Annotated in this window: 55 protein-coding genes, 1 tRNA gene and 2 pseudogenes (2 of these 58 running past the window's edge); 29 read left to right on the plus strand and 29 right to left on the minus strand. The window is 59.9% G+C overall.

What is annotated here, in order from left to right; genetic code table 11:
* On the plus strand, positions 1 to 236 hold the 3' portion of the coding sequence (locus KB890_RS14495; RefSeq protein WP_004181583.1) for a DUF1198 domain-containing protein. The gene continues 217 nt to the left of window position 1, outside the view; the window shows 236 of its 453 coding nt (coding positions 218-453); its start codon lies beyond the left edge, outside the window; the stop codon is at positions 234 to 236.
* Between the two features lie 128 nt (positions 237 to 364).
* Here KB890_RS14495 and KB890_RS14500 read toward each other — a convergent pair whose 3' ends face one another.
* Together KB890_RS14500 and KB890_RS14505 are read right to left on the minus strand one after the other, a co-directional pair.
* Positions 365 to 688, minus strand: a complete 324-nt coding sequence (locus KB890_RS14500) for a helix-turn-helix domain-containing protein (protein WP_004173862.1) — start codon at positions 686 to 688, stop codon at positions 365 to 367.
* On the minus strand, positions 672 to 1031 hold the full coding sequence (locus tag KB890_RS14505) for a type II toxin-antitoxin system RelE/ParE family toxin (RefSeq protein ID WP_004181582.1): 360 nt from the start codon (positions 1029 to 1031) through the stop codon (positions 672 to 674). Before KB890_RS14505 ends, KB890_RS14500 begins: the two co-directional genes overlap by 17 nt.
* A gap of 211 nt (positions 1032 to 1242) precedes the next feature.
* Here KB890_RS14505 and nepI point away from each other — a divergent pair, with 211 nt between their 5' ends.
* Complete coding sequence (nepI, locus tag KB890_RS14510) at positions 1243 to 2436, plus strand: purine ribonucleoside efflux pump NepI (RefSeq protein WP_004181581.1); 1194 nt, start codon at positions 1243 to 1245, stop codon at positions 2434 to 2436.
* On the opposite strand, the gene phnX is transcribed toward nepI, so the two are convergent.
* Positions 2433 to 3242: a phosphonoacetaldehyde hydrolase gene (phnX, locus tag KB890_RS14515; RefSeq protein WP_004181580.1), complete on the minus strand. Its 810-nt coding sequence runs from the start codon at positions 3240 to 3242 to the stop codon at positions 2433 to 2435. The two genes, nepI and phnX, sit on opposite strands and share 4 nt — an antisense overlap.
* A 9-nt stretch (positions 3243 to 3251) precedes the next feature.
* Positions 3252 to 4355: a 2-aminoethylphosphonate--pyruvate transaminase gene (gene phnW / locus KB890_RS14520; RefSeq protein WP_004181579.1), complete on the minus strand. Its 1104-nt coding sequence runs from the start codon at positions 4353 to 4355 to the stop codon at positions 3252 to 3254.
* A 141-nt stretch (positions 4356 to 4496) separates the two neighbouring features.
* On the opposite strand from phnW, the gene phnR reads away from it, so the two are divergent.
* From phnR to phnV, 6 genes and pseudogenes are all read left to right on the plus strand, one after another.
* On the plus strand, positions 4497 to 5216 hold the full coding sequence (gene phnR, locus KB890_RS14525) for a phosphonate utilization transcriptional regulator PhnR (protein ID WP_004145049.1): 720 nt from the start codon (positions 4497 to 4499) through the stop codon (positions 5214 to 5216).
* A 176-nt stretch (positions 5217 to 5392) separates the two neighbouring features.
* Positions 5393 to 6406: a 2-aminoethylphosphonate ABC transporter substrate-binding protein gene (gene phnS / locus KB890_RS14530; RefSeq protein WP_004181578.1), complete on the plus strand. Its 1014-nt coding sequence runs from the start codon at positions 5393 to 5395 to the stop codon at positions 6404 to 6406.
* An 11-nt stretch (positions 6407 to 6417) separates the two neighbouring features.
* Positions 6418 to 6878 (plus strand): annotated as a pseudogene (locus KB890_RS27690) (ATP-binding cassette domain-containing protein); the annotation flags it as partial.
* 432 nt (positions 6879 to 7310) lie between these two features.
* Positions 7311 to 7436, plus strand: coding sequence for a hypothetical protein (locus KB890_RS27695; RefSeq protein WP_237083726.1), 126 nt, complete (start codon positions 7311 to 7313; stop codon positions 7434 to 7436).
* A gap of 85 nt (positions 7437 to 7521) precedes the next feature.
* Entirely contained in the window at positions 7522 to 8382 is an 861-nt protein-coding gene (gene phnU / locus KB890_RS14540) for a 2-aminoethylphosphonate ABC transporter permease subunit (protein ID WP_002923191.1), read from the plus strand.
* A 2-nt stretch (positions 8383 to 8384) separates the two neighbouring features.
* Complete coding sequence (gene phnV, locus KB890_RS14545; protein ID WP_004145044.1) at positions 8385 to 9182, plus strand: 2-aminoethylphosphonate ABC transport system, membrane component PhnV; 798 nt, start codon at positions 8385 to 8387, stop codon at positions 9180 to 9182.
* A 199-nt stretch (positions 9183 to 9381) separates the two neighbouring features.
* Here the strand turns inward: phnV and KB890_RS14550 are convergent, their stop codons facing one another.
* The 4 genes from KB890_RS14550 to KB890_RS14565 form a co-directional block, all read right to left on the minus strand.
* Positions 9382 to 10761 (minus strand): carbohydrate porin, encoded by a 1380-nt coding sequence (locus KB890_RS14550; protein ID WP_004181575.1) that lies wholly within the window; start codon positions 10759 to 10761, stop codon positions 9382 to 9384.
* A 144-nt stretch (positions 10762 to 10905) separates the two neighbouring features.
* Entirely contained in the window at positions 10906 to 11208 is a 303-nt protein-coding gene (locus tag KB890_RS14555) for a PTS lactose/cellobiose transporter subunit IIA (RefSeq protein ID WP_002923158.1), read from the minus strand.
* A gap of 97 nt (positions 11209 to 11305) precedes the next feature.
* Positions 11306 to 12628: a PTS cellobiose transporter subunit IIC gene (locus KB890_RS14560; RefSeq protein WP_002923156.1), complete on the minus strand. Its 1323-nt coding sequence runs from the start codon at positions 12626 to 12628 to the stop codon at positions 11306 to 11308.
* Between the two features lie 11 nt (positions 12629 to 12639).
* A complete protein-coding gene (locus KB890_RS14565; protein ID WP_004145041.1) occupies positions 12640 to 12954 on the minus strand; it encodes a PTS sugar transporter subunit IIB in 315 nt (104 codons plus the stop codon).
* A gap of 293 nt (positions 12955 to 13247) precedes the next feature.
* Here KB890_RS14565 and KB890_RS14570 point away from each other — a divergent pair, with 293 nt between their 5' ends.
* From KB890_RS14570 to KB890_RS14580, 3 genes are all read left to right on the plus strand, one after another.
* On the plus strand, positions 13248 to 14189 hold the full coding sequence (locus tag KB890_RS14570; protein ID WP_020324162.1) for a LacI family DNA-binding transcriptional regulator: 942 nt from the start codon (positions 13248 to 13250) through the stop codon (positions 14187 to 14189).
* A 211-nt stretch (positions 14190 to 14400) separates the two neighbouring features.
* A complete protein-coding gene (locus KB890_RS14575; RefSeq protein WP_002923153.1) occupies positions 14401 to 15771 on the plus strand; it encodes an MFS transporter in 1371 nt (456 codons plus the stop codon).
* 13 nt (positions 15772 to 15784) lie between these two features.
* Positions 15785 to 17047, plus strand: coding sequence for a gallate dioxygenase (locus tag KB890_RS14580; RefSeq protein ID WP_002923152.1), 1263 nt, complete (start codon positions 15785 to 15787; stop codon positions 17045 to 17047).
* Here the strand turns inward: KB890_RS14580 and KB890_RS14585 are convergent.
* A complete protein-coding gene (locus KB890_RS14585; protein ID WP_002923147.1) occupies positions 17044 to 18270 on the minus strand; it encodes a LysR family transcriptional regulator in 1227 nt (408 codons plus the stop codon). The genes KB890_RS14580 and KB890_RS14585 overlap by 4 nt on opposite strands.
* A 127-nt stretch (positions 18271 to 18397) precedes the next feature.
* On the opposite strand from KB890_RS14585, the gene galB reads away from it, so the two are divergent.
* From galB to KB890_RS14605, 4 genes are read left to right on the plus strand one after another with little or no spacing between them, the layout of a single operon-like run.
* Complete coding sequence (galB, locus tag KB890_RS14590; RefSeq protein ID WP_004181571.1) at positions 18398 to 19138, plus strand: 4-oxalmesaconate hydratase; 741 nt, start codon at positions 18398 to 18400, stop codon at positions 19136 to 19138.
* Entirely contained in the window at positions 19135 to 19848 is a 714-nt protein-coding gene (locus KB890_RS14595; protein ID WP_004145036.1) for a 4-carboxy-4-hydroxy-2-oxoadipate aldolase/oxaloacetate decarboxylase, read from the plus strand. The genes galB and KB890_RS14595 overlap by 4 nt, the downstream gene beginning before the upstream one ends.
* Positions 19849 to 20934 (plus strand): 4-oxalomesaconate tautomerase, encoded by a 1086-nt coding sequence (locus KB890_RS14600; protein WP_004145035.1) that lies wholly within the window; start codon positions 19849 to 19851, stop codon positions 20932 to 20934.
* A 2-nt stretch (positions 20935 to 20936) separates the two neighbouring features.
* On the plus strand, positions 20937 to 21800 hold the full coding sequence (locus KB890_RS14605) for an NAD(P)-dependent oxidoreductase (protein WP_004181570.1): 864 nt from the start codon (positions 20937 to 20939) through the stop codon (positions 21798 to 21800).
* 3 nt (positions 21801 to 21803) lie between these two features.
* Here KB890_RS14605 and KB890_RS14610 read toward each other — a convergent pair whose 3' ends face one another.
* The 8 genes from KB890_RS14610 to eefA all read right to left on the minus strand — a co-directional run bounded on the left by KB890_RS14610 (position 21804) and on the right by eefA (position 32585).
* Positions 21804 to 22094 (minus strand): YicS family protein, encoded by a 291-nt coding sequence (locus KB890_RS14610; RefSeq protein ID WP_002923120.1) that lies wholly within the window; start codon positions 22092 to 22094, stop codon positions 21804 to 21806.
* 106 nt (positions 22095 to 22200) lie between these two features.
* The gene (locus KB890_RS14615) at positions 22201 to 23103 is read right to left on the minus strand and encodes a DMT family transporter (RefSeq protein ID WP_002923118.1); all 903 of its coding nucleotides are present in this window, start codon (positions 23101 to 23103) and stop codon (positions 22201 to 22203) included.
* Between the two features lie 151 nt (positions 23104 to 23254).
* Positions 23255 to 24688: a PTS N-acetylmuramic acid transporter subunit IIBC gene (murP, locus tag KB890_RS14620; RefSeq protein ID WP_002923111.1), complete on the minus strand. Its 1434-nt coding sequence runs from the start codon at positions 24686 to 24688 to the stop codon at positions 23255 to 23257.
* A 24-nt stretch (positions 24689 to 24712) separates the two neighbouring features.
* Positions 24713 to 25615: an N-acetylmuramic acid 6-phosphate etherase gene (gene murQ / locus KB890_RS14625; protein ID WP_002923109.1), complete on the minus strand. Its 903-nt coding sequence runs from the start codon at positions 25613 to 25615 to the stop codon at positions 24713 to 24715.
* A 161-nt stretch (positions 25616 to 25776) separates the two neighbouring features.
* A complete protein-coding gene (locus KB890_RS14630; protein ID WP_004197144.1) occupies positions 25777 to 26940 on the minus strand; it encodes a multidrug effflux MFS transporter in 1164 nt (387 codons plus the stop codon).
* Positions 26941 to 26985: 45 nt separating this feature from the next.
* On the minus strand, positions 26986 to 28350 hold the full coding sequence (gene eefC, locus KB890_RS14635; protein ID WP_020324158.1) for a multidrug efflux RND transporter outer membrane subunit EefC: 1365 nt from the start codon (positions 28348 to 28350) through the stop codon (positions 26986 to 26988).
* A gap of 3 nt (positions 28351 to 28353) precedes the next feature.
* A complete protein-coding gene (gene eefB, locus KB890_RS14640; protein ID WP_004181567.1) occupies positions 28354 to 31461 on the minus strand; it encodes a multidrug efflux RND transporter permease subunit EefB in 3108 nt (1035 codons plus the stop codon).
* Positions 31461 to 32585 (minus strand): multidrug efflux RND transporter periplasmic adaptor subunit EefA, encoded by a 1125-nt coding sequence (gene eefA / locus KB890_RS14645; protein ID WP_004150241.1) that lies wholly within the window; start codon positions 32583 to 32585, stop codon positions 31461 to 31463. Before eefA ends, eefB begins: the two co-directional genes overlap by 1 nt.
* Positions 32586 to 32791: 206 nt before the next feature.
* Between eefA and KB890_RS14650 the strand changes: the two are divergent.
* Positions 32792 to 32913: pseudogene (locus KB890_RS14650) on the plus strand (hypothetical protein).
* On the opposite strand, the gene KB890_RS14655 reads toward KB890_RS14650, so the two are convergent.
* Positions 32873 to 32989 carry a hypothetical protein gene (locus KB890_RS14655; protein ID WP_014343452.1) on the minus strand — a complete coding sequence of 39 codons (117 nt, stop codon included), beginning with the start codon at positions 32987 to 32989 and terminating at the stop codon, positions 32873 to 32875. The pseudogene KB890_RS14650 and the gene KB890_RS14655 overlap by 41 nt on opposite strands.
* Here KB890_RS14655 and KB890_RS14660 point away from each other — a divergent pair.
* Complete coding sequence (locus tag KB890_RS14660) at positions 32964 to 33380, plus strand: GNAT family N-acetyltransferase (RefSeq protein WP_004181565.1); 417 nt, start codon at positions 32964 to 32966, stop codon at positions 33378 to 33380. The genes KB890_RS14655 and KB890_RS14660 overlap by 26 nt on opposite strands.
* Before the next feature lie 503 nt (positions 33381 to 33883).
* Here the strand turns inward: KB890_RS14660 and KB890_RS14665 are convergent.
* Positions 33884 to 34531 carry a TetR/AcrR family transcriptional regulator gene (locus KB890_RS14665; RefSeq protein WP_004181564.1) on the minus strand — a complete coding sequence of 216 codons (648 nt, stop codon included), beginning with the start codon at positions 34529 to 34531 and terminating at the stop codon, positions 33884 to 33886.
* An 80-nt stretch (positions 34532 to 34611) separates the two neighbouring features.
* Here KB890_RS14665 and KB890_RS14670 point away from each other — a divergent pair, with 80 nt between their 5' ends.
* Entirely contained in the window at positions 34612 to 36105 is a 1494-nt protein-coding gene (locus KB890_RS14670; protein ID WP_004145022.1) for an MDR family MFS transporter, read from the plus strand.
* Here KB890_RS14670 and KB890_RS14675 read toward each other — a convergent pair.
* Entirely contained in the window at positions 36102 to 37073 is a 972-nt protein-coding gene (locus KB890_RS14675) for a LysR family transcriptional regulator (RefSeq protein ID WP_072157850.1), read from the minus strand. The two genes, KB890_RS14670 and KB890_RS14675, sit on opposite strands and share 4 nt — an antisense overlap.
* 38 nt (positions 37074 to 37111) lie before the next feature.
* On the opposite strand from KB890_RS14675, the gene KB890_RS14680 reads away from it, so the two are divergent.
* Together KB890_RS14680 and KB890_RS14685 are read left to right on the plus strand one after the other, a co-directional pair.
* Positions 37112 to 37738, plus strand: coding sequence for a pyridoxamine 5'-phosphate oxidase family protein (locus tag KB890_RS14680; RefSeq protein WP_004173882.1), 627 nt, complete (start codon positions 37112 to 37114; stop codon positions 37736 to 37738).
* A gap of 2 nt (positions 37739 to 37740) precedes the next feature.
* Positions 37741 to 38211, plus strand: a complete 471-nt coding sequence (locus KB890_RS14685; RefSeq protein ID WP_002923016.1) for a nuclear transport factor 2 family protein — start codon at positions 37741 to 37743, stop codon at positions 38209 to 38211.
* 20 nt (positions 38212 to 38231) lie between these two features.
* On the opposite strand, the gene KB890_RS14690 is transcribed toward KB890_RS14685, so the two are convergent.
* On the minus strand, positions 38232 to 38768 hold the full coding sequence (locus KB890_RS14690; RefSeq protein ID WP_004145017.1) for a carboxymuconolactone decarboxylase family protein: 537 nt from the start codon (positions 38766 to 38768) through the stop codon (positions 38232 to 38234).
* Between the two features lie 116 nt (positions 38769 to 38884).
* Here KB890_RS14690 and KB890_RS14695 point away from each other — a divergent pair, with 116 nt between their 5' ends.
* The 3 genes from KB890_RS14695 (at position 38885) to KB890_RS14705 (ending at position 41606) form a co-directional block, all read left to right on the plus strand.
* Complete coding sequence (locus KB890_RS14695; RefSeq protein ID WP_004181560.1) at positions 38885 to 39790, plus strand: AraC family transcriptional regulator; 906 nt, start codon at positions 38885 to 38887, stop codon at positions 39788 to 39790.
* Between the two features lie 127 nt (positions 39791 to 39917).
* Positions 39918 to 40727 carry a lipoprotein NlpA gene (gene nlpA, locus KB890_RS14700; protein WP_004181558.1) on the plus strand — a complete coding sequence of 270 codons (810 nt, stop codon included), beginning with the start codon at positions 39918 to 39920 and terminating at the stop codon, positions 40725 to 40727.
* Between the two features lie 24 nt (positions 40728 to 40751).
* Positions 40752 to 41606 (plus strand): DMT family transporter, encoded by an 855-nt coding sequence (locus tag KB890_RS14705; RefSeq protein ID WP_002922972.1) that lies wholly within the window; start codon positions 40752 to 40754, stop codon positions 41604 to 41606.
* On the opposite strand, the gene KB890_RS14710 is transcribed toward KB890_RS14705, so the two are convergent.
* Positions 41596 to 42156, minus strand: coding sequence for an NUDIX hydrolase (locus KB890_RS14710; RefSeq protein WP_004181557.1), 561 nt, complete (start codon positions 42154 to 42156; stop codon positions 41596 to 41598). The genes KB890_RS14705 and KB890_RS14710 overlap by 11 nt on opposite strands.
* Before the next feature lie 165 nt (positions 42157 to 42321).
* On the opposite strand from KB890_RS14710, the gene KB890_RS14715 reads away from it, so the two are divergent.
* Positions 42322 to 43101, plus strand: a complete 780-nt coding sequence (locus KB890_RS14715) for an MBL fold metallo-hydrolase (RefSeq protein WP_004181556.1) — start codon at positions 42322 to 42324, stop codon at positions 43099 to 43101.
* A 21-nt stretch (positions 43102 to 43122) separates the two neighbouring features.
* Entirely contained in the window at positions 43123 to 44076 is a 954-nt protein-coding gene (locus KB890_RS14720) for a GlxA family transcriptional regulator (protein ID WP_004181555.1), read from the plus strand.
* On the opposite strand, the gene KB890_RS14725 is transcribed toward KB890_RS14720, so the two are convergent.
* The gene (locus KB890_RS14725; protein ID WP_002922967.1) at positions 44073 to 45122 is read right to left on the minus strand and encodes an NAD(P)-dependent alcohol dehydrogenase; all 1050 of its coding nucleotides are present in this window, start codon (positions 45120 to 45122) and stop codon (positions 44073 to 44075) included. The genes KB890_RS14720 and KB890_RS14725 overlap by 4 nt on opposite strands.
* A gap of 372 nt (positions 45123 to 45494) precedes the next feature.
* On the opposite strand from KB890_RS14725, the gene KB890_RS14730 reads away from it, so the two are divergent.
* Positions 45495 to 46193 (plus strand): winged helix-turn-helix transcriptional regulator, encoded by a 699-nt coding sequence (locus tag KB890_RS14730; protein WP_004181554.1) that lies wholly within the window; start codon positions 45495 to 45497, stop codon positions 46191 to 46193.
* Between the two features lie 50 nt (positions 46194 to 46243).
* Here the strand turns inward: KB890_RS14730 and KB890_RS14735 are convergent, their stop codons facing one another.
* The 4 genes from KB890_RS14735 to KB890_RS14750 form a co-directional block, all read right to left on the minus strand.
* Positions 46244 to 46534: a putative quinol monooxygenase gene (locus KB890_RS14735; protein ID WP_002922965.1), complete on the minus strand. Its 291-nt coding sequence runs from the start codon at positions 46532 to 46534 to the stop codon at positions 46244 to 46246.
* Between the two features lies 1 nt (position 46535).
* The gene (locus KB890_RS14740) at positions 46536 to 47543 is read right to left on the minus strand and encodes a zinc-binding alcohol dehydrogenase family protein (protein WP_004181552.1); all 1008 of its coding nucleotides are present in this window, start codon (positions 47541 to 47543) and stop codon (positions 46536 to 46538) included.
* Positions 47544 to 47655: 112 nt separating this feature from the next.
* Positions 47656 to 48123 carry a DUF3237 domain-containing protein gene (locus KB890_RS14745; protein WP_004181550.1) on the minus strand — a complete coding sequence of 156 codons (468 nt, stop codon included), beginning with the start codon at positions 48121 to 48123 and terminating at the stop codon, positions 47656 to 47658.
* A 166-nt stretch (positions 48124 to 48289) separates the two neighbouring features.
* Positions 48290 to 48384: transfer RNA gene (locus KB890_RS14750), tRNA-Sec, on the minus strand.
* Positions 48385 to 48676: 292 nt separating this feature from the next.
* Between KB890_RS14750 and KB890_RS14755 the strand changes: the two genes are divergently transcribed.
* From KB890_RS14755 to KB890_RS14765, 3 genes are all read left to right on the plus strand, one after another.
* The gene (locus KB890_RS14755) at positions 48677 to 50071 is read left to right on the plus strand and encodes a glycoside-pentoside-hexuronide family transporter (RefSeq protein WP_004181549.1); all 1395 of its coding nucleotides are present in this window, start codon (positions 48677 to 48679) and stop codon (positions 50069 to 50071) included.
* Positions 50072 to 50083: 12 nt separating this feature from the next.
* The gene (gene yicI / locus KB890_RS14760) at positions 50084 to 52402 is read left to right on the plus strand and encodes an alpha-xylosidase (protein WP_004181547.1); all 2319 of its coding nucleotides are present in this window, start codon (positions 50084 to 50086) and stop codon (positions 52400 to 52402) included.
* A gap of 155 nt (positions 52403 to 52557) precedes the next feature.
* Complete coding sequence (locus tag KB890_RS14765; RefSeq protein WP_004173889.1) at positions 52558 to 53280, plus strand: MurR/RpiR family transcriptional regulator; 723 nt, start codon at positions 52558 to 52560, stop codon at positions 53278 to 53280.
* Between the two features lie 190 nt (positions 53281 to 53470).
* Here KB890_RS14765 and KB890_RS14770 read toward each other — a convergent pair whose 3' ends face one another.
* Positions 53471 to 54850 carry a family 4 glycosyl hydrolase gene (locus tag KB890_RS14770; protein WP_002922956.1) on the minus strand — a complete coding sequence of 460 codons (1380 nt, stop codon included), beginning with the start codon at positions 54848 to 54850 and terminating at the stop codon, positions 53471 to 53473.
* A gap of 12 nt (positions 54851 to 54862) precedes the next feature.
* Positions 54863 to 55183 carry the final stretch of a PTS transporter subunit EIIC gene (locus tag KB890_RS14775; protein ID WP_002922953.1) on the minus strand. The gene runs 1239 nt beyond the window's last position, so 321 of the gene's 1560 nt are visible here — the last part of the coding sequence; the start codon falls outside the window, past its right edge — the gene reads right to left on this strand; it ends in the stop codon at positions 54863 to 54865.

Raw genomic sequence — 55183 nt, forward strand, 5'->3', positions numbered from 1 at the left:
CCCAGGTGCTGCTCATCTGGCAGGTCGCGATTGTCGACGCCAGCGAAAAAAACCTGCATTACTGGTATCGCCTGATGCAAAAAGCGCGTTTAGCGGCGCCGATCACCGAGGCGCAGATCCGCCTGGCGCAAGGGTTTCTGCGCGAGCTGGATCCGGATATGAGCGATTTGCATAACCTTCAGCAGCGCTATAACGACCTGTTTCTCCCGGAAGACGGCGTGCACTGGCTGCACTGATCTCATAGTTATTCGGCCTGGGGTTCATCGCTTTTTGTGCCGGATGGCGGCTGCGCCTTATCCGGCCTACGGTTTCCGCACTCGTCACTTGCAGGCCGGATAAGCGTAAGCGCCATCCGGCAGGATAACTACAGTAGGATTTTCAGGCCGTGTTTTTGTACGACGCTAAGCAATTTTAATGACATTCCGCTCGGTCGTTTAGCGCCAGTCTCCCATTTTTGCACGGTAGACACACTGGTATTCAGATAACGAGCGAACACGGGTTGGCTAACATTGAGTTGTTCACGTAGCGCTTTAATTTCAATGGGTTGAAGTGCGGCTACGCTACCGAGACATGATTCATCAAAATGGCGCATTGTTTCCTGTGGGATTGCGCCAACGCTGAATAGCCCCGACGCAGCGCTATGGATCGCTTCGAAAGCCGGGCTTTTGTATTTATTTTTTGCTGTCATCGCAAATCTCCACTAATTCTTTACTTTTAACTAAGGCCGTCGTTTTCTCTTCAGAGAGATTGGCATAGTGTTTTGCTAACTCACGAAAACCCATTAACTCGCGATGGTTGATATTGGCCATATCCTGTTTGGCATATAGAAAGGTATAAAACCAATACTCTGCGCTTTTGGTAAGGATGATTGCGCGATCGCGATTCTTGTTGAGTCGCTTTTTATAAACCCCTCCTCCTAAATCAACCACCTTGCCCTGAAGCGCAGATTGAATTGCCTGATAGAGCTCGTCGTCGGAAATGCCATGAGAGCTAGCCTCTCTGGCGAACCATTTGGTTTTGAAGATACGCATTGCTGACATCCTGTCGTTAAAAGTATAGCACATAGTGCTATATTAAATTCTCCTGAGATTTGTTAAAGCGATAGCAAGCATCGTTTTTTTAAACATACGAGCAGCTACGCATCCTCTTATGAAAAGCGATGAGAGTTGCGAAAACGTTAAATTCGTCACAAACAAAATGTTACACTGCGCGGCTTTCAGCCACTTTCTTCGCAGGTCACTCATGAGTCATTCAAATGAAACCAAATCCCATGCACGCGATCTCGCGCGGCCAAACTGGTCGGCGGTTTTCGCGGTTGCTTTCTGCGTTGCCTGCCTGATTACCGTCGAATTTCTACCGGTCAGTCTGCTGACGCCGATGGCGCTGGATTTAGGCATCTCCGAAGGGATGGCCGGGCAGTCGGTGACGACGACGGCATTCGTCGCGATGTTTTCCAGCCTGTTTATCACCTCCGTCATTGGCAAAACCGATCGCCGCTATGTGGTTATTCTGTTTTCGCTGCTGCTGACCTTTTCCTGCCTGCTGGTATCGTTTGCCGATAGCTTCACCCTGCTACTGCTGGGGCGCGCCTGTCTGGGCCTGGCGCTCGGCGGCTTCTGGGCAATGTCGGCCTCGCTTACCATGCGTCTGGTGCCGATGCGCGTGGTGCCGAAAGCGCTATCGATTATTTTCGGCGCGGTATCAATCGCGCTGGTGATCGCCGCCCCGTTGGGCAGTTTCCTTGGCGGGCTTATCGGCTGGCGCAACGTCTTTAACGGCGCGGCGGTGATGGGCGTGCTGTGTACGCTCTGGGTGCTGAAAGCGCTGCCGTCGCTGCCCGGTGAATCGGCTTCTCAGCAGCAAAATATGTTTGGTCTGCTGAAGCGTCCGGGGGTGATGGCCGGAATGTGCGCCATTTTCATGGCTTTTGCCGGACAGTTCGCCTTCTTTACCTATATTCGCCCTGTGTACATGACCCTCGCCGGGTTTGATGTCGACGGCCTGACGCTGGTGCTGCTGAGCTTTGGTATCGCCAGCTTTATCGGCACCTCGCTCTCCTCGGTGCTGCTCAAGCGTTCGGTGAAAGCGGCGCTGGCGATTGCGCCGCTGGTGCTGACCGCCTGCGCGGTGGCGCTGGTGCTGTGGGGAGAGAGCAAAATCATCGCCTCGACGGTGGCGATTATCTGGGGCTTCGCGTTTGCGCTGATCCCGGTGGGGTGGTCAACGTGGATCACCCGTTCCCTCTCCGATCAGGCGGAAAAAGCCGGGTCGATTCAGGTGGCGGTGATCCAGCTGGCCAACACCTGCGGCGCCGCGGTCGGCGGCATTGCGCTTGACCACTTAGGGCTGCTGTCGCCGCTGGTGTTGTCAGGGATATTGATGCTGTTTACCGGCCTGCTGGTGGCGGCCAAAGTGAAGGTGAATTCACCCGCTTAAGGCCGCTCGCCTTTTGCCAGCCGGGCATTGATGTTGGCAATCACTTCCGGCAGGTCCGCCAGGGTATCAACCACATAATGCGCCCCGGCGGCATACAGTTTGCCTGCCGCCCGCTCGCGGCGGGTGGCGATTTCCGCTTTCGACATCGCCTGGTACTCCTCCCAGGTTGCGCCGAATTCGTTACCGGACACCGCCAGCCCGACGCTCCACATCCCGGCATGTAACCCTTCGCTGATGCCCGGCGCGGCGTCGTCGACCTTCACGCAGTGGGCCACATCGTCTATGCCCAGGGTAATCACGTTCTGCAGCGCCATCCACGGGCCCGGACGACCGCCGGCGGCAAGGTCATCGGTGGCGACCCAGTGGTCCGGGGCGTAGCCCTGGGCGGCGGCGGCCGGTACCAGCTTTTCCATCACCGGACGCGGATAGCCCGAGCAGGAGCCGATCTTCAGGCCCTTGGCGCGCAGCGCGGCGATAGTGTCGACCACGCCGGCAATCGGTGCGGAAAAATCGACAACCTTAGCGATTTGCAGCGGCATAAACGCGGCGTAGATCGCATCGATATCCGCGGCCGTCATCGCGCGGCCGAATTTGGCCTGCCAGCGGCTATCGACAGCAGGGAGTTTGCCCAGCGCCTCAATGTGCTGCCACTTGCCAAGCCCCATCGGCACGCGGGCCTCTTCAAGGGTTATCTCAATATCGAAGGCCTGGCGGAAGGCCTCGACGAAAATTTGCGTCGGGGCGAAAGAGCCGAAGTCTACGGTGGTGCCTGCCCAGTCAAGGATCAGTGCGCTAATACGGTTCATGGCGGTTCCTTATTGTTTCCAGTACATGGCGTTGTCGATAGCCGCCAGCAGGGCGGTGATATCGGCGTCGTAGACTTCGCCAATGTTGCCGATGCGGAAGCAGTCGCTTTGCGATACTTTGCCCGGATAGATAACGAAGCCCTGATCTTTCAGCTTCTGGTAGAAGGTGTGAAAGCGATACTGCGGCGCATCCGGTGAATAAAAGGCGGTAATGATCGGCGAGTGCAGGCTATCGTCGAGCAGCGGCCGGAAGCCGAGCGCGCGCATCCCGGCGACCAGCCGGCGCTGATTGTTGCGGTAGCGCTGATGGCGAGCGCTGACGCCGCCCTCCTGCGCCAGCTCTTTCAGCGCCTGGGCGAAGGCCAGCACGGTATGCGTCGGCGAGGTGAAGCGCCACTTGCCGTGGTTGTCCTCCATGCAGCGCCACTGGGCGTACAGATCCAGCGACAGCGAGCGCGAACGGCCTTTGCAGGCGGCCAGCTCCGCTTCACGGGCAATCACGAAGGCAAAGCCCGGCACGCCCTGAATGCATTTGTTGGCGGAGCTTATCAGGTAATCAATATTTAGCGCGGCGATATCCAGTGGAATGCCGCCGAAGCTGCTCATCGCATCGACGATATAGCGTTTATCGTACCGTTTCGCCAGTTCGGCCACCTCTTCGATCGGATTCAGCATACCGGTGGTGGTTTCGCTGTGTACCATCGCGATATGGGTGATCGCCGGGTCGTTCTGCAGGATCTGTTCGATCGCGGCCGCGTCCGGACGGGAGACTTCGCCGCAGTCGTAAGGGTGGCAGGCGATGCCCATCAGTTGCGCCATCTCAATCATACGCGCGCCATAGGCGCCATTGCTGACGATCAACACTTTGCCCTGTTCGCCGATGACGCTGCCGAGCACCGCTTCGACCGCGTAGCTGCCGCTACCCTGCAGTAGCACCGCCGTATAACCGTCGGCCGGGGTAGCCAACTGCACCAGCTGCTGGCGAATGGTCTGTACCACGCCGAGATTGTAATCATCATCCCAGGTACAGCTATCGAACAACATCGCCTCTTTTACCGTACGGGAGGTGGTTAGCGGGCCGGGGGTCAGCAGCAGGTAGTTCCGTGAAGTCATTTGTCTCACCATTTGGTCTATACCAGATTTATAGTTATCATGGAGACAAAGCCGGGACAGGGTCAAAGGAAATGTGGCGCTGCAACAAAAAATTCATCTGGCTATGTATAATGAGCGCACGAAAAGTGGCAGTGAGTAAACATGAAATCACCCTCTGGCGAGATGCCGCAATACCTGATGATTAAGGCGCAGCTGCAGGCGCGTATTCAAAACGGCGCCCTCAAAAGCGGCGACAAGCTGCCTTCCGAGCGCGAGCTGTGCGCGCTGTTCAACACGACGCGGATTACGGTGCGTGAGAGCCTGGCGCAGCTGGAGGCCAGCGGCGTGATTTACCGCGCCGACCGCCGCGGCTGGTTTGTGACGCCGGAGCGTCTATGGCTGGATCCGACGCAAAATACCAACTTCCACAAGCTGTGTCTCGAGCAGGGTCGCGAACCGAAAACGGTGCTGCTTGATGGCCGCCTGGCTGCCGTGCCGCTGGATGTGATGGCGCCGCTGGCGCTGCAGCCCTTCGATCAGGTCTACCTGCTGACCCGGCTGCGCTATGCCGACGGGCGTCCGGTGTGCTACTGCGAAAACCACTGTCTGCCCGCGCGGGTGCCTGAGCTGCTGCGCCACGATCTCAACGGCAGTCTGACCGAGATTTATCAAACTCACTACGACCTGATCTATACCAGTATGCATCTGTCGTTTTATCCCACCTCAATGCCGCCGCAGGCCGCCGAGGCGCTGGGGGTGATGGAGGGGCGCCCGGCGCTGCTGTTGCGCAGGCTGAATTACGATCAGCACGGGCGTATTCTCGACTACGATATCGAATACTGGCGGCATGATAGCCTGCGGATCGAAGTCGATACCCATTGATTTTATTAGTTAAATTTTTTCATCTCCCCGGTGGCGCTAGCGCTTACCGGGGCTACGCATCCCGCTCGTTTTAACTCCTTCGACATACTTCTTTCATCGTTTTGTCATAAACCCTCGGTAGCGTGAAGCTAAATCTGGTCTACACCAGAATAACTAACTGCGATGAGGCTTACACGATGAAACTCTCCCGACTTGCTCTGCTGTCCCTGTTCGCGCTGACCAGCTCTCCGGTTTGGGCGGACGGCGTCGTCACGGTTTACTCCGCCGACGGCCTGCATGACGGCGATAACAGCTGGTATCAGAGCCAGTTCGCTGCCTTCACCAAAGCGACGGGCATCAAAGTGCAGTATGTGGAAGGCGGCTCCGGCGCGATCGTCGAGCGTCTGGCCAAGGAGCGCACCAATCCGCAGGCTGATGTGCTGGTCACGGTGCCGCCGTTTATCCAGCGCGCCGCGAAAGAGCAATTGCTGGCAACCTTTACCCCGCAGGGAAGCGCGCAGATCCCCGGCGCTAACGACCGTTACGCGCCGCTGGTGAACAACTATCTGACCTTCATCTATAACAGCCAGTTGCTGAAAACCGCGCCGGCCAGCTGGCAGGATCTGCTGGATAGCCGCTACAAGAACAAGTTGCAGTACTCCACGCCGGGTCAGGCGGGCGACGGTACCGCGGTGATGCTGCAGGCGTTCCACAGCCTCGGCGGTAAAGACGCCGGCTTCGAGTATCTGGGCAAGCTGCAGGCCAATAACGTTGGCCCATCGGCCTCGACCGGTAAGCTGACGGCGCTGGTCAACAAAGGCGAGCTGTACGTCGCCAACGGCGATCTGCAGATGAACCTGTCGCAGATGGCGCGTAACCCGAACGTTAAAATTTTCTGGCCGGCGGATGACAAAGGCGAGCGCAGCGCGCTGGCGCTGCCCTACACCATCGGGCTGGTACAGAACGGACCGAACAGCGAAAACGGCAAAAAGCTGATCAATTTCCTGCTGGATAAACCGGCGCAATCCAGCGTCAGCGCGCGCTCCTGGGGCCTGCCGGTACGCAACGATGTAGCGCCGGATGATGCTAACTTTAAGGCGGCGAAAGCGGCGCTCGACGGCGTGAAGAGCTGGGAACCTAACTGGGACGATGTCGCGGTATCGCTGTCGGCTGACATTGCCCGCTGGCATAAAGTGACCGATAGCGAGTAAGCCTGATGTTGATGAAAACCACCGTCACTTCTTCCCCGTCGCTGGCGGGGACGTCCGGGATCACCCTGGACTCGCTGCGCGTTTCATACCACGGCAACGTGGTCTTAAAACCGCTGTCATTGACCATTGAGCCCGGTGAGGTGCTGGCGCTGATTGGCCCTTCCGGTTCCGGGAAAACCACGGTTCTGCGGGCGATTGCCGGTTTTGTGCAACCGGCTGGCGGGCGGATCCTGATCGGCGATACTGACGTCACCCAGTTGCCGCCGTACAAACGCGGCTGGCGATGGTGGTGCAGAACTACGCGCTGTTCCCGCATATGAAGGTGGAAGATAACGTTGCTTTCGGCCTGCGGGCGCAAAAGCAGCCCAGGGGGCTTATCGCCGAGCGGGTGACTGAAGCCTTAAAAATCGTCGGCATGGCGGATTACGCCACCCGCTACCCGCATCAGCTTTCCGGCGGCCAGCAGCAGCGCGTGGCGATAGCCCGCGCGATTGCCGTGCGTCCTCGGGTGCTATTGCTTGATGAACCGCTGTCGGCGCTGGATGCGCAAATTCGCCATAACATGGTGGAAGAGATTGCCCGCCTGCATCGCGAACTGCCGGAGCTCACCATCCTCTACGTCACCCACGATCAGACCGAAGCGCTGACCCTGGCGGACAAAATCGGCATCATGAAAGACGGGTCGCTGATCGCCCACGGTGAAACGCACGAGCTGTACCACTATCCGCCGAACCGCTTTAGCGCCGAATTCCTCGGCCGCGCCAATATCCTGCAGGCGACGGCGCTGAAAGACAGCCCCGAGCCGGGGCTGGTTAGCGTAAGCTGCGGCGGCGGCCTGATTAACGCCTTCAGCCGGGGCGGCCTGCATGGCAACAAAAAGCTGTTATGCATTCGCCCGCAGCACATGAGCCTGGCGCCGCGATCGGCAACCAGTAATCGCCTCAACGCCACCCTGACGTCGGTGCACTGGCAGGGCGATCTGACGCATCTGCTGTGCGATGTTGCCGGCGAAGCGGTGCGGGCGTCATGACTCAGGTCAACCCACTGCCGCGCGCGGGGGACAAGCTGTCGCTCTACTTCGAACCTGGCGATGCGGTTCTGATCGAGGTGCAATGATGGCGCAAACCCTCACGCTTGCGCGTCCGGCGCGAAACCTACGCCCTTACCTGTGGCTGGCGTTGCCGCTGCTGGTGCTGGCGACGCTGTTTTTCTATCCGCTGCTGCTGATCGCCGAACAGGCGCTGCGCGACGCCAGCGGCAACCTGAGCCTCGAGACCTTCTGGCAGGTGATTGACTCAAAACGCTTTATTGGCGCGTTGCTCAATACCTTACAGATTGCGGTGTTCGCTACCCTTGGCTGCCTGGTGCTCGGCAGCGTCCTGGCGCTGATTCTGGTGTTTATTCCGTTTCCCGGCAGCCAACTGGTGAGCCGGGTCATTGATACTTTTATTGCGCTGCCGACTTTTCTTATCACTCTCGCGTTCACCTTTATTTACGGCTCGGCGGGGCTGCTCAACGGCACCCTGATGGCGCTGTTTGCTTTTGAACTGCCGCCGGTAGACTTCCTCTATTCGATTAACGGCGTGATTCTGGCGGAGATTACCGTCTTTACGCCGCTGGTGATGCGTCCGTTGATGGCGGGATTGCGGCAGATAGATAAGAGCCAGCTGGAAGCGGCGAGTATTCTCGGCGCTCATCCGTTACGGGTGATTACCCAGGTTATCTTCCCGGCGGCGCTCCCGGCGCTGATGGCGGGCGGCAGCCTGTGCCTGCTATTGACCACTAACGAGTTCGGGATCGTGCTGTTTATTGGCGCCAAAGGGGTCAATACCCTGCCGATGATGGTCTACAGCAAGGCGATTCTGGAGTCGGATTACAGCGTGGCCTGCATGATTGCGCTGATCAATATTCTGCTGTCGCTGGGGCTGTTTATGCTCTATCGGCTGGCGGCGGCGCGCACTGGCGTAAGGAGTTAACGATGTTGATTTGGTCGCGTAAAGGCCGCGCGGCGGCGGGCGCGCTGGCGGTGACGCTTTTTGCCGGCGTTTTCCTGCTGCCGCTGGCGGTGATTTTACTCTCCAGCCTGAGTAAACAATGGAACGGCCTGCTGCCCACCGGCTTTACCTTTGCTCACTTTGTTAACGCCTTTCGCGGCGCGGCGTGGGATTCGCTGTTTTCGAGCCTGATGGTGGGCTTCTGCGCCAGCCTGTTGGCGCTGCTGTGCGGGATGTGGGCGGCGCTGGCGCTGCGCCAGTATGGCGCGACGCTACAGAAATATCTTGGCCTGGCGTTTTATCTGCCCAGCGCCATCCCCTCGGTTTCCGTCGGGCTGGGCATTCTGGTGGCGTTTAGCCAGGGGCCGCTGCAGATGAACGGCACCTTCTTTATCGTTCTGGCGGCGCACTTCGTGCTGATCTCCGCCTTTACCTTCAGCAACGTAACGACCGGGCTGGCGCGTATTTCCGCTGATATTGAAAACGTCGCCTCCAGCCTGGGCGCTTCGCCGTGGTATCGCCTGCGCCATGTGACGCTGCCGCTGATGACGCCGTGGATGATCTCGGCGCTGGCGCTGAGCCTGTCGTTGTCGATGGGAGAGCTAGGGGCGACGGTGATGATCTATCCGCCGGGCTGGACGACGCTGCCGGTGACCATTTTCAGCCTCACCGATCGCGGCAATATCGCCGATGGCTCGGCGCTGACCATTGTGCTGGTGGGCGTCACGCTGCTGTTGATGATGAAGCTTGAGCGTATCGCCCGCCGATTAAGCCAGAGATAAAGAATTGATGACGCCACCAGGGCACGGGTCTGACTGCCCGGCGGCGCTGCGCTTGCCGGTCCTGGGGTGGGGTCCCACAGGAAGGAACGTAGGCCGGATAAGGCATTGATGCCGCCATCCGGCATAAATGGAGCGCACCAGTTGTAGCCCGGCTAAGCGTAGCGCCAGCCGGGAACGCTCCTTCAACAACGCTCTCGCATCAGAACCACGCCTCAAACATCCCGCCGACGTTCAGCGAATCCAGCTGCTGGTCTTTGGTGTTGTTGACCTTCGCGGTATGCTCGTTGTCCACCTGGCCGCCGGTCACATAGAAGCGCAGCATCGGACGGAACTCCGGCCCCATGCCGATGGCGATGTTCTGCGACAGCGTCAGCTTCCAGCCGTGGTTATCCCCGCCCTGGTCGTAATCCACGCGCTGGTAGCCCGCTTCCAGCCAGGTGGAGTGCACGTCGTTCCAGAAGTACATCGGCCGGACGATGGCGCCGTAGTTTTTGCGGTTGTCGGTATTATCTTTGCCGTTGTCGTAGTCGTGGAAGGCCAGCAGATATTCCACCTGCGCCTGCTGGGTGAACTTATGGCTGCCCTCGAAGCTGGCGTAGACCGTGGTCAGGTCGTCGGTTTTGTTATAGACGCTGTTATCCGAGTTGTCGGAATAGCGCAGGATCACCTTGTTCACCCCGCTGTCGTTGGTGTGGCTCAGCACCAGCCCGCCCTGCCAGGCTTCGAGACGCGCGTCGCTGTCCACCGCCTTCGAGTCAAAGCCGTAGTTGGCGTACACCTCGACGTCGATCGGCCCGGCCTTGATGTTGTGGGTTTTGGTGGTCAGCGCGTAGTGGCCGTTGTCGCCGGTGTCGGAGCTGCCGGTACAGGTGATGCGCGACGGGTTGGTCTCATCGGCCATCACTTCCGGACTACAGGATTTCACCTGCGAGACCGCCGCCACGTCGAACTGCACGCCGCCGATATCAAAGTTCTTCACCCCGGCGCCCTGGCCGTCGTGGTTCATCCAGAAGTAGTCGTTGATCCCCTGTTGCGGACGCTGGTGGAAGTCGCGGCCGGCCCAGAGATAGGCGTTGGGGTTGGATTCCAGCACGTTGGTGACCCCGACGTAGGCCTTCTTCAGGTTAACTTCGTCGCTCCAGTGGTCGAACATCACGTTAAGATCCCAGATAGCCCCCTGCGCGCTTTTGAAGGCCTTGCTGATCTGGAATTCGCCGCCGTTGCTTTCGTTGCCCAGACGGCCGATCGCCGAGGCGCCGTTATAGGAGCCGTCGACGCCGACATATTTCTGGTCGCCGGTCTGGAAGTGGGCGCCATAGCGGGCGTAGCCGCTGAACTTGAGGCCGAACGGAATGGCCATATCCGGCGAGGCGGCGGTGGTTTCCGGGTTAGTAATCACGTCGACCTTTTTGTTGGCCGCGGCGTCGATTTTTGCCTGGCGGTCGGCCAGCGCTTTATCAACGGCTTTGGCGACGATGGCGTCGATCTGTTCCTGCGTAAATTCTTGCGCCATGACAGAAATTGGGCACAGCGCGGCGACCACCGCCATGGCTAAAGGCAGTTTTTTTACAGAATTCATGGTTATCTCGCTTTAATAATTAATATATTTCAGATAATAACCATCCCATTCTGGCTAGAATAAATAGCCAAAATAAGCTGATTTGTTTTTTAGGGTACAGCGACGCCGGAGAATAATATTCTCGCTAACGTTATGCCATATTAATTAACGCTGGTACAGATGGATTAATTCTTCTGAGAACTCGCGGGCCAGCAGCGAATTCATCAAATGATCCTGGGCATGTACCATAATCAGCGTCATGGGCTGACGCGCTTCACCGGCATCCTGCCCGATGAGCTGGGTTTGCATCTGATGCGCCCGGCGGGCGTAGCCGTCGGCCTCGTTTAAGAGTAAGCGCGCTTCGTCGATATTTCCGGTTCGGGCCGCATGCAGCGCTTCAAAACATAATGAGCGTGACTGTCCCGCATTAACGATAATTTCCATTACCGCATCTTCTAATTCAATCATGTGTATTCCTGAGGTATTTATTATTTAATAATGCAGTGAAAGTCCATTTTCTGCATTATTACGCTGTCATCTTATTATCTCTCCGGAAGGAGAGGGATTAGCTAACGGTTTCTGCTACCGGAACGCTATTTTTGGCTTTCTCAACTTCGGTTTTCATTAAGGAACGTTCATAAGCGCGCAGGAACGGCAGGTAAATGACCGCCGACATCACCATGCAGATGAGACACATCACCACCGGGCTCAGGGTCCAGTTAGCCGCCCACGACGCGCCAATTGGGGCCGGCGTAGTCCACGGCGTCAGCGACACCACCTGGCTCAGCCAGCCAAGACGCGTCGCGCCGTAAGCCAGCACCGCGTTGACCATCGGTACGCAGACGAAGGGGATAAACATCATCGGGTTCATGATGATCGGCGCCCCGAACAGAATCGGCTCGTTGATATTAAAGAAGCTCGGCACGATGCCCATCTTGCCGATGGTGCGCAGATGGGTGGCCCGGCTACGCAGCAGCAGGAAGGCCAGCGGCAGGGTAGAACCGACGCCGCCAATCAGCAGATAGTGATCCCAGAAGCCCTGCAGGTAGACGTGCGGCAGTACCGTGCCAGCCGCCAGCGCCGCCTGGTTTGCCGACAGGTTGGCCATCCAGAACGGGTTCATAATGCCGGTAACAATCAGCGAGCCGTGGATACCGGCGAACCAGAAAATCTGGCACATCAGAACAGAGAGCAAAATCGCCGGCAGCGAGTCGGAGGCGGAAACCAGCGGCTCCAGCAGATGCATGATCGCCTGCGGCAGGATCATCCCGGTCTGCGCTTCGATAAACAGATTCAGCGGATGCAGAGTCGCAATAACCACCAGCACCGGGATCAGGATTTCAAACGAACGGGCGACGCCGGTGGGGACCTCTTTCGGCAGACGAATCGTAATGTTGTTTTGCTTCAGCCACGCGTAAACGCGGGTGGAGTAGATGGCGGTGATCAGCGCGGTGAAAATGCCCTGACCGGACAGATACTGAGTGGAAATTTTGCCATCGGCATAGGGCGCGGCGACCAGCAGGAAAGCCATAAACGCCAGCAGACCGGACATCACCGGATCGAGCTGAAACTGACGACCGAGGCTGGCGCCAATGCCGACCGAGATAAAGAAGGTCATCACGCCCATGCTGAGGTTAAACGGCAGCATCAGTTGTTCGCGGTAGTGCTGGGAGAAATCAAGCCAGCCGCGGGCAAAGCCGTTGGTGGTATCGGGTGAAAACGGCGGAAAGATAAATACCAGCATGAAAGAGCCGATGATCATAAACGGCAAGGCGGCAGTGAAGCCATCGCGGATAGCGATAACGTATTTCTGCTGCCCAAGGCGTCCTGCCAGCGGAGTAATAGATTGCTCGATCACGGCAATCATGGACTGATACAGAGAACTCATTTCAACACCTCTCAGTGCGCCGCTGGGATCAGCGACAGAGCATAATTCAGGACGTTGTCTCCCCGCTGCATACCGTAGTCCATCGTATCGATGGGCTGAACGGGAATGTTCAGGGAAGCCGCTTTGTCAGACAGGGTTTTCAACATGTATTTCACCTGGGGGCCAAGCAACACCACCTGATACTGCGGAAACTGCATGTCAAATTCGGAAACGCCATAGGCGTCAATCTGCACCGGCAGGTCACGTTCATTCGCCGCCTCAACCATCTTTCTGACCAGCAGACTGGTGGACATCCCGGCAGAGCAGCACAGCATAATCTTGTACATCGACGACCATCCTCAAAATGTAAAAAGTTATTGCGTGGGTGATTTGATATCAGACGGAAACCGGTTTCCATTTATAAAAAGCAGAACTGTGATAGTGGTCAATATCTCCTGCTTATAGGGCGGATTTATTGGATTTCGCTCACATTATTCTGTCGATTTGGCGATGTTTTGCGCTGAAATGGAAAATCGGTTTCCAAACAAATGGCGAAATGGATATACTGCGCTGGTCATAATTGAAGCGATTCAGGTTTACAGGATTTTGGCGGGACGCGGCGCCCGCGCAGGGGAAAATGATGTCGACAATCAATGATGTTTCACGACTTGCCGGGGTTTCCAAAGCCACGGTGTCGCGAGTGTTGAGCGGCTCACGTGGCGTGAAGGAAGCCAGTCGTCAGGCGGTGCTGCAGGCGGCGGAAGCGCTCAATTACCGGCCAAACATGATAGCCCAGTCATTGCTCAGCCAGTCCACCGGCTGCATCGGCGTCATCTGCGCCCAGGACAACATCAACCAAACCACCAGCTATCTCTACGCCCTGGAAAAACAGCTCAGCCAGCACCAGAAACACCTGCTGCTGCGCTTCGCCAACACCAGCAACGGCGTGATGAACTCTCTGGAGGAGTTGACCTGCGGGCTGTGCGATAACGTGCTAATCATCGGCGCGCGTTTTCCTCTGAATATTAACCGCCCGGACGTGGTGCTGGTGGACTGCCTCGATAGCGAAGGCGACAACAGTATTCAGTTCGATCATGCTTTCGCCGCCGAAACCGCCTGTCACTATCTGATTAGCCAGGGGAGACGGCAGATTGCGCTGATTCATCCGCAGAGCAGCGGCTTTGCCGACCAGGTGCTGCTGGGCTACAAGCACGCGCTGGAAAAAAACTTTTTGCCGTTTAATCGCAACCTGGTGTTTCTGGATAACACCTCGCCGTCGGTGGCGGTGCAGGAGCTGGTCAATAACGCCACGACGCTGAACTTTAACGCGCTGCTGGTGAGCGATGAACAGCAGGCGCAGCGCGTGGTGCCGCAGCTGCAGGCGTTTAACCGCGCCGTTCCGCAAAATGTCATGGTGTTTAGCCTCGCCGGATCGTTACAGCTGCCCGGTATCCCGACTATCCCGGCGATTGAATATTCCATGGACGCGATGGCGTCGCGGATCGTCAACTGGCTGACCGAGAAAACGGACAACCCGGGCGGCAGCCCGCTGCGCGGCGATTTAATTATTCCGAAGCACTAAACGCTGCTCTTGCCCTGACCCGCCGCCGTTGGCTGCGGGTTTTTTGCTGGCTGGTTTTTGTCGTATCCCTCACATTATAAATAAAACTCATATCTGACGCCGGATTTTCGAACCGGACAGCCTGCGTGACCTGCCTTAAGTTGAGTACGAAAGTTCCACTCAAAAAACACTAACCAGAACATTCGTACCGCCTGCTTGAGGAAGTCACCCTATGAATCACACGAACGTTGTCGATGTGAAAGCGTGGATAGATACCCGCCCGGTCTCGCGCTTTCAATGGAACGTGCTGCTGCTCTGTTTCATCATCATTATGCTGGATGGGTATGACGCCGCGGTGATGGGCTTTGTCGCCCCGGCGCTCATCGAGGACTGGGGCATCAGCCGGGCCGAAATGGGGCCGATTCTTGGGGCGGCCATGTTCGGCGTCGCCATTGGCGCCCTGGTAGCGGGTCCGCTTTCTGACCGCTACGGCCGAAAGCGAATTTTACTCTGGTCGGTGGCGCTGTTTGCGCTGTTCAGCCTGGCCGGCGCCGTGGCGCAAAGCCCGACGCAGCTGGCGCTGATGCGTTTTCTCACCGGCCTTGGCCTTGGCGCCGTAATGCCCAACTGCGTCACGCTGGTGGCGGAATATATGCCGGAGCGGCGTAAAGGGGTGATGATCACCCTGATGTACAGCGGTTTTAACGTGGGTTCCGGCCTCGGCGGCTTTATCGCCGCCGGTTTGTTATCGCATTACAGCTGGCACTCGGCGCTGGTTTTTGGCGGCGTGCTGCCGCTCGTGGTGCTCCCCTTTATGATCGTGATGTTGCCAGAGTCGGCGATGAACATGGTGGCGCGCCGACTACCGGGCGAGCAGATCGCCAGGGCGCTTAACCGGCTTGGGGGCCAGTTTACGGCTGAAACCGTTTTCCAGCTGAATGCGCCGCCCATCACGCGGAGCAGCAAAGTGGCGCAGCTGTTCCGGCATGGCTATGCCCGCGGCACGATAGCGCTGTGGTTAACCTATTTTATGGGGCTGTTCGTGATTTACCTGCTGAACGGCTGGCTGCCAACCATTCTCCGCTCCGGCGGGCTGTCGCTGCAGCAGGCGGCGATGATGACCGGCTTGTTCCAGCTCGGCGGCCCGCTGGGCGGGATCCTTGTCGGTATGCTGATGGATCGCGCTTCGGCGAAAGCCGTGATTGCGGCAACCTATTTCCTCGGCTGTCTGTGCCTGTTGTCCCAGGGGGTAATGGATTTCGGTTCGGCGGCGCTGTCGGTGCTGATTTTTATCAGCGGGATGTGCATTAACGGCGCGCAGAACGGTCTGCAGGCCTATTCGCCCGCCTATTATCAAACCGAGATCCGCGCTACCGGCGTCAGCTGGATGCATGGTATCGGCCGTACCGGGGCTATCCTCAGCTCCACGCTGGGCGGGATGCTGATGCTGGCCGTGCCGGGACACTCGTCGATCTTTTTGGTGCTTGCGCTGCCGGCCTGCCTGGCGGGGATCTGTATTTTGTTGCACCGTATGAATCACGCTAAGCCTCGACTCACAGAGGCAGAACTTGACGCTTTGTCATCCCCCCTCGAACACCGATAAGTGGAGTTATCTGATGGCTAACATTCTCGGCGGTATCGCCGTCTCTCATACCCCGACTATCGGCTTCGCGGTCGATCATCATAAACAGCAGGACCCGGCGTGGGCGCCGATCTTCCAGAGCTTCGAACCGCTGCAGCGCTGGCTGGAGGAGAAAAAACCGGATGCGCTGGTGTACATCTTTAATGACCATGTGACCGCCTTTTTCTTCGATCACTATTCGACTTTTACGCTGGGAATCGATAGTCAATATGACGTTGCCGATGAGGGCGGCGGACCGCGCTGCCTGCCGCCGGTCCAGGGCAACGCGGCGCTCTCAAGGCACATTGGCGCCAGCCTGATGGCCGACGAGTTTGATATGTCGTTCTTTATGGATAAAAAGCTCGACCACGGCCTTTTCTCGCCGCTTTCGGCGCTGTTGCCCTGGGATGAAGCGCAGGGGTGGCCGACGGCGGTGATCCCGTTACAGATCGGCGTGCTGCAATTTCCGGTACCAAGCGCGCGCCGTTGTTACAAACTCGGCCAGGCGCTGCGCCGGGCGATTGAAAGCTTCCCGGAAGATATCAATGTGGCGATTGTCGCGACCGGCGGGCTCTCGCATCAGGTTCATGGCGAGCGCTGCGGATTTAATAATCCCGACTGGGATGCCCAGTTTGTTGATATGCTGGTTAATGACCCGGAAAAGCTTACCGAAATGACCCTTGGCGAATATGCCGAGCTGGGGGGGATGGAGGGGTCCGAAGTGATCATGTGGCTGGTGATGCGCGGCGCGCTATCAGCCAATGTCACCGAAACCTGGCGCGACTATTACCTGCCGTCGATGACCGGTATCGCCACGCTGATCCTTGAGAACAATGCGCGCCTGCCCCCCGTCGATACCCTGACGCGCCATCGCCAGCATATGGCGCAGCAGCTGGCCGGGGTGGAGAAACTGCCGGGAACCTATCCTTTTACCCACGAGCGCAGCCTGAATGGCTTGCGGCTTAACCGTTTCCTGCATCGGCTGATTGAGCCTGCCTGGCGCGAACGTTTTCTGCAGTCGCCTCAGTCGCTTTATGCCGAAGCCGGACTGAGTGAGGAGGAACAGCAGTTGCTCAACGCGCGCGACTGGCGGGGATTAATTCAGTATGGCGCCAGCTTCTTCCTGCTGGAGAAAATGGGCGCGGTGGTCGGCGTATCCAACCTGCATATTTACGCCGCGATGCGCGGGCAGACGCTGGAGGCGTTTCAGCAAACGCGCAACCAGCAGGTAACCTATTCGGTGGCGGGTAAACGTTAAACGGCCCCGTCCTGAACCTGCTGATAAATAAAACGCAACAGCGCCTGCGTCGCCGGGGAGGGCAGGCTGCCTGCGCGAAACGTCAGCCCGATACGCCGGGTGGTATCGGGCAGGGGAACCGGCAACACGCTGAGCAGCCCATTGTCAGTTTCAAAACGCATCTGGCTGGCGGAGACCGCCGCCAGCATGTCGGAGCCCTGCAGCAATCCTCGCACCATCGCCGCATCCCCGGTCTCCACCGTCGGCTGAGGCAGCGGCAGCCCCAGGGTGACAAACGCCTTATCCAGCAAATTGCGCGCCGGCGCGTTGGCGCGCGGCAGCACCCATTGCGCTGTCGCCAGCTGGCTGCGCGGGTCCGGATGGCGAAGCAGCGGGTGGTTATTACGCAGTAAAATCAACATATCCTCTTCGAATAACGCTTCGCTACAGAGGTCCGGGAGATCTTCATCCTGGCGCAGGGCGCCGATAATAAAATCGATATTACCTGCCCGCATATCGGCGACCAGCGACTCATACGGGCTTTCATTGGTCATGAGGGTGATGCCCGGGTGCTGGGCCAGAAAGGCGGCGATGGCGGAGGGCAGTAGCCGGGTCCGGCTCAGCGGCAGGGCGCCAATGCGCACGGTGCCCTCCAGCACCCCGCGACGGGCAGCGAGATCGCTCCAGATGTTTTCCAGCTCGTTGAGCGCTCTGCTCACCGGGGGATAGAGTAGCTCCGCGGCAGGCGTGGGACGCACCCCCTCTGGCGTCCGGCGAAATAGCGCCGAATCCGCTCCTTTTTCCAGGACCTTCAGCGCGGCACTGACCGCCGGCTGAGTGATCCCCAACTGTTGCGCGACGGTTTGGGTATGGTTGACGTGATAGAGCTGAATAAAAATGGCTAAGCGGCGGGTATTGAACAGCCAGCCGGCGTCCGCCAGCGGGCCGCTGCTGCGGGTATGGTGCTTCTGCAGCAGCGCCGGGATGGCCTGCAGGTCGTCAATCGCCCGCCGGGCGCGCGGCAGGATGCACTTGCCATACTCGGTGGGCACCATGCCGCTGTAATGGCGTTCGAACAGCGTGACGTTCAACGCGGCTTCAAGATCGCGAATAGCCCGGGTTATCGCTGACTGCGTGCGGAATAAGTCATCGGCCGCGCGTGAGACGCTACCGCGCAGCGCGACCTGACAGAAAAAGCGCAGCTGCATGATATTTATAATTTTATCGTGCTTTCTCTTTAGCATTGTTCGTCAGGCCTGAAAAAGTGAGTGAAACGACAACATAAATAAAAATCATAGCCTTCGCAAGTTAACGAATTACCTCCCCACGACGGGACATGACAAGCTGAAAAAAACAACAGAGGAAGCCATCATGTCTCATCCGATTAGCGAAAAAAGTGCCCTTGTCGTCAGCGCCCACTCGGCCGATTTCGTCTGGCGCGCGGGCGGTGCGATAGCGCTGCATGCCCTGCAGGGCTATCAGGTCCATGTGGTCTGTTTATCCTTTGGCGAGCGCGGCGAGTCCGCCAAACTGTGGCGTAAAGGCAACATGACCGAGGAGGCGGTGAAGCAGGTGCGTCGCGAAGAGGCGCAGGCCGCCGCCGCGATCCTGGGCGCCAGCGTCGAATTCTTTGATATCGGTGACTATCCGCTGCGCGCCGATAAAGAGACGCTATTTCGTCTGGCGGATGTGTATCGCCGTATCCAGCCCCACTTTGTCCTGACGCACTCCCTGCAGGATCCCTATAACTACGATCACCCCCTGGCCTCCCATCTGGCGCAGGAAGCGCGGATTATCGCCCAGGCAGAGGGCTATCGCCCCGGTGAGAAAATTGTCGCTGCTCCCCCGGTTTACTGTTTCGAACCGCACCAGCCGGAGCAGTGCAACTGGAAACCCGATGTGTTACTGGACATCACCGCTGTCTGGGAGAAAAAGTATCAGGCCATTCAGTGCATGCAGGGTCAGGAGCATCTGTGGGAATACTACACCCGCGTGGCGCTGCAGCGCGGGGTGCAGGCCAAGCGCAATATCGGCATCACGGCCGCGCGCGATATCGTTCACGGCGAAGCCTTCCAGAGCATCTTCCCCCGCGTAACGGAGAACCTGGCATGAACCTGTTAAATAAAAAAGGCCTTGTGATCCGCCACCTGCCGCGCCATGACGAGGCGGTTTTGCGCCGCTGTGAGGCGGCCGGGGTGGCGACGCTCCATGAAGCCTGGGATCGTCAGGGGCTGATGGGACCGGCAATCCGTCCGATTCAGCAGGGCGTCAGCCGGGCGGGCAACGCGGTAACCGTGCTGGTGACGCCTGGCGACAACTGGATGTTTCATGTGGCGGTCGAGCAGTGCCGCGCCGGCGATATTCTGGTGGTGGCCCCGACCTCGCCGTGCGGCGATGGCTTCTTCGGCGATCTACTGGCGACGTCTCTCCAATCGCGCGGCGTGGTCGGGTTGGTGGGCGATATCGGCATTCGTGATTCGCAAACGTTGCGGGAAATGGGATTCGCCGTCTGGTCCCGTCAGGTTTATGCCCAGGGGACGGTGAAAGAGAGCCTCGGTTCGGTTAACGTCCCGGTGATATGCGCAGGTCAGCTTGTACAGCCGGGCGATGTCGTAGTGGCCGACGACGATGGCGTCGTGGTGCTGCCTCACGCCCGGGTCCGTGATGTGCTCCATAAAGCGGAAGCCCGCATGAGCAATGAGCTTGCGAAACGTGAGCGGATGCGCAATGGCGAGCTGGGGCTGGATATTTACGCTATGCGTCCGCGTCTGGCGGAAAAGGGCCTGCGGTATTACGACCGCGCAGACGAGGTGGAGGAATAAATGGCGCAACGCGGAATCCCCTGTCTATGGATGCGCGGCGGCACCTCTAAAGCGGCCTGTTTTCTGGCCGACGATCTGCCTGCCGATCCGGTGCGACGTGATGCGGTGCTGCTGGCGGTGATGGGCTCGCCTGATCCCCGGCAAATTGACGGGATCGGCGGCGCCGATCCGCTGACCAGCAAAGTGGCGATTATCCGCCGCTCCGCACGGCCTGACGCCGATGTGGACTATCTGTTTGCCCAGGTGAACGTGGCGGCGGCTACCGTGGATTATGGCCAAAACTGCGGCAATATTCTCGCCGCCGTTGGCCCTTTCGCCATCGAGCGCGGTCTGGTTCGTCACGATGCGCCGCTCACTCGGGTGCGTATTTTTATGGAGAACACGGGGCAACTGGCGGTGGCAGAGATCCCCTGTGACGCCGACGGGGTCAACTACGTCGGCGAGAGCCGTATCGATGGCGTGCCGGGCAGCGCCAGCCCGATCCTGCTCCATTTTCTTGATGTCGCCGGCTCCAGCTGCGGGGCGCTGCTGCCGACCGGCCGGGTTCGTGACCGTTTTGACGGCGTCGAGGTGACCTGCATCGATAACGGAATGCCGGTGATCCTGCTGCGCGCTTGCGACCTCGGTTGCACCGGCTATGAGACGCGCGAACAGCTGGATAATGACGACGCGCTTAAACGTCGCCTGGAGTCGATTCGCCTGCAGGCCGGGCCGCTGATGCAGCTTGGCGACGTCAGCCAGCGCACGGTGCCCAAGATGACCCTGATCGCCGAGCCGCGACACGGCGGCGCCATCAGCAGCCGCACCTTTATCCCCCACCGCTGCCACGCGTCGATCGGCGTATTTGGCGCGGTGAGCGTGGCCAGCGCTTGTCTGCTCCCCGGCTCTGTCGCGCAGGGCCTGGCGCAGGTAGCGCCAGGCGATACGCCGCTGCTCAGCGTCGAGCATCCGACAGGCGAATTTAGCGTGACGCTTCAGCTTGATGCTGACGGCGCCCTGGCTGGCTGCGGCCTGTTACGCACGGCGCGACTGCTGTTTGCTGGCGAGGTTTTTATTCCGGCCCGCGTCTGGCCGCGTGAGGAGTGATGATGACAATCGCGTTTATTGGTTTTGGCGAGGCGGGTGGCATTCTGGCGGCGGATCTGGCCCGTGAGCATGCGGTGACCATTTGGGATTGCAAGCTCAATGGCCCGGAGCGAGAGGCAATGCTCAGTAAAGCCCGTGATTCGCGCGTTCAGGTGGGAAATTCGCTGGCGCAGGCGCTGGAGGGGGCCACGCTGGTTTTTTCTACTGTGACCGCCGGTGAGGCGCTAAAGGTGGCGCAGCAGGCGGCCGCGCTGCTGCAGCCGGGACAATATTTCCTCGATCTCAACTCCGTGGCGCCGGAGACGAAACGGCAGGCGGCTGAACATTTTCTGCCGGGCGCCTACATTGATGTCGCGGTGATGGCGCCGGTACCGCCGGCCCGATTGCAGACACCGTTATTGATCGGCGGGCCGCAGGCGGAGGCGATCGCGCCGCGTCTGCAGAGGCTGGGGCTGAATGCCCGCTATGGCGCCAGTACGGTGGGCCAGGTGTCGGCGATAAAAATGTGCCGTAGCGTGATGATCAAAGGTCTTGAAGCGCTTACCACAGAATGCCTGTTCGCGGCTCGTGAATACGGCGTTGAGGAGGAGGTGCTTAGCTCCTTGCATCATAGTTTCCCCTCTCTGGGCTGGACAGGCGCGTTCCCCGACTATCTGATCAGCCGGGTGGCGGAACATGGCATTCGGCGCAGCGAAGAGATGGAGGAGGTGGTGAAAACCCTGCGTGACGTGGGGAGCGCCGGGATAATGAGCGAGGCGATCGCGAAAAGCCAGCGCCAGCTGCCGGAGCAGATGGCCGCCCGTAGCCTGAGCTACAGGCAGCTTACGCCGTTTGACTGGAAAACGCTGGTCGCGAGGCTGAAATAACCGCTATTTGGCCGGACAGACGATTTTGTCGATTGCGGCCTGGTAGCTTTTCTGGTTATTGCGCTCCTTCGCCAGCGTTGCTTCGCGGACCGCGTTCTTGTTACCGTCGGTCGCCAGCACTTTATTGGCAAAATCGTTGTCGCTGAGGTGGCTTGCTGGCGCGCATTTTTCCTTCACCGCTTTGAGCACCTGCTGTTTTTGCTGCTCGAACTGCAGGCTTTGCAGCGGTGATTCGGCCCACGCCGACGTGGCGCTCAGGGCGGTGACCAGGCATACCATCCAACATGCTTTCATCAGGCTTCTCCTTCCGTAATCGCTTCCGTCAACTATATGCGCAGGCGCGAAAACACGCAAATAGTGGTCAGTTTAACTTATTGAAAATGCGCTTTTTCTCGCCTGCTCAGGCGGCTCTCACCCGCCGCCGCGAGTCGATGGCGATCAGCACCACCGACGCGAGGATCAGCAGAGTGCCCAGCCAGTCCGGCAGCGTGAAGGTGATCCCCAGCAGCAGGAGCGACAGCAGGGCGCTGCTCAGCGGTTCGGCGCAGCTGAGGATCCCGGCCTTTGCGCCGCCAATCTTCTGCGCGCCGTTGAGATAGAGGCTGAAGGTCAGCGAAGTACCGATCACCACCAGGTAGAAAAAAGCTAACAGCAGGCTGCCGTTAACCACAAAATCGGTGCCCTGGCCGCCGTAAAACGGCAACAGCATCGCGCCGCCGAACAGCATGCTCCAGCCGACGATGGGCAGCGTCCCGTAGCGGGCAATCAGCGTTGAAGGATAGGTGGTATAAAAGGCGGCGGCAAACGCCGAGGCGATCCCCCAGAACAGCGCCGCCGGCGAAATCGACAGCGTCGTTGGGTTGCCGTGGGTCACCAGCAGAAAGGTGCCCGCCAGCGAGGTGCAGATAGCCCCCAGCACCAGCGGAGTGGGACGCGCTTTGCGGGCGAGGGCGAACCAGGCGACGATGATCGTCGGCGACAGAAACTGCAGCACCGTGGCCGTGGCGGCATTGGATTTTTCAATGGTCATCAGAAAGGTGAACTGCACGGTTAGCGCGCCAAACAGCGAGAAAAACAGCAGGCTTAGGGCGTCGCGGCGGTTTTGCAGCACGCGGAAAATGCGGTCGCCGTGAACAAAGCCGAGCATCAGCAGGATCAGCCCGGCGAACAGCAGACGCGTCATGGTCAGAAACGGCGACGACATCTGGCTTTCCTGCATAATAAATTGCGCACACACCCCGGAACTGCCCCACAGCACGGCGGCAATCAGTACGTTCAGCATCCCTTTTTTGCTGGAGCCCATCTTTTCCTCAAGCGAAATATGACAAAGGGGAATCATAGCATGCGCGCGCCCGGGCGGCGGGGCAGGAAATGGTAGTCGGGCGCGGCGGCGTAACTATTTTGCAGGCCCGGTAAGGCGAAGCCGCCGCCGGGCATTAACCGATAGTCGCGTTCTAGCTTAAATCGACATTTTTACTGCCGAACAGCCAGGTGAGGACAAAACCGCACAGGTAGGAGACCGCCAGCCCGCCGGCGTAGACCGCCATCCCGGCGTAAATTCCGCTGCCGGAGGTCATCAGCGGCAGCGCCACCAGACCGGACGGACCGAACACCGTGTTCAGGCCGACCGGCAGCCCCAGCCAGGCGATCAGTCCGACGAAGAACCCGCCGCAGGCGCCGCCGAGGCAGGCGGTGACAAACGGCTTCATCCGCGGCAGGGTGACGCCGTAGATCAGCGGCTCGCCAATCCCGAGGAAGCCCGGAATAATCGCCCCTTTAATCTGGGTTCGCAGCAGCGAATCGCGCTTCGCCCGCCAGAACAGCGCCAGCGCCGCCCCCACCTGCCCGGCCCCGGCCATCGCCAGGATCGGGAACAGCGAGTTAAAGCCCTGGGCGTCCACCAGCGCAAAATAGACCGGGACAAACCCCTGATGGACGCCGAACATCACCGCCAGCAGGAACAGGCCGGCCAGCACCGCCGAGCCAAACGGGTTGCCGTTAAGATGCAGGAACAGCCATGACATGCCGGTAAACAACCAGCCGCCAATCGGCATGATCACCGTAAAGGTCACCGCGCCCATGATCAGCAGCGTCACCGCCGAAGTGAGGATCATATCGAGGTTGGCCGGCATCACCCGCCGCACCTGGCGTTCAACCCACGCGCCAAGGATAGCGGCGATCAGTACGCCGATGATATTGCCGCGCGGATCGATGCCATGGCCGAAGAAGGTGGAAATGCCGGCGTAGAAGCCGCTGGTTGCCTCCGGGTTGTAGCCCAGCACGAACAGCGAGGCGATAATCGCGCCGTTCACGCCGGAGCCGCCGAACGCCTTCTGCGCGTTATAGCCGATCAGGATACTCAGAAAGGTGAACATCCCTTTGCTGAAGACCTTCATATAGCCAATCAGCGCCACCAGGCTGGCGTTCGGATGGGCGTTCTCCAGCACGAAAACCTGTTCCGCCAGGGTGGCGAAGCCCAGCAGCAGCCCGACGGCGATAAAGCCGGGGATCAGCGGCGTAAAGATGGTGGCGAATTTGGCGAGAAACTTCTGCACCGCGCTGGTCTGCTTGCCCTTCAGCGCCTGCTTTTTCTCCGCCGCGACGTCGGCCAGCGTCGGCGCGGCGGCGGGCGCCGCCTCCAGCAGGCCGTTCATCATTTCGGCGGCGGTTTGCGCCTTGCCGGGGCCGAGCACCACCTGGAACTGCTCGTCGCTGACGATCACCCCCATCACGCCGTCAATCTGGCGGATGGCGGCGCTGTCGGCCAGACTTTCATCGCGCAGGGTCAAGCGCAGGCGCGTCATGCAGTTGCCCGCCTGCGCGACGTTTGCGGCGCCGCCCACGTGGGCGAGGATCCGCGCTATCATCTCTTTCGTTATTTTTGCCATTGCCCGTTACCTGTCTGTCGGCGCTCAGGTGTTGCTGAGCGCCTTGCGGATATAGCCGTTGTTTTTCGCCAGCAGCGACTGCGCCTCTGCGGCGCTTAAGTCCGCCAGCACCATCACGATCGCCGTTTTACAGTGGCGGCCGCAGGCCTCCAGCGCCTTCTGGGCGGTGGCGCGATCGCAGTCGGTGGCCTCCATCACGATAGAGACCTGGCGCTCAATCAGCTTGGCGTTGGTCGCTTCAACGTCGACCATCAGGTTGCTGTACACCTTGCCGACGCGGATCATCGCCCCGGTGGAGATCATGTTCAGCACCAGCTTCTGCGCGGTGCCGGCTTTCAGGCGGGTAGAGCCAGTGACCACTTCCGGGCCGACTACCGGGGTGATCGCCACGTCCGCCAGCTGGGCCATTTCGCCATGCGGGTTACAGCTGACGATGGCGACAAAGGCATTCTGACTATGGGCGTATTCCATGGCGCCAATGACGTACGGCGTGCGTCCGCTGGCCGCCAGCCCCACCAGCACATCGCGGTTGCTGAAGTTCAGGTTCTGCAGATCCATCGCCCCCTGCGCTTTGTTGTCTTCCACGTTTTCCACGGCGCTGAGAATCGCTTTATGTCCGCCGGCGATGATCCCCACCACCTGCTCCGGGCGGGTGCCGAAGGTCGGTGGGCATTCACTGGCATCGAGGATCCCCAGACGCCCTGAGGTACCCGCGCCAATGTAAATCAAGCGGCCACCGGCCTGCAGCGCCGCCGCGACCTTATCCACCACCTCGGCAATCTGCGGCAGATAGGGCGTTATCGCCTGGGCTACCTGCTGGTCTTCCTGGTTTATCACCGTCAGCATCTCGAGGGTGGAGAGGGTGTCAATGTTGGCGCTGTTGGCGTTACGTCGCTCGGTCAGCAGTTTGCTCAGGTCGATACTCATAGAAACCTCGTTATTCTCAGTGGCGCGCAGTATAAGGAATTATTTATTCCTTGCCTGTGAAGAGTATCACGATTAGTACGCGGAAAATAATAGAGAATGGTAGATATGGCGGGAAATAGTGCGGTAATAAATCTGGAATATTTTATTACCGCAGCAGGAGATTAGCGTGCGTCGCGCGGTTTGCTGAGGCCCAGCAGCAGCGCCAGCAGGTAGCAGATGGCCATCGCGAGGCTCATTTTCAGCATCGTTTCGCCGCCGAGACCCGCCAGCGGCGCGGCGATGCCGCCGAAGACAAACATCAGGGTGCCCATCAGCGCGGACGCGGTCCCGGACTGCGCGGCGTCGACGGCGCTCATCGCCTCCGCGCCGGCGACGGTGCTGATGCCGCTCATCAGCGACACGGTAAAGAACAGGCCGACCAGCGCCAGCATCGGCAGATGCAGCCAGGCAAACAGCAGCATGATCGCCGCACAGCTCACGGCCAGCGTCAGGCCGCCGCGCAGCAGGCTTTCGGCGCTAAAGCGGCGCGCCAGACGGGAAAAGATCATCGCGGCGATGATCAGCCCGATACCGTTCAGACCGAACAGCAGACTGAACTGCATGGCGCTCATGCCGTATTCGCTCTGCATCACGAAGGAAGAAGAGCCGATGTAGGAGAACAGCCCGGCCATCATAAAGGCCTGGATCAGGCAGAAGCGCAGAAAGCGGCGATTTTTCAGCACCGGCTGGCCGGGCCGTTGGCGGCTGGCATGCGCCGCTGTGGCCGGGCGCGTTTCCCGCAGGATCGCCAGGCTCATCACCAGCAGCACGCCGCCAATGGCGGCCATCGTCCAGAAGAGAATTCGCCAGTCGAAGGCGGTGATAACGTAGCCGCCCAGCACCGGGGACAGCACCGGCGCAATGCCGTTCACGGTCATCAGCAGGGCGAAAAACTGGGTCAGCAGGGTGCCCTGGTATTTATCGCGGGCGATGGATCGCGACAGCACCGAGCCGCCGGCGCCGGCAAAGCCTTGTAAAAAGCGCCAGACAATCAGCATGTTGATATCGCGGGTCAGGGCGCACATCGCCGAAGAGAAGATAAACAGCAGCAGAGACAGCGCCAGCGGTTTCAGGCGGCCAATGCGGTCGCTCAGCGGGCCGAAAAACAGCTGACCCAGGCCGAGACCAATCAGCGCGGCGGTCAACGACAGCTGGGTCTGGGTGCTGGTGGCCTGCAGCTGCTGAGTGATCTCCGGCAGCGCCGGCAGATAAAAATCCGTGCACAGCGGGCCGATACCCGACAGCAGGCCGAGGATCAGCGCCCAGGAGAGGGAAACACGTGCCATAACGATTCCTTGTAGAGGCCGGGCTCGGTCGCCCGGCGGGTAAGTTTAACTGGCGCCGCCGCCCAGCGACTGCCAGAGGGTGATCCGGTTATTGAGGTCGGTCTGCTGCAGGGACAGCAGCGTCGTTTTCGCCGACCACAGCGTGCGCTGAGCGGTGAGCACCGACAGATAATCGCCGACCCCGGCCTGATAGCTCTTCATGGCGATATCCAGCGATGTCTGCTCGGTGGCGACATACTGCCGCTGAGCATCAAGCTCTTCGCTCAGCGTTTCCCGGCGCGCCAGCGCATCGGCAACGTCCTTAAACGCGCTCTGAATCGATTTCTCGTAGGTGGCGATCAGCCCCTTTTTCTCCGCTTCCGCATAGCGCAGCTGCGCCAGGTTGCTGCCGCCGGTGAACAGCGGCAGGCTGATGGAGGGGGCGAACGACCACACCTGCATCCCGTGGCTGAACAGCGACGACAGCGAGTCGCTGCCGACCCCGGCGCTGGCGGTCAGGGAAATCGACGGGAAGAAGTTCGCCCGCGCCGCGCCGATATCGGCATTGGCGCTCTTCAGATTGTGCTCCGCTTCCTGAATGTCCGGCCGACGCAGCAGCACCGACGACGACACGCCCGCCGGCACCAGCGCGATGCTGTTATCCCCGAGACTCTCGAGAGTGCCGGGCAGCAGGCTCTCCGGCACGGTTTCCCCCGCCAGCAGGTTAATGGCGTTTTTATCCTGCGCCACCAGCGTGCGATAGCTGGCGACGCTGGCGCGCGCCTGCTGATAGACGCTTTCCGCCGAGCTTAAATCACCCGCGGAGGCGGTGCCAACCGCCATCTGGCGGGCGACGATGTTGCGCGAGTTTGCCGCGCTGTCCATCGTCTGCTGCGCCAGCGCCAGATTGCTGTTATCCGTCGCCAGCGTCACCCAGGCGGTGGTCAAATCGGCAATCATCGTCAGCCGGGTATTCTGCGCGGTGAATTCGCTGGCAAGCCAGGTTTCGCGCGCCGCGCGCGACAGGCTCTGGTTCTTGCCGAACAAGTCCAGTTCGAAGCTGGAGACCGCGCCGTTGGCCTGTGAAGCGGAGCTCAGGCCGCTGGCCACCGTTTTGCTGCGGGTGTGGCTCAGTTCGGCATCAACGGTGGGAAACAGCGATGCCCGCGTTTCGCCATACTGGGCGCGCGCGGCCTCGATATCGGCCAGCGCCTTTTGCACATCGCGGTTGCTGTTAAGCGCGATGCTGACCACTTTTTTCAGCCGCGCGTCATTGACCACTTTCTGCCAGTCGCCGACCACCGCCGTCGATTCGCCGTGCGCCCCGGGCAGGGTGACCGGCACCGGCGCGGCCGGGCGATCATAATGCGGGTCAAGCGAGACGCAGCCCGCGGTCAGGAGCGCGATAAACATAAAACTTAAACGAAACATACCTTACTCCTGAGAAGGACGTTGGCGGGTGAAGAGACGTTTCACCAGCACGAAGAACAGCGGTACGAAGAACACCGCCAGCAGGGTGGCCGTCAGGGTGCCGCCGATAATCCCGGTGCCGATCGCCACGCGGCTGTTGGCTCCGGCGCCGGTGGCGATGGCCAGCGGCAGCACCCCGGCGATAAACGCCAGCGAGGTCATGACAATCGGGCGCAGGCGAGTCTGCGCGGCGCGGATCGCCGCCCGGGAGAGCGAATACCCCTCATCCACGGCGGATTCAGCGAACTCCACGATCAGGATGGCGTTTTTCGACGACAGGCCGATGGTGGTCAGCAGCGCCACCTGGAAGTAGACGTCGTTGCTTAAGCCGCGCAGCGTCGCCGCCAGCGCCGCGCCAAGCAGGCCGAGCGGGATGACCATGATCACCGAGAACGGCACCGACCAGCTCTCATACAGCGCCGCCAGGCACAGGAATACCACCAGAATCGAGATGGCGTATAGGCTCATCGCCTGGCCGCTGGCCAGCTTTTCCTGCAGCGAAATGCCGCTCCACGCCCAGGTGGAGCCCGCCGGCAGGCTGTCGGCCAGCTTTTCCATCTTGTCCATCGCCGCGCCGGAGCTGAAGCCGGCGGCGTTTTCGCCCTGGATCTCAAAGGCGGCGGAGCCGTTGTAGCGCACCAGGCTTTCCGGGCCGTATTGCCAGTGGGTGGTGGCGAAGGCGGAGAACGGCGTCATGCTGTTATCGCTGCCGCGAACGAACCATTTGCCAAGGTCCGACGGCACCGCGCGCGCGTCGCTTTCGCCCTGGATATAGACCTTCTTCACCCGGCCGCGATCGATAAAGTCATTCACGTAGGTACCGCCCCAGGCGCTGGAGAGCGTATCGGTCACGTCGCTCAGCGACAGCCCCAGCGAGACGGCTTTGTTGTTATCGATATCCACCTGCAGCTGCGGCATCTGCGGCAGGTCGTTAGCGCGCACCGACTGCAGTTCGCTGCTCTGGTTGGCCGCCGCCAGCAGCTGGCTGCGCAGCTTCATCAGGCTGTCACGGTCGGTACCGCCGCTGGCCATCAGTTCGAAGGTGAAGCCGTTGCTCTGCCCGAGACCGTCTACCGACGGCGGGGTCATGGCGAAGAGGGTGGCGTCGCGGATCTTCCCCAGCTCTTTGGTGGCGCGCAGGGCGATGGCCTGGGCGGTGTTGTCGTCCCCTTTGCGCTGCGACCAGTTTTTCAGCGACACGAAGGCCATCCCGGCGTTCTGCCCGCTGCCGCTAAAGCTGAAGCCGTCGACGGTGAAAATGACATCGGTATTGGCTTTCTCTTTGGTGAGGAACCAGTCGGTCACCTGGCGGCGCACCTCGGCGGTACGCACCGCCGTCGCCCCGGCGGGCAGGGTGTACTGGACCATGATCTCCCCCTGGTCCTCCACCGGCAGGAAGCTGCCCGGCAGCTTCCACATCGCCAGCGCCATCGCCCCGCAAATCAGCGCGTAAGCGCCCATCATCACTGCGCCCCGGCGCAGGCCGCCGAGCACCCGGCGCTGGTAGCCCGCCTCCGTACGTCCCCACAGGCGGTTAAAGGCGCCGAAGAACCCTTTGGTGTGCGGTTTGGAGTGGCTGAGCAGCGCGCCGCACAGCGCCGGGGTAAGGGTCAGCGCTACCACCACCGACAGCATCATCGCCGAGATAATGGTTACCGAGAACTGGCGATAGATGACCCCGGTCGAACCGCCGAAGAAGGCCATCGGCAGGAACACCGCCGACAGCACCAGGGCAATCGCCACCAGCGCGCCGGAGATTTCGCCCATCGATTTTTCGGTGGCTTCGCGAGCGGGGAGCCCTTCGTCGCGCATAATGCGCTCGACGTTCTCCACCACCACGATGGCGTCATCCACCAGCAGGCCGATCGCCAGCACCATGGCGAACAGCGTCAGGGTGTTAATCGAGTAGCCGAACAGGGCCAGCACGCCGAAGGTGCCAAGCAGCACCACCGGCACCGCAACCGCCGGAATGAGCGTCGCGCGGAAGTTCTGCAGGAACAGATACATCACGCAGACGACGAGGATAATCGCTTCGAACAGGGTCTGAATCACATCCTCGACCGAGATTTTGATGAACTCGGTGCTGTCCTTCGGATAGGCAATATCGTAACCCTGCGGCATCTGACGCTGGAATTCGGCGATTTTGCTTTTCACCAGCGTCGCGGTGTCCAGCGCGTTGGCGCCGGGGGCCATCATCACCGCGATCCCGGCGGCAGGGTGGCCGTTCAGATTGGCGGTGGCGGTGTAATCCTCGCTACCCATCTCCACCCGCGCGACATCGCTCAGGCGTACTACCGAGCCGTCGGCCTGGCTTTTCACGATGATCGCTTTGAACTGGTCAGGGGTTTGCAGCCGGGACTGCGCGCGCACGGTGGCGGTTAATTGCTGGGCATTGGACGACGGTAGCGCGCCGATTTTACCGGCGGAAACCTGCACGTTCTGCGCCTCAATCGCCGACTGGACGTCGGAAGGCATCAGCGAGTAGGAGGCGAGTTTGGTCGGGTCCATCCAGACGCGCATCGCGTATTCGGCGCCGAATACCTGCAGGCTGCCGACGCCCTCCACGCGCGCCAGCGGGTCCTGCATATTGCTGACCAGCCAGTCGGAGATATCGGAGCTGGTGGCGCGGTTGGTTTTGTCATACACCGCGAGGATCAGCAGAAAGCTGCTCTGCGATTTTTCCACCGTTACGCCGGACTGCTGGACTTCGCTCGGCAGCCGCGATTCCGCCTGCTGCACTTTGTTTTGCACCTGCACCTGGGCGGTGTCCGGGTCGGTCCCCTGCTCAAAGGTGACGGTGATGCTGACCGAGCCGTCGGAGCTGCTGGTGGAGCTGAAGTAGAGCAGATGGTCGAGGCCGGTGAGCTGCTGCTCGATGACCTGGGTGACGCTGTTCTCCAGGGTTTCGGCGGACGCCCCGGTATAGGTGGCGGAGATTTTCACCGCCGGCGGGGCGACGTCCGGGTACTGGCCTACCGGCAGGGTGCGGATCGCCAGCACCCCGGCGAGCATAATCAGAATGGCGATCACCCAGGCAAAGACCGGGCGACGCACGAAGAAACGGGAGAACATCAGGCGTTGCCTCCGTTATTGTTGACGGCGACGGCCTTCACTGTCTGTCCGGGGGCCACTTTACCGGTGCCTTCGACAATCAGCTTGTCGCCCGCTTTCAGGCCGCTCAGCACCAGCCATTTATCGCCGTAGGTGTCGCCGGTTTCCACGGTACGCTGCTCAACTTTGTTGGCGGCATCGACCACCAGCGCCGTGGCGTCGCCTTTGGCATCGCGGGTGATCCCCTGCTGCGGGGCGAGGATCGCGTCGTTCATGATGCCTTCATCGATGCGCGCGCGGACGAACATCCCCGGTAGCAGGACGTGCTGCGGGTTGGGGAAGATAGCGCGCAGGGTTACCGAGCCGGTAGATTCATCGACGGCGACTTCGGTGAGCGCCAGACGCCCTTTTTCGGGATAGGTACTGCCATCTTCCAGGGTTAACGTCACGCTGAGGGTGTCGCTGTTGCTGGCCAGGCTTTGTTTGCGTAAACGCAGGAGATCGACGCTGGATCGCGTCAGATCAACATACATGGTGTCGAGCCCGCGGATCGTCGCCAGCGCGGTATCCTGATCGGCGGAGACTAGCGCCCCCGGCGTAACCGACGAGATGCCGATGCGCCCGGCAATCGGCGCGGTGACGGTGGTCCAGTTCAGGTTAATGCGCGCGCTCTCCAGCGCCGCTTTCTTCGATTCCACGCTGGCCTTGTCCTGGGCGCAGGTGGAGGCGGCGTCGTCAGCATCCTGGCGGGAAACGCCGTTATCCCTGACCAGCGACGCGTAGCGCTGGGCCTTCTGGCAATCGGAGACCACCAGCGCCTGGGCCTGTTTCAGCGCCGCCGCCGCTTCGTTCCAGGTCGCGCGATAGCTGGAGGGATCGATCTGGTAAAGGGCCTGCCCGGCCTTCACCATATCGCCTTCGGTAAACAGGCGTTTCTGGATGATGCCGCCCACCTGCGGGCGAACTTCGGCGCTGAGCGAGGCGGTGGTGCGGCCGGTGAGCTGGCTGACTACCGGCACCGGCTGGCTTTGCAGGGTGACCACGCCCACTTCCGGCGTGGGTTGCTGCGGAGCAGATGTCTGCGCATTATCGCATCCGCTAAGGAGAAATAATGCTGTCGCGATGGGAGCTATGATGTATTTCATTATATTTTCTCAAGATATAAGACGTCCGCCCCGTTTATTTAAAAACGAGGGAATAGGTTGGGCGCTGAGGCATTTTCGGGTGAGCGAAAATGACAAAAAAGGAACACAGATGTTCCTGAACGTGATTGTTATTGTGTCTCCGCTGAAGCCAACCTCTTCGGTCTTCAGGAGGTGAAAAGCGCATCTCCTCTGGTTTCGTGGTGAGAATGATCATTCTCATTTTTCCCCATTATACGATCCGTCGCGATAATGGAAAGGTTTTTTGCTTACTTTTAGAACGCAAAAAATTAAGGCAAATAATCATGGAGAAAATAAGAATATTTTGTGAAAGTGGAGAGGGAAAATAACCATTCGGCAGCGCGATACTGGAGATAGTTAATGACACTAATCATTACAAAAAGCATTAATCCCGACGATCAACAAGAATTGTTTGCCGGTCTGCGGCAGTATAATCAGCAGTATCTCGATGCGGCGCAGTTTGGCGATCTGGGGATTTACTCGCGTGATGCGCAAGGGGTGATGCAGGGCGGGCTGATTGCCAAACGCAAGGGCAACTGGCTGTGCATTGAGTATCTGTGGGTTAGCGAGGCGACGCGCGGGCGCGGGCTGGGGAGCGAGCTGATGCAGGAGGCGGAACAGCAGGCGCAGGCGCAAGGCTGCAGCCATCTGCTGGTGGATACCTTTAGCTTCCAGGCGCTGCCGTTTTATCAGAAATTAGGCTATCAGCTGCAGATGTCGCTGCCCGACTTCCCGCACGCAGGCATGCAGCGCCACTATTTGTCGAAGGCGCTGTAACGATCCTGGTATCCCCGGGCGGTCAGGTACCGCACCTGTGGTTGTGCCGGATGGCGGCATAAAGGCCTTATCCGGCCTACGGTTCGTGCGACCTGTTGTTATTTTAACCACATGCGCGACTGAAACTGCCGGTGCTGGCGGCCTCAAAATCGCTGAGACGTTCCCGGAAGGCCGGGGCAGCCCGCATGGATGCGGGCTAAGGGCCGTGTTTTGCAGGGACGCTGCCTCGGCCCGACCCGAAGCCTGCAGGGATAAGTCGAAGGGACCGCGTAGCGGCGATTTTGCTGGCCGGAGCCCGGGGGTACAGGGGGCGGCGGCGACTGGCCGCCCCCTGTGCGCTCCCTGCGGCATAAGAGACATAGCGCAGAAGAAATATCGGGAGCGCAATCTGCCCGGACATAACACGGGAGTGGTAGCCCTGCTAAGCGCAGTGCGAGCAGGGAAAATCCCGGATGGCGGCGCGTGGTGTCTTATCCGGACTACAAAAGCGTCAAAACCACGCCTTAACCTCCAACGCCGTGGCCCATTAACGCCAGCGCGTGGCTGACGATGGTCTGACGGTTGACCGCCTGTAAACGCGGATCGCTGTGGATGCGTGAAAATGGCACCAGCACCAGGCTAATTACCGTGGTAAACAGCAGCTCCGGCGCCAGCGCCGGATTGATCTTGCCTTCCTGCTGCCAGCGACGCACCGTCCCCAGCATCACCTGAAAACGCTCCTCGCCGAAGCGGGCATCCATATGCTGGCGCAGAATCGGCATTTCGCCGATGATCTCCTGCATCCACAGCGGCGCGAACCAGGCGTTTTTCTCCGCCATATGCGCCAGCGTCTCGACCATCATCGTCAGCGCCAGCACCGGGTCCTGTGGATGATCGACAAAGATGCGGCTGATGTGATTGCGCAGCGGCATAAAGCGCTCCTCAATCAGCTGAGTCACCAGCGCATCCCGCGAGCTGAAGTAGTAATGCAGCATCGCCGGTGTCACCCCGGCCTCTTTGGCGATGGCGTTCAACGATACGCGGCCCGCCCCGTCGCGGGCAAACAGCGTCAGGGCGATGTCCATCAACTGTTCGCGGTTGGCGGTACCCGGTTTTTTACCGCGCGGCCGACCCGGGCGGCGGGGAGCATCCTGATCCTTTTGTGCTGTCATGATATGGCGATCTCTTGACCCGACTCATTCTTTCACTAAATATTAATTATGCATTTAATTAATTTCAAGCGAGCGTTGTAATGACTTCTCAAGTCGCTAACCCACCGGTGCAGTCGATACGCCTGCTGTTCAGCGCATTGCTGCTGGTGATGCTGCTTTCAGCGCTGGATCAGACCATTGTCTCCACCGCGCTGCCGACGATTGTCGGCGAACTGGGCGGGCTGGACAAGCTTTCCTGGGTGGTCACCGCCTATATCCTCAGCTCCACCATCGCGGTGCCGCTGTACGGTAAATTTGGCGATCTGTTCGGCCGCAAAATCGTGCTGCAGGTGGCGATTGGGCTGTTTCTCGTCGGCTCCGCGCTCTGCGGGCTGGCGCAGAATATGACCCAACTGGTGCTGATGCGCGGCCTGCAGGGGCTCGGCGGCGGCGGCCTGATGGTGATCAGCATGGCGGCGGTCGCCGACGTCATTCCGCCCGCCAACCGCGGCCGCTATCAGGGGCTGTTCGGCGGCGTTTTCGGCCTGGCGACGGTGATCGGCCCGCTGATCGGCGGTTTTCTGGTGCAGCACGCCTCCTGGCGCTGGATCTTCTATATCAACCTGCCGCTCGGCCTGTTCGCGCTGCTGGTGATCGGCGCGGTATTCCACAGCAGCAATAAACGCAGCCAGCATCAGATTGACTGGCTGGGGGCGATTTATCTCAGCATGGCGCTGCTGTGCATCATCCTGTTTACCTCGGAAGGGGGCAGCGTCCATGCGTGGAATGACCCGCAGCTGTGGTGCATTCTGGCCTTCGGCATCGTGGGGATCATCGGCTTTATTTACGAAGAACGGATGGCCGCCGAGCCGATTATTCCGCTGGCGCTGTTCCGCAACCGCAGCTTCCTGCTGTGCAGCCTGATCGGCTTCGTCATCGGCATGTCGCTGTTCGGGTCAGTAACCTTCCTGCCGCTCTATCTGCAGGTGGTGAAGGAGGCGACGCCCACCGAAGCCGGGCTGCAGCTGATCCCTCTGATGGGCGGCCTGCTGCTGACCTCGATTATCAGCGGGCGGATTATCAGCCGTACCGGTAAATATCGCCTGTTTCCGATCCTCGGCACCCTGCTCGGCGTGACCGGCATGGTACTGCTGACCCGCATTACCATTCACTCGCCGCTGTGGCAGCTGTACCTGTTTACCGGCGTGCTGGGAGCGGGTCTGGGGCTGGTGATGCAGGTGCTGGTCCTGGCGGTGCAGAATGCGATGCCGGCGCAGATGTACGGCGTCGCCACCTCCGGCGTGACCCTGTTCCGCTCGATTGGCGGCTCCATCGGCGTGGCGCTGTTTGGCGCGGTGTTCACGCACGTGCTGCAGAGCAACCTGCAACAACTGCTGCCGGAAGGCGCGGTGCTGCCGCCGGGAATGAATCCGGTGGCGGTCCAGCACCTGCCCGCGGATATCCGCCTCGACTACCTCGACGCCTTCGGCGCGGCGATCCACGCGGCGTTTCTGATGGCGGCCGGCATTATGGCGGTGGCGTTTGTCCTCTCATGGCTGTTAAAGGAGGCGCCGCTGAAGACCGCGACGCATTAAGCGGCCCCGGCGATGCGCAGCAGTGCCTGACGCAGCGCCGGTGCGGCAAAATCGATAAATTTGCGCAGCTTAAGCGGCGCCAGATCCCGAGCGGTATACAGCAAATGGACCGGCGCCGGATCCGGCTCGACGTTTTCCAGCAGCAGACGGAGCTCCCCGTGGCGCAGGCCATCCAGCGCCTGATAATGCAGTAAGCGGGCCACCCCCACCCCCAGCCGCGCGGCATCGGCGGCGCTCTCCGGCGTGGTAACGGATAGCACCGGCGGCAGGTTAATCAGCTGGTCCTCGCGCTCAGCGGCGCGAAAGCGCCAGCCGCGATAGGGCATCGGCGATTCAATGCGGATGATCGGCAGCGCCGCCAGATCGCGCGGCCGCTGCGGCTCGCCGTATTTCGCCAGCAGCGCCGGATGGGCGCAGGCCACAATCCGCATGGTGCCGAGGCGGGTGACCACCATGCTGCTGTCCGCCAGGTCGCCAATCCGCACCGCCAGATCGACATGGTCGCTCACCAGGTCGGCATTGCGATCGCTGAGCAGCAAACGGACGCGAATTAGCGGGTAGCGGGCGATAAATTCACTGATTACCGGAAGAACGTGCTGGCGTCCAAACATCGTCGGCGCGGAGATCACCAGCTCACCCTTTGGCTCCTGATATTCGCCCGTCGCCTGGCGTTCGGCGTTTTCCACCTCCTCAAGGATCCGCCGCGCGGCGGCGACATAATCGCCCCCGGCGTCGGTGAGCGTCAGTTTGCGGGTGGTTCGCGCCAGCAGGCGTACGCCCAGCGCGCTCTCCAGTTCGCCAATATGGCGGCTGACGGTGGTCAACGGCATATTCAGCGCCCGCGCTGCCGCCGACATGCTCCCCAGCTCGGTCACTTTCACCAGCAGCGCCATCGCGTTTAATCGATCCATTATTCTCCCGTTTTGCGGAAAGATGATTGCCACTTTACCCGTATTATCATTCTTCACAGTACAGTCCATGATGGCGCCAGACAACAGGAGGCGCTATGGCAGCAACCTTTCTCGATATCGCTATCACCCCGGACGTGATGGATGTGCAGCATGAAATGGGCAGCGACTCGCTGTGGCAAACGCCGCGCAGTCGCCGCCAGGCCGACCGCTTCGGCGACAGCGAAGCGGGGATGATCGCCACCCGCGACAGCTTTTATCTGGCGACGGTGTCGCAGAGCGGCTGGCCCTACATTCAGCATCGCGGCGGCCCGCCGGGGTTTCTGCATCTGCTGGATGACACCACCCTGGCGATGGCCGATTTCGGCGGTAACCGCCAGTACATTACTACCGGCAATCTGCGCGGCAGCGACCGGGCCTGCCTGTTTTTGATGGATTATCCGCGCCGTGCCAGGCTGAAAATCTACGCCACCGTCGAGGTCCTGGCGGCAGAGGACCACCCGCAGCTGCTGGCGCAGGTGGCGCCGGCCAACTATCGCGCCCGCATTGAACGTCTGTTTCTTTTTCATTTGCAGGCGTTTGACTGGAACTGCCCGCAGCACATTACGCCGCGCTACAGCGCGCAGCAGGTGGCGGAGTACAGCCAGAACCTGCAGCAACGTATTCATGACCTGGAGCAGGAGAATCAGCGCCTGCAGCAGCAATTAGCCCGCAAAGGAGAGTAAGTATGACCGAACAACGTCCCCCGTTACCGCCGTTTACCCGCGACAGCGCTATCCAGAAGGTCCGCGCCGCGGAAGATGGCTGGAACAGCCGCGATGCGGAAAAAGTCGCCCTGGCCTACACCGTGGATAGCGAATGGCGCAACCGCAGCGAATTTGTCCACGGTCGGGGGCAAATTGTTGAGTTCCTGCAGCGAAAATGGCGCAAGGAGCAGCAATACCGGCTGATTAAGGAGCTGTGGGCATGGCAGGAGAATCGCATTGCCGTGCGCTTCGCCTATGAGTGGTGCGACGACAGCGGCAACTGGTTTCGCTCGTATGGCAATGAGAACTGGGAGTTTGATAAGCATGGACTGATGCAGACGCGCTACGCCTGCATCAACGATCTGCCAATTAGCGAAAGCGAGCGCCTGTTCCACTGGCCGCAGGGGCGCCGCCCGGACGATCATCCGGGGCTCAGCGATCTGGGGCTGTAAAACCGGCGCTGCGCGACGGATTAATCGGCTTTCGGGAAGTCGACTACCGTGTCGTTAACCCGGTTCACCATGTTGGTGAACAGGATGGCGCTGATGGCGCTGATAATCTCAATCACCTGCTGGTCGCTAAAACCGGCGTTGCGCAGCGCGGCGACGTCGGCTTCCGGCAGCGTACCGGTGGTGGTCACCAGGGTCTGCGCGAATTTCACCAGCGCATCAAGCTGCGCCTCTTCCGCATACTCCCCGCGGCGCAGGGCATGGATCTGCTCGCTGCTGAAGCCGGCTTTTTTCGCCATCAGGGTGTGCGCGGCCAGGCAGTAGTCACAGCCGGTGGCTTCGCTGACCGACAGATTAATCGCCTCCAGCTGTTGGGCGCTGAGGCTGCCTTTATGGAGCATCGCATTGTGCGCCAGCGCCTGCTGCAGCGCCGCCGGCGAGTGGCCGCCGATGGTCAGGTAGGCGTTCGGCACTTTGCCCATCGCTTTTTTGATCCCGGCGAAAATATCGGCGGCTTTGCCGGTGGCGTCTTGTTCACGGATATCTGCTAAACGGCTCATGGTTAACTCCTGTTGTTATCGAGGGTGTGTTGGCAATGGGGTCATCTTAGGCGCTTGCCGCATGCTAGACTGGCGGTCTTCGTCTCACCTTTTTGTCTTATCGTCTCAGGAGAAGCATGGACAGTCTCAGTCATCTGCTGGCGCTGCTGGCGCCGCGCTGCGAAGTGAACCTGCACTGTCGCTTCGGCGGCCGCTGGCAGGCCGGGCACCAGCAAATGCGCAGCGGCGTGGTGCCCTGGCACGTGGTGCTGCGCGGCGAGGGGCGGCTCAACGTCGGCGGCCAGACTCATCACCTGCGCGCGGGAGATGTCGTCCTCCTGCCGCACGGTTCGCCGCATCTGATGGAGAGCCTGGTGGAGTGGGGCCAGGTGCTGCCGGTGGCGCACCGGTTTAACGGCACGGTGACGGAAATGCGCGCCGGCCCGGCGGAGGGGGCGCTGGAGATGCTGTGCGGCGAATTCTATTTTGGTCCGCACGTCAGCTGGCTGTTCAGTGAAGCATCGACGCTGATCCATCTCCATACCGATGCGCGTGAAGACTGCCAGGAGCTGGACGCGCTGCTTAATATACTGGTGCGCGAGAGCCTGGCGCAGCGTCCCGGCGGCAGCGCTATCGTGCGCAGCCTCGGCGATACGCTGCTGGTGCTCCTGCTGCGCATGCTGCTTGGCGAGCAACAGCCGCCCGGCGGGCTGCTGCGCCTGATGAGCGATGAACGCCTGATGCCGGCGGTGCTGGCGGTGATGGCGACCCCGGAGCAACCGTGGACGCTGGAGAGTATGGCCGCCCGCGCGTTTTTATCACGGGCCACCTTTGCCCGTCATTTTGCCCGCGTCTATCACCTGACGCCGCAGGCGTGGCTGTCGCAGTTGCGAATGGCGCTGGCCGCCCGGCTGCTGCGCCTGGAGCGTCAGACCAACCTCGAGGTCATTGCCGAACGCTGCGGCTTTCAGTCGCTGGCGTCCTTCTCGAAGCGCTTCAAAATGCGCTATGGCGTGACGCCGGGCGAGTGGCGACGGGGCTAGCGCCTCGCGTTTCGCGAAGATGATTTTATTTCCAGTTGCGTGGTTTGCTGTTTATTACCCGACCCGAAAGTCGCTATAGTTTTGTACGAAAAAAACAATGACATTCAGGACAGACAGGGTGAAGAGGATGAGATTACGTTTACGGGCCGCCGCCGCAGTGATGCTGGCGGGTCTGGCGCTGGTCGGCTGCGACCAAAAGGGTAATGAAGCGAAGCACATTAAGGTCGGTGTGATTAACGGCGCCGAGCAGGATGTGGCGCAAGTGGCGAAGAAGGTGGCCAAAGAGAAGTACGGTCTGGAGGTCGAGCTGGTGGGGTTCAGCGGCTCACTGCTGCCCAACGAGTCGACCAACGCCGGGGATCTGGACGCCAACGTCTTCCAGCATCGGCCTTTCCTTGAGCAGGACAACAAAGCGCATAATTATCATCTGGTGGCGGTCGGGAATACCTTCGTCTTCCCGATGGCCGGCTATTCGCGCAAGATCAAGTCAGTCGCCGAACTGAAAGACGGCGCGACGATCGCTATCCCCAACGATCCGACCAACCTCGGGCGGGCGCTACTGCTGCTGCAAAAAGAGAAGCTGATTACCCTCAAAGCCGGGACCGGCCTGCTGCCGACGGCGGTGGATATCACCGACAACCCGCGTAACCTGAAGATCATGGAGCTGGAAGGGGCGCAACTGCCGCGCGTACTCGACGATCCCAAAGTCGACGTGGCTATCATCAGCACCACCTACCTGCAGCAAACCGGGCTGTCGCCGGTTCGTGACGGCATCTTTATCGAAGATAAAAACTCGCCCTACGTGAACATCATCGTGACCCGGGAAGACAATAAAGACGCGCAAAACGTGAAGGAGTTTATGCAGTCGTACCAGTCGCCGGAGGTGGCGAAGGCGGCAGAGACTATCTTCAACGGCGGCGCGGTGCCTGGCTGGTAAGCCAACACACAGGGAGAGGTGCGTATGGTACGCCAACGGCAGGCTGACCTGCTGCTGATTGCCGCGACGGTGATTGCCGCCTGCGGCTGGATATTTTCCCGCGAGGCGATCGCCGGCATGCCGGTGTTCGCGTTTCTTGGGCTGCGTTTTTTCTTCGCCGCGCTGCTTCTGCTGCCGTTCTGCCGCGGTTTTCGCCCGCAAAAGCAGCACTGGCCAAAACTCATCATCAGCGGACTCTGGTTTGCGCTCAACCTCTGCCTGTGGATCTATTCGGTCTCCACGACGGCGTCGCTCGGCGAAGGGGCGTTTATCATGAGCCTGTCGATGATGTTCGTCCCGCTGACCGCATGGGTGATGATGAAGGTGCGCCCGCCTCGCGCCTGGTGGGAGTGCCTGCCGATCGCGGTGGTAGGCCTGGGGCTGCTCAGTCTGCATATGCCGATAGCCTTCCACCCCAGCCAGGGCTGGTTTTTGCTGACGGCGCTGGTGCAGTCGATCTGGTTCTGTTACACCAGCCGCTGCGCGCGTGAAGTACCGCTGATCCCCCTGACCACCGTGCAGCTGGCGATCACCGGTATCGTCGGGTTGACCATCTCCGCTGCCGTTGAACGCTGGGACCAGCCGATGACCCTGCCGACTCTCGGCTGGTTGGTGGCCAGCATTGTCATCGCTACCAGCCTGCGCTTCGGTCTGCAGATGAAGGGGCAGAAGTATGCGGCGGTGGCCAGCGCGGCGATCATCATGGTGCTCGAACCGCTGCTGACGGTCATTGCCGCCGCGCTGTGGTACGGCGAACAGCTGCCGCTGCAGAAGATTATCGGCGGCGTGCTGATCCTCGTGGCCCAGCTGTGGTTCCGCTGGCGGATGCTTAAGCCGTAAGCGAGCCGCTTCGCCGCTGCGCCATCAGCTGCAGCAGCGGCACCAGCGACAGCCCGTCCGGCATCTCGCCGCGGGCGATCAGTTGGTTTATCTCGTCGAAGGTAAACCAGCCGGTCTCCATCACCTCATCCTGATCTGCATCCATCCCCACCCAGTGTAAACCGGTGGCCAGCCAGGTGATAAACAGCTGATCGCTGCTGCCGTAGGAGGGGTTAAAGCGAATGATCTCCTCAACGCGTTGCGCCTGCCAGCCGGTCTCTTCCCGCAGCTCGCGCAGCGCGGCGACCGCCGGGTCTTCCCCTTCATCGACGCCGCCAGAGGGGATCGCCCACACCACCTTATCGATCAGGTAGCGGTAGTGGCGAATCAGCAGCACTTTCTCATCCTGGATGGCCACAATCCCCACCGCCGGGCGCGGGTAATGAATGGAATAAAAGTCGCGGCGCTCGCCGGGGGCGACATCAATACCCACCTTACGCATGCTGAACCACGGCGTCTCGGCGATGACCTGCGGGTCGTGCATATCGGCGGCGGTCAGTTTCTTTTTCATCCTGCCACTCCTGTCAAAAATTGAGCCTTAAGAACAACATAGCCGGAGGCGGATGGCAACCGCCGCAGGTTGGCCCGATTTCATCGATCATTGCCCAAACGCCCCTGTTGAGCCAGGAGGGGACTCAGTACGATGTTCGTCAGATGACCCCAGAGGAATGCCAACATGAACATCACCCACATCCGTAATGCGACCCAGATTATTCACTACGCTGGGAAAAGATTTCTCATCGATCCGATGCTGGCGGACAAAGGCGCCTGGCCGGGTTTTCCGGGCACCGCGCGCAGCGAATTGCGCAATCCGCTGGTTGAGCTGCCGTTTTCCCGCGATAAAATTGTCGATGTTGATGCGGTGATCGTCACCCACACCCATGACGATCACTGGGACGCGGCAGCGATCGCCGCGATCCCGAAAACCCTGCCGGTGTTCGTCCAGCATGAGGCCGACGCCGCGCTGCTGCGCAGCCAGGGATTTCAGGATCTGCGCCTGCTGTCGGCAGACAGCGAATTTGCCGGCGTGCGTCTGCTGAAAACCACCTCCGGGCAGCATGGCAGCGACCGCACCTACGCGGTGCCGGCGATGGCTGAACGCCTGGGCGAGGCCTGCGGCGTGGTGTTTCGCCATCCGCAGGAGAAGACGCTGTGGCTGATGGGGGATACCATCTGGCGTGATGACATTGCAGCCGACCTGCTGAAGCTGCGCCCGGACGTGGTGGTGTTGAACGCCGGCTACGCCCACGTCATCGGCTTTGGCCCGATTATCATGGGCAAGGAAGATCTCCTGAACGTGCACTTCACCCTGCCGGAAGCGAAAATCATGGCTATCCACCTCGAGGCGGTCAACCACTGTCTGGTGAGCCGGGAAGAGATGCGCCAGTATGCGCTGGATAATCAGATTGCCGATGTGGTGAGTATCCCGCAGGATGGGGAAACCGTGGTTTATTAACATGCGCAAGGGGAAAGGACGATGAAACTCACCGACGTGGCGATTGTCGCTGTAGAGGGCTTTAGCCCGTTTCACTACGCCGTCCCCTGCATGCTGTTTGGCGATTCGGTTTCGGAAATCAAACGCTTTAATCTGCACATTTGCGCCGAGCGGCCGGGGCTGCTGCGCGCCCGCGATGGTTTTGCGCTGTACGCCACCGGCGATTTCGCCGCGCTGGAACAGGCGGATATCGTGGTGGTGCCTTACTGGGGCGAGGTCGATCGGCGTCCGCCGCAGGCGCTGCTTGATAGCCTGGTGCGGGCCCGGGATAACGGCGCGGAGATTGTCGGCCTGTGTCTCGGCGCGTTTGTCCTCGGCTACGCCGAGCTGCTGGATGGCAGGCGAGCGGCGACTCACTGGGAGTTCGAGCAGGATTTCCAGCGCCGGTTTCCGCAGGTGCAGCTGGATATCAACGCCCTGTACGTCGACGACCAGCGGATCATTACTTCGGCGGGCACCGCGGCGGCGCTGGACTGTTGCCTCTACATCATCCGCCAGCGTTTCGGCAGCCTCGCGGCCAACCAGATCGCCCGGCGGATGATTGTTTCGCCGCACCGCGAGGGCGGCCAGGCGCAGTTTATCGCCCAGCCGGTGCCGAAAAACACCCGCGATGCGCGAATCAACTGCCTGCTGGATTATCTGCAGCAGCATATTGCCGAGCCGCACAGTCTCGATTCGCTGGCCCGGGTGGTGGCGATGAGCCGCCGTACCCTGACCCGCCACTTCGCCCGGGCAACCGGGATGAGCATTACCGACTGGCTGACCGCCGAACGTCTGCGCCGCAGCCAGACTCTGCTTGAGGCGGGCGATCTGCCGGTCGAGCAGGTGGCGGAGGCGGTGGGCTATCTTTCAGCGGTCACCTGGCGCCAGCAGTTTAAAGCGCGCTTTGGCGTCAGCCCGACGGAATGGCGGCGTACCTTTCGTCGCGGCGCTTAGCCGGCGAGGGTCGCGCTGTCGATCACGAAGCGGTATTTCACGTCACCCTTGACCATTCTTTCCCAGGCTTCGTTGATCTCATCGCCGCGGATCAGTTCGATATCGGCGACGATGCCGTGTTCGGCGCAGAAGTCGAGCATCTCCTGAGTTTCCGGAATACCGCCGATCATCGAGCCGGCAATCGACCGGCGGCGGAAGATAAGATTGAACACTTCCGGCGACGGATGCGGCGTGGCCGGAGCGCCAACCAGCGTCATGGTGCCATCACGTTTCAGCAGCGTGGTGAAGGCATCGAGATTGTGCGGCGCCGCCACGGTGTTGAGGATGAAATCGAAGCTTTTGACGTGGGCCGCCATTTCGTCTTCATTGCGCGACACCACTACGTCATCGGCGCCCAGCGCTCTGGCCGCATTACGCTTGGATTCGGAGGTGGTAAAGGCCACCACGTGGGCCCCCATGGCGTGGGCCAACTTGATCCCCATATGCCCGAGGCCGCCGATGCCGACCACGCCGACTTTTTTACCCGGCCCGACGTGCCAGTGGCGCAGCGGCGAGTATGTCGTGATCCCGGCGCACAGCAGCGGCGCGACGGCGGCCAGCTGCGCTTCGGGATGGGTTATCCGCAGCACGTAGCGTTCATTGACCACGATCTGCTGTGAATAACCGCCAAGCGTGTGTCCCGGCGCGTCCTGGGTCGGCCCGTTATAGGTCAGCACCATGTGGTCGCAGTAGTTTTCCAGCCCCTCGGCGCACTCTTCGCACTGTTGACAGCTATCGACCATACAGCCGACGCCCACCAGATCGCCGACGGCGTAGCGCGAGACGGCGTTGCCGACCGCGGTCACCCGACCCACAATTTCATGCCCCGGCACGCAGGGATACAGCGTTCCCGCCCATTCCGATCGCGCCTGGTGGAGATCGGAGTGGCAGACGCCGCAGTAAGCGATGGCGATCTGTACATCCTGCGGCCCCGGGTCGCGGCGGGTGATGGCCATTGATTCCAGCGGCTGGCTGGCGGAGTAGGTACCAATAGCGTTGATCAGCATAGCGAAACCTCTTCTTGATGAATGGACTCAATAGAACGGGAGGGGAATGCGGCTGGTCAGTGGCATCGATAAGCGTAGCCTGGACTGGCCGAGATGCGAGGGGGAAAGCGGTAGAGAAACCCTCAGGCGCGGCCTTAACCAGCGCAGTAAATAATAAGATGGCCTTATCTTTATCGCCGCTAAGCCTTATAGGTATTTACGGCATATAGTATTATTTATTCCTGTAGAATAGAGATAAATAGTTATTGCAGATAATGATGCTTACACTCTTTTTATCCCCGTAACGTCTTGTCTTTTATTCGTTATTTCACCTGTTGATACTATGATTCTCAATGAATCACTTTTTCAACCTGACCTGATGGCATAAAAACCATGTCGATACCTGCAGCCAGCCTCTCTACCGACCAGGCGTTACCGTCTTTTTATTACGGAAGACAGACAAAGCCGTTATTCGCGGTGGAATCCCTGTTATCTGCGTTCCTGCCCGCCAGCTCACCCTTTGCGCTGCCGCGATCGACCTATTATCGTTTTCCGCCGACCCAGGCTGAATCCGGATTAATTCTGCTCGAAGAGGGGATTGCCTCGCTATGCCATGCGGAAAACAACATGGTGATATCAACGATATTTGCCCCTTCGCTATTGGGATTAATCGATGGTTACGGCGTCTTCAACGGTATTCCGGAAAAACACCACTGCTCTCTGTTTGCTGAGACAGATTTGCGCGGACGCTGGATAGGACACCAGGCCGCGGTCGAGATCCTCAATGCGCAAAACCTGTGGCAGGAGATGGCCCATGTTCTGGCGCAGCGGCTGATGGTGTTGAGCATGCGTTCGCAGGAGATGATGGGGGTGGATTCTTATCTGATGGTGCGAACCCTGCTAACAGAGCTGGCGGACTATCCGGAGGCATATCGTCGCCAAATCAACGTCCTGAGCTTTATTCAGCGCCGTACCAACCTGTCGCGCAGCCGCATTATGTCGATTCTGTCGGAGCTGCGCAAAGGTGGTTACATTACGGTCCATCGCGGTGTGCTGAGGACCATCGCCCACCCGCTTCCCGCCCACTTTTAAACCCGCGCGGCGGAGGGGCGTGATTTTCCCACCCCTCGTCAGCCGGTGGGCTAAGGCTCAACCGGCGTCAGAAAGTCCAGCCGCAGCGGCTCAGCCAGCAGAGACTCCATCTGCGTCATAAACGCCTGAAAATAGGGCATCGCGACATGGGCATCGAGGGCGTCCTGTCCCTGCCACGCCTCGCGCATATAGAAGGTGTCCGGCGCGTCGCGCAGCTGAAACAGGGCATAGTCGAGGTTGCCAGGCTCCTGTCTCGTCGGCAGGAGCAGCGCCTGCAGGGCCTGACGCAGGGCGTCCGTTTGGCCCGGTTTCGCCTTGAGCACGGCGATAAGCGATATCATCTTAAAACCCCTCCAGCACGATCTTGCCGACGGCGCGTCCGGTTTCCAGCTGGCGATGCGCTTTCTGCAGATTGGCGGCGGTGATGGCGCCGTAGTGTTCGCCAAGGGTGGTTTTGATAGTGTGGTTGTCGATCAGCGCCGCCACGCGGGTGAGCAGCTGATGCTGGGCGATCATATCATCCGTCTCAAACATTGAACGGGTGAACATAAATTCCCAGTGCAGGGACAGGCTTTTGGCTTTCAGCGGCACCACGTCCAGGGTCTCCGGGTCATCAATCAGCGCCAGCTTGCCCTGCGGGGCGAGGGCGTTGATCAGCGCGTTGAAGTGCTGCTCGGTATTGGTTAGGCTGGCGACATGGGTTACCGACGTGATACCAATGCGCGCCAGCTCGTCGGCGAGCGGCTTGCTGTGATCGATCACATGGTGCGCGCCCGCCTCGCGGACCCACTGCTGGCTCTCGGGACGCGAGGCGGTGCCGATCACCGTCATGGCGGTCAGTTTACTGGCCAGCTGGGTCAGGATAGACCCCACGCCGCCCGCCGCGCCGACGATTAGCAGCGTGTCGCCCGCATTGCCGCCTTCCTCAACGCCGAGACGGTGAAACAGCAGCTCCCAGGCGGTGATCGCCGTCAGCGGCAGCGCGGCGGCGGAGGCATTATCGAGGGTGCGCGGTTTGTGCGCCACCAGGCGCTCATCCACCAGCTGATATTCACTGTTGCTGCCGGCCCGGCCCAGCGCGCCGGCGTACCAGACCTCGTCCCCGGGCGCGAACAGCGTCACTTCCTCACCGACGGACTGCACCACGCCAACGGCGTCCCAGCCCAGCACCCGCGGCGTGTCGCCCTGAAAGCCGGCGCGCACTTTGGTGTCTACCGGATTGACCGAGATAGCCTTCACAGCGACCAGCAGATCACGCCCGTGGGCGGTGGGGATCGGCAGGTCGATCTCGGTTAAAGAAGGGATGTTGTTGCCGTCAGCGGCGGCTTGAGTAATGGCGATAGCTTTCATAACTGCTCCGGTCTGTGATTCGGGTGAATGAAAAGATGGAGCCATCGTAGACCGCTGCCGGGAGGGGAAAAACGGGCTAACGGCAATAACAGTTATATGCAGAAAGTGAAAATCAGCCCACCTGATAGAAGTCGAGCATCACCCCATCCTGGGTCCGGCCACCGGCGCAGATAAACAGCGAGGTGGTTAGCCAGCTGAGCGCGGGAGCATCCACCTCAAAGGTGGGCACGGTGCGAAAATAGATGGCTTCTGGCGGAATATCGCTAAAAAAGCGCATATCGTCGGCGAAAAGCTGGTCATGATACTGGGCCGGCACCCGGCGGATGCCATTGTTTTCCACATAGACCGTGCCTTCCGCCACCTGCAGGGCATAGCGGGCGGACAGCCTGCAGGTGCCGTCGGGTTCGATTATCTGGCTGTCGACGCCGCCGGGTAATACGTGGCCGCGAAGTTGACCCGAGACGCTGCCGCCGATAATCGGGATCAGCTGGCGCTTACCGGTCTGCGGGCTGCGGGAGACGATTATCGGTTTATCAACCTGGATGGTAATGGAAAAACAGTGTCTGAGTTCGGGGGTCATTATGGCTCTCCTGTTTCGGTTGGTAACGGCACACGGCCACCGCGCCAGTGTAACGGGTTTGCGAGAGACAAAATAACGCAGGGTTTGGATGAAAATGATTGGCTGGGATGATGAGTTTGGGGGGCTCAGGTTGGTATGGCGTGGCTGTGGGGGAGCAGAGGCAAACTGGCGGAAGATCACAGGAGTTGAACCTGCCCGGGACCGCTGGCGGCCCCAACTGGATTTGAAGTCCAGCCACCTCACCGGAGATGACGATCTTCCGCGCCTCGATTGCTACATGGAGGCGGGGCGCATTATAGCTACTTTCAGCCGTTTACCACATACCTAAACGCACTTTTTTACTGTTAAAACTGGACTTTACAGAACAGTCCTGGACAAATCCTCACAAAATCCGTGAGTTACACTTTTTCACTCCCTGATTCCCTACCACGATCACAGAAAACAAGAAACGTAATCTGATAACGAGATATCGCAATTCATCTTAGTGCGGCAAAGGTTTACAAAAACCGTAACCGGTACCAACCCTCGGTGCCGCTAAGGGAATAGTGCGCATATGAAAGATCACATTTTGTCCGTCAAAGAGAAAATTGGTTATGGCATGGGTGATGCCGCCAGCCACATTATTTTTGATAACGTCATGTTGTACATGATGTTTTTTTACACCGATATTTTTGGTATCCCCGCCGGCTTTGTCGGCACCATGTTCCTGCTGGCGCGCGCGCTGGACGCGATTTCCGACCCGTGTATGGGTCTGCTTGCCGACCGTACCCGCAGCCGCTGGGGTAAGTTCCGCCCATGGATCATCTTCGGCGCTATCCCGTTCGGCCTCGTCTGCGTGCTGGCCTACAGCTCGCCGGATTTAAGCCACAACGGCAAGCTGATCTACGCCGCCGTGACCTACACGCTGCTGACCCTGCTCTACACCGTGGTGAATATCCCTTACTGCGCGCTGGGCGGCGTGATCACCGACAACCCGACGCAGCGCATCTCGCTGCAGTCCTGGCGCTTCGTGCTGGCGACGGCGGGGGGCATGCTCTCCACCGTGCTGATGATGCCGCTGGTCAACTTTATCGGCGGCGAAGACAAAGCGCTCGGCTTCCAGGGGGGCATCGCGGTGCTGTCGGTGATTGCCTTCCTGATGCTGGCCTTCTGCTTCTTTACCACCAAAGAGCGTGTCGAAGCGCCGCCGAGCAGTACCTCGATGCGTGAAGACCTGCGCGATATCTGGCGCAATGACCAGTGGCGGGTGGTCGGCGTGCTCACCATCCTCAATATCCTTGCGGTCTGCGTTCGCGGCGGCGCGATGATGTACTACACCACCTGGATCATGGGCTCGGCGGCGCTGTTCACCGCCTTCCTCACGACCTACTGCGTCGGCAACCTGATTGGCTCGGCGCTGGCGAAACCGCTGACCGACTGGAAATGCAAAGTCAGCGTCTTCTGGTGGACCAACGCCCTCCTGGCGGTGCTCAGCGTGGCGATGTTCTTCGTACCGATGGACGCCGAAATCACCATGTTTGTCTTTATCTTCGTCATTGGCGTACTGCACCAGCTGGTGACGCCAATCCAGTGGGTAATGATGTCCGACACCGTCGACTACGGCGAATGGTGTAACGGCAAACGCCTGACCGGCATCAGCTTCGCCGGCACCCTGTTTGTGCTCAAGCTGGGGCTGGCGCTGGGCGGCGCGCTGATCGGCTGGATGCTGGCCGGCGGCGGCTATGACGCCGCCGCTAAAACCCAGAACAGCGCCACCCTCACCATCATTATCGCCTTGTTCACCCTCGTTCCGGCGGTGTGCTACCTGCTGAGCGCGGTGATCGCCAAACGCTACTACACGCTGAAAACGCCGTTCCTGAAAAAAATGATGGCCGAGCTGGCCGAGGGCGCGCGTCGCAACGAACAAGATTTCACCGCCGCCCCGATCGACAAAGAATGGCAAAACTAAGAGGACGTTTTAATGAAAATCAGTGATGGAAACTGGCTCATTCAACCAGGGCTCAACCTGATCCAACCCGTACAGGTTTACGAGGTGGAGCAGCAGGGGAATGAAATGGTGGTCTATGCCGCGCCGCGCGATGTCCGCGAACGCGCCTGGCAGCTGGATACGCCATTGTTCACCCTGCGCTTTTTCTCGCCGCAGGAAGGGATAATCGGCGTGCGTATGGAGCACTTCCAGGGCGCGCTGGATAACGGCCCGCACTATCCGCTGAACGTGCAGAAAGACGTCCATGTCGAAATAGAAAATACGGCCGGGTTCGCCGAGCTGAAAAGCGGCAGCCTCAGCGTGCGGGTGACTAAAGGCGAATTCTGGGGGCTGGATTTTCTGCGCGACGGCCTGCGTATCACCGGTAGCCAGCTAAAAAACAACGGCTACGTGCAGGATAGTAAGACCCAGCGCAACTACATGTTTGAGCGCCTCGACCTCGGCGTCGGCGAAACCGTCTACGGCCTCGGCGAGCGCTTTACCGCCCTGGTGCGCAACGGCCAGACGGTAGAAACCTGGAACGAGGACGGCGGCACCAGCACCGAGCAATCCTACAAAAATATCCCGTTCTATCTGACCAACCGCAGCTACGGCGTGCTGGTCAACCATCCGCAGCGCGTCTCCTTCGAGGTGGGCTCGGAGAAAGTCTCTAAAGTCCAGTTCAGCGTTGAAGGCGAATACCTCGAGTACTTCGTCATCGACGGCCCGACGCCGAAAGCGGTGCTTAACCGCTATACGCAGTTCACCGGCCGCCCGGCGCTGCCGCCGGCATGGTCGTTTGGTCTGTGGCTGACGACCTCGTTCACCACCAACTATGACGAAGCGACGGTGAATAGCTTTATCGACGGCATGGCTGAGCGCCATCTGCCGCTGCACGTCTTCCACTTCGACTGCTTCTGGATGAAGGCCTTCCAGTGGTGCGATTTTGAATGGGATCCGCTAACTTTCCCGGACCCGGAAGGGATGATCAAGCGCCTGAAGGCGAAAGGGCTGAAGGTCTGCGTGTGGATCAACCCGTACATCGGTCAGCGCTCGCCGGTGTTCAAAGAGCTGAAAGAGAAGGGTTATCTGCTGAAGCGTCCGGACGGTTCGCTGTGGCAGTGGGATAAGTGGCAGCCGGGGCTGGCGATTTATGACTTCACCAATCCGGAAGCCCGCCAGTGGTACGCTGACAAACTAAAAGGCCTGGTGGCGATGGGGGTCGATTGCTTCAAGACCGACTTTGGCGAGCGTATCCCGACCGACGTCCAGTGGTTTGATGGTTCCGATCCGCAGAAAATGCACAACCACTACGCCTTCATCTATAACGAGCTGGTGTGGAAGGTGCTGAAAGAGACCGTCGGCGAGCAGGAGGCGGTGCTGTTCGCCCGCTCCGCCTCGGTGGGCGCGCAGCAGTTCCCGGTGCACTGGGGCGGCGACTGCTACGCCAACTACGAATCGATGGCGGAAAGCCTGCGCGGCGGGCTGTCGATCGGCATGTCCGGCTTCGGTTTCTGGAGTCACGATATCGGCGGTTTCGAAAACACCGCGCCGGCCCACGTCTACAAGCGCTGGTGCGCCTTCGGCCTGCTCTCCAGCCACAGCCGGCTGCACGGCAGCAAATCCTATCGGGTGCCATGGGCCTACGATGACGAGTCCTGCGACGTGGTGCGCCACTTCACGCAGCTGAAATGCCGCATGATGCCGTATCTCTATCGTCAGGCGGCGCTGGCCAACGAGTGCGGCACGCCGATGCTGCGCGCGATGATGCTCGAGTTTCCGGACGATCCGGCCTGCGACTATCTCGACCGCCAGTATATGCTGGGCGATTCGGTCCTGGTGGCGCCGGTGTTCTCCGAGGCCGGCGAAGTGCAGTTTTATCTGCCGGAAGGGCACTGGACGCATCTGTGGCATAACGATGAATTGCCGGGTAGCCGCTGGCATAAGCAGCATCACGATGCGCTGAGCCTGCCGGTCTACGTTCGCGACAACAGCCTGCTGGCGCTGGGCAACAATGACCAGAAGCCGGATTACGCCTGGCATGAGGGCACCGCCTTCCAGCTGTTCCACCTTGAGGATGGACGCGAGGCACGCTGTGACGTTCCGGCGGCAGACGGCTCGACGATCTTCACCCTGAAGGCCAGGCGCCAGGGTAACGCCATCGCCGTGAGCGGCGAAGGCGAGGCCCGCGGCTGGACGTTATGTCTGCGCAATATCCCGCAGGTCGCGGGCGTGCAGGGCGGTACGCAGACCGGTAGCGAATGGGGAGTGGTAGTGAGCGCCGAGGGCAATACGCTGACGATTACGTTGTAAATAGGTTAACAGCAGCAGCCCTTTTCGCCAGGCGGAGAGGGTTTTTTTATTCCATTTTTGTACAAAAAGTAACGTTCATTTCATTGTGGTGACTCAGGCCGCAGACGCGGTTGTCGAACGGTGTTAGCGTATTCTGCCGCTGAGAGGAGCCCGCCATGGACGTAGAAAATATCTTTCGTGACGTGAAGCTAAGCAAAACGGAAATGACCGTGCTGCGCTTTATTCAGAACGACCCGGAGCAGTGTATCCGCCAGGGAGTTCGCGCTGTGGCCGAACAGTGCTACAGCAACCCCTCTTCCCTGGTCCGGCTGGCGAAAAAACTGAAGTTCAGCGGCTGGCTGGAGCTGGTCTATTTCATCAAGTTCAATATCACCATGCCGAAGCTCGATGTCACCAACGATATCGACTACATGAGCGTTCAGCCGGAAGAAGCGCTGACGCCGCTGCTGGCAAGCCTTAAACAGCAGCGCATCCTGATCCACGGCAGCGGCTTTTCACAGCTGATCGCCCAGTATATTTACAACAAGTTTCTCGTCACCGGCGTGAATGCCAGCCTGGCGCTGTGGCCCGATTACGAAATCCTCGAACAGAAAAACGCCGCCTGCTTCGACTCCATCTGGATCATTTCTAAATCCGGGCGCAGCAGCTCGGCGCTCAACTGGGTTAAGGCCCTGGAGGGGAAGGAGATTAATCTGGTCTGCTTTACCGGCGACTACCAAAGCCCGCTGGCGCAGGCCGCGGATACGGCGTTTATTATTCACGACCCGCAGAAGTTCGATGATGATATTTACTGGAGCAACCCGTTTTTCGGCTACTGCATCTTAGGCTTTGAGCGACTATTGAAGATGTGGTTTACCAGTCTACGTAGCAATAGTTAGCCCCCGCTAAGCGCGGTGCGAGCGGGGGGAGTTCCCGGATGGCGGCTGGCGCCTTATCCGGGCTACCGGGTGATACGGCTATTTTGCCGGGTGGCGGCTTACGCCTGACCCGGCCTACATAAAACACAAACCGCTCCGTTCGTAGCCCCGCTAAGCGCGGTGCGAGCGGGGGAATCCCATCGGCAGCGGATTACCGCCAGGCGGCGAACTGCTCATCGTCGAGATAGGCTTCGACCAGGGTTTTCGCCAGCGAATAGGAACCGATCAGCGGGTGCGCCATCAGCGCCCGCACCGCCAGCGATTTATCCTGCTGCAGGATCGCCGCCACCGCCAGCCGCTCATACTCTTTCACGCAGGCAATCATATTCTTCTGCGCCGTCGGTACCTTCACCGGCGTCACCGGCTTGAGGCCATCCCGGCTCAGGTCGCAGCTGATCTCGATCACGTCGTCAGGGCGCAAAAAGTCGAGCGTGTCGTGATTCTGGATCGACACCACGATCCGCTTGGTGGTGGTGCTGTTCACCGCTTCCAGGATATCCAGCGCCACTCCGGCATAGCCGCCGGTGTCCGGCTCTTCGATAAACTGGCGCAGCGTCAGCGGTTCGCGGGTGTGGAATTTCTCCTGCCGGGATTCGTTCTGCATATAGCTGTTTTCCCGGCGTAGGTAATGCTGCATCCAGATGGTGAAGGCGGCCTCCGGTTGCGTTCTGGCATCCACGGTGCGCAGTGCCTCGCGCATCTCCTGATTGATGCGGGCGATCTGCTCTCCGCGCGTCTCGCCGGCCCCTTGAATCGCCTTCAGCGCCTCGTCGCGATAGTAGTAATAATAGAGATATTCATTGAGGAGCTGATTATCGCAAAGCCGTACCAGCTCCGGGGAGAAGTACTGCATCGCCGTCTTCTGGTACAGTTCCGGGCTGGCGATCAGCCGTTCGGTCACCTCTTCCCCACGGACGGTGAAGTGGGTAAACCAGGAGAAATGGTTCAGCCCATAGCATTCCACGCTGAGGTCGCGCTCCTCACAGCCAAGGATCGCCGGCAGTTCACGAATCAGCTCGGAGGGGGCATCGCAGATCCCATAGACCCGGCGCTTAAAGCCGGACTTAATAATCGCTTCCGTCACCAGACCTGACGGGTTGGTAAAGTTAAACAGAATAGCGTCTTCGGCGGCATGTTCTTCGATCAGCCGGCAATAGCGAAGGATCGCCGGGATCGAGCGCATGGCCATCGCGAAACCGCCGGCGCCGGTGGTCTCCTGGCCGAGAGTGTTATGCTCAAGCGCAATACGTTCGTCGCGAATGCGGCTTTCATCGCCGCCAACCCGCAGGGTGGTAATGATATAGTTGGCGTCCTGCAGCGCTGCGACCGGGTCGGTGGTGGTACTAAACTGAATATCCGGGCGAATGGTATTAAATACATAGCGGGCAATTTCGCCAAATATCGCCAGATTATCAGCAGAGTTATCGAGAAAAACGACTTCTGTTAAACCAATGCGGTGAGCGTTATAGGCCAGAGATTTCGCTAAAAATGCAGAGCGAACGCCGCCCCCGCCTAATACGGTTAATTTCATAAATACTCCTCATTAATTTTCTGCTAACCAGTTATCAACCCGGGAACGTACCTGTCCCACTTTGACGCCATAAATAACCTGAACTTCATTTCGATTGCGTACGACGCCGTTGGCGCCGGTATTTTTTAATTGCGTGTCATCAACCCGCGCCATATCACGCACGGCCACGCGCAGGCGAGTAAAACAATTATCGACGGAGAGAATATTCTCCTTGCCCCCGAGGCCGCGGATAATGTCATCGGTGACCGACTGCGGTTGCGCGACTTTCTGGCGGTACTCTGCTTTGCTGTAGAGCTTCACGTTCTCGTCATCTTCCCGGCCCGGCGTTTTCAG

This window comes from Klebsiella sp. P1954 (assembly GCF_018199955.1).
Classification (GTDB): Bacteria; Pseudomonadota; Gammaproteobacteria; order Enterobacterales; family Enterobacteriaceae; genus Klebsiella; species Klebsiella pneumoniae.

What these genes read in the sequence shown, in the direction of transcription:
- phnW (WP_004181579.1), bottom strand. Translation starts at nt 4,355, where the DNA reads ATGACTTCACGGAACTACCTGCTGCTGACCCCCGGCCCGCTAACCACC.
- eefA (WP_004150241.1), bottom strand. Translation starts at nt 32,585, where the DNA reads ATGAAATACATCATAGCTCCCATCGCGACAGCATTATTTCTCCTTAGC.
- KB890_RS14660 (WP_004181565.1), top strand. Translation starts at nt 32,964, where the DNA reads ATGACACTAATCATTACAAAAAGCATTAATCCCGACGATCAACAAGAA.
- KB890_RS14500 (WP_004173862.1), bottom strand. Translation starts at nt 688, where the DNA reads ATGACAGCAAAAAATAAATACAAAAGCCCGGCTTTCGAAGCGATCCAT.
- KB890_RS14655 (WP_014343452.1), bottom strand. Translation starts at nt 32,989, where the DNA reads ATGCTTTTTGTAATGATTAGTGTCATTAACTATCTCCAGTATCGCGCT.
- KB890_RS14570 (WP_020324162.1), top strand. Translation starts at nt 13,248, where the DNA reads ATGTCGACAATCAATGATGTTTCACGACTTGCCGGGGTTTCCAAAGCC.
- KB890_RS27695 (WP_237083726.1), top strand. Translation starts at nt 7,311, where the DNA reads ATGAGCCTGGCGCCGCGATCGGCAACCAGTAATCGCCTCAACGCCACC.
- phnV (WP_004145044.1), top strand. Translation starts at nt 8,385, where the DNA reads ATGTTGATTTGGTCGCGTAAAGGCCGCGCGGCGGCGGGCGCGCTGGCG.
- KB890_RS14765 (WP_004173889.1), top strand. Translation starts at nt 52,558, where the DNA reads ATGGACGTAGAAAATATCTTTCGTGACGTGAAGCTAAGCAAAACGGAA.
- KB890_RS14605 (WP_004181570.1), top strand. Translation starts at nt 20,937, where the DNA reads ATGACAATCGCGTTTATTGGTTTTGGCGAGGCGGGTGGCATTCTGGCG.
- galB (WP_004181571.1), top strand. Translation starts at nt 18,398, where the DNA reads ATGTCTCATCCGATTAGCGAAAAAAGTGCCCTTGTCGTCAGCGCCCAC.
- KB890_RS14610 (WP_002923120.1), bottom strand. Translation starts at nt 22,094, where the DNA reads ATGAAAGCATGTTGGATGGTATGCCTGGTCACCGCCCTGAGCGCCACG.
- KB890_RS14585 (WP_002923147.1), bottom strand. Translation starts at nt 18,270, where the DNA reads ATGCTAAAGAGAAAGCACGATAAAATTATAAATATCATGCAGCTGCGC.
- KB890_RS14615 (WP_002923118.1), bottom strand. Translation starts at nt 23,103, where the DNA reads ATGGGCTCCAGCAAAAAAGGGATGCTGAACGTACTGATTGCCGCCGTG.
- KB890_RS14755 (WP_004181549.1), top strand. Translation starts at nt 48,677, where the DNA reads ATGAAAGATCACATTTTGTCCGTCAAAGAGAAAATTGGTTATGGCATG.
- KB890_RS14580 (WP_002923152.1), top strand. Translation starts at nt 15,785, where the DNA reads ATGGCTAACATTCTCGGCGGTATCGCCGTCTCTCATACCCCGACTATC.
- phnX (WP_004181580.1), bottom strand. Translation starts at nt 3,242, where the DNA reads ATGAACCGTATTAGCGCACTGATCCTTGACTGGGCAGGCACCACCGTA.
- KB890_RS14595 (WP_004145036.1), top strand. Translation starts at nt 19,135, where the DNA reads ATGAACCTGTTAAATAAAAAAGGCCTTGTGATCCGCCACCTGCCGCGC.
- KB890_RS14740 (WP_004181552.1), bottom strand. Translation starts at nt 47,543, where the DNA reads ATGAAAGCTATCGCCATTACTCAAGCCGCCGCTGACGGCAACAACATC.
- KB890_RS14665 (WP_004181564.1), bottom strand. Translation starts at nt 34,531, where the DNA reads ATGACAGCACAAAAGGATCAGGATGCTCCCCGCCGCCCGGGTCGGCCG.
- eefC (WP_020324158.1), bottom strand. Translation starts at nt 28,350, where the DNA reads ATGTTTCGTTTAAGTTTTATGTTTATCGCGCTCCTGACCGCGGGCTGC.
- KB890_RS14715 (WP_004181556.1), top strand. Translation starts at nt 42,322, where the DNA reads ATGAACATCACCCACATCCGTAATGCGACCCAGATTATTCACTACGCT.
- KB890_RS14745 (WP_004181550.1), bottom strand. Translation starts at nt 48,123, where the DNA reads ATGACCCCCGAACTCAGACACTGTTTTTCCATTACCATCCAGGTTGAT.
- yicI (WP_004181547.1), top strand. Translation starts at nt 50,084, where the DNA reads ATGAAAATCAGTGATGGAAACTGGCTCATTCAACCAGGGCTCAACCTG.
- KB890_RS14710 (WP_004181557.1), bottom strand. Translation starts at nt 42,156, where the DNA reads ATGAAAAAGAAACTGACCGCCGCCGATATGCACGACCCGCAGGTCATC.
- phnU (WP_002923191.1), top strand. Translation starts at nt 7,522, where the DNA reads ATGGCGCAAACCCTCACGCTTGCGCGTCCGGCGCGAAACCTACGCCCT.
- nlpA (WP_004181558.1), top strand. Translation starts at nt 39,918, where the DNA reads ATGAGATTACGTTTACGGGCCGCCGCCGCAGTGATGCTGGCGGGTCTG.
- murP (WP_002923111.1), bottom strand. Translation starts at nt 24,688, where the DNA reads ATGGCAAAAATAACGAAAGAGATGATAGCGCGGATCCTCGCCCACGTG.
- KB890_RS14600 (WP_004145035.1), top strand. Translation starts at nt 19,849, where the DNA reads ATGGCGCAACGCGGAATCCCCTGTCTATGGATGCGCGGCGGCACCTCT.
- KB890_RS14555 (WP_002923158.1), bottom strand. Translation starts at nt 11,208, where the DNA reads ATGATTGAATTAGAAGATGCGGTAATGGAAATTATCGTTAATGCGGGA.
- KB890_RS14735 (WP_002922965.1), bottom strand. Translation starts at nt 46,534, where the DNA reads ATGATATCGCTTATCGCCGTGCTCAAGGCGAAACCGGGCCAAACGGAC.
- KB890_RS14575 (WP_002923153.1), top strand. Translation starts at nt 14,401, where the DNA reads ATGAATCACACGAACGTTGTCGATGTGAAAGCGTGGATAGATACCCGC.
- KB890_RS14505 (WP_004181582.1), bottom strand. Translation starts at nt 1,031, where the DNA reads ATGCGTATCTTCAAAACCAAATGGTTCGCCAGAGAGGCTAGCTCTCAT.
- KB890_RS14565 (WP_004145041.1), bottom strand. Translation starts at nt 12,954, where the DNA reads ATGTACAAGATTATGCTGTGCTGCTCTGCCGGGATGTCCACCAGTCTG.
- KB890_RS14560 (WP_002923156.1), bottom strand. Translation starts at nt 12,628, where the DNA reads ATGAGTTCTCTGTATCAGTCCATGATTGCCGTGATCGAGCAATCTATT.
- phnR (WP_004145049.1), top strand. Translation starts at nt 4,497, where the DNA reads ATGAAATCACCCTCTGGCGAGATGCCGCAATACCTGATGATTAAGGCG.
- KB890_RS14680 (WP_004173882.1), top strand. Translation starts at nt 37,112, where the DNA reads ATGGCAGCAACCTTTCTCGATATCGCTATCACCCCGGACGTGATGGAT.
- KB890_RS14705 (WP_002922972.1), top strand. Translation starts at nt 40,752, where the DNA reads ATGGTACGCCAACGGCAGGCTGACCTGCTGCTGATTGCCGCGACGGTG.
- KB890_RS14670 (WP_004145022.1), top strand. Translation starts at nt 34,612, where the DNA reads ATGACTTCTCAAGTCGCTAACCCACCGGTGCAGTCGATACGCCTGCTG.
- murQ (WP_002923109.1), bottom strand. Translation starts at nt 25,615, where the DNA reads ATGAGTATCGACCTGAGCAAACTGCTGACCGAGCGACGTAACGCCAAC.
- KB890_RS14725 (WP_002922967.1), bottom strand. Translation starts at nt 45,122, where the DNA reads ATGCTGATCAACGCTATTGGTACCTACTCCGCCAGCCAGCCGCTGGAA.
- eefB (WP_004181567.1), bottom strand. Translation starts at nt 31,461, where the DNA reads ATGTTCTCCCGTTTCTTCGTGCGTCGCCCGGTCTTTGCCTGGGTGATC.
- KB890_RS14630 (WP_004197144.1), bottom strand. Translation starts at nt 26,940, where the DNA reads ATGGCACGTGTTTCCCTCTCCTGGGCGCTGATCCTCGGCCTGCTGTCG.
- KB890_RS14550 (WP_004181575.1), bottom strand. Translation starts at nt 10,761, where the DNA reads ATGAATTCTGTAAAAAAACTGCCTTTAGCCATGGCGGTGGTCGCCGCG.
- phnS (WP_004181578.1), top strand. Translation starts at nt 5,393, where the DNA reads ATGAAACTCTCCCGACTTGCTCTGCTGTCCCTGTTCGCGCTGACCAGC.
- KB890_RS14730 (WP_004181554.1), top strand. Translation starts at nt 45,495, where the DNA reads ATGTCGATACCTGCAGCCAGCCTCTCTACCGACCAGGCGTTACCGTCT.
- KB890_RS14685 (WP_002923016.1), top strand. Translation starts at nt 37,741, where the DNA reads ATGACCGAACAACGTCCCCCGTTACCGCCGTTTACCCGCGACAGCGCT.
- KB890_RS14690 (WP_004145017.1), bottom strand. Translation starts at nt 38,768, where the DNA reads ATGAGCCGTTTAGCAGATATCCGTGAACAAGACGCCACCGGCAAAGCC.
- KB890_RS14695 (WP_004181560.1), top strand. Translation starts at nt 38,885, where the DNA reads ATGGACAGTCTCAGTCATCTGCTGGCGCTGCTGGCGCCGCGCTGCGAA.
- KB890_RS14770 (WP_002922956.1), bottom strand. Translation starts at nt 54,850, where the DNA reads ATGAAATTAACCGTATTAGGCGGGGGCGGCGTTCGCTCTGCATTTTTA.
- nepI (WP_004181581.1), top strand. Translation starts at nt 1,243, where the DNA reads ATGAGTCATTCAAATGAAACCAAATCCCATGCACGCGATCTCGCGCGG.
- KB890_RS14720 (WP_004181555.1), top strand. Translation starts at nt 43,123, where the DNA reads ATGAAACTCACCGACGTGGCGATTGTCGCTGTAGAGGGCTTTAGCCCG.